Source organism: Anaeromicrobium sediminis, from assembly GCF_002270055.1.
Lineage (GTDB): Bacteria > Bacillota > Clostridia > Peptostreptococcales > Thermotaleaceae > Anaeromicrobium > Anaeromicrobium sediminis.
The window spans coordinates 57,672-115,342 of the sequence record NZ_NIBG01000008.1 but is presented as its reverse complement, the minus strand read 5'-3'; the positions used below and the strand labels follow the sequence as shown (position 1 = coordinate 115,342).

General features: G+C 32.5%; 46 protein-coding genes and 1 riboswitch. Of the genes, 38 read left to right on the top strand and 8 right to left on the bottom strand.

Annotation, left to right across the window (positions count from 1 at the left end; genetic code table 11):
- Positions 1-133: 133 nt before the first annotated feature.
- Positions 134-1,387: a Glu/Leu/Phe/Val family dehydrogenase gene (locus CCE28_RS10735; RefSeq protein WP_095133708.1), complete on the top strand. Its 1,254-nt coding sequence runs from the start codon at positions 134-136 to the stop codon at positions 1,385-1,387.
- 127 nt (positions 1,388-1,514) lie between these two features.
- Positions 1,515-3,254 carry an S-layer homology domain-containing protein gene (locus tag CCE28_RS10730; RefSeq protein WP_095133707.1) on the top strand — a complete coding sequence of 580 codons (1,740 nt, stop codon included), beginning with the start codon at positions 1,515-1,517 and terminating at the stop codon, positions 3,252-3,254.
- Positions 3,255-3,275: 21 nt separating this feature from the next.
- Here the strand turns inward: CCE28_RS10730 and CCE28_RS10725 are convergent, their stop codons facing one another.
- A complete protein-coding gene (locus tag CCE28_RS10725; RefSeq protein ID WP_095133706.1) occupies positions 3,276-4,640 on the bottom strand; it encodes an MATE family efflux transporter in 1,365 nt (454 codons plus the stop codon).
- A 115-nt stretch (positions 4,641-4,755) separates the two neighbouring features.
- Here CCE28_RS10725 and CCE28_RS10720 point away from each other — a divergent pair, with 115 nt between their 5' ends.
- The 23 genes from CCE28_RS10720 (at position 4,756) to CCE28_RS10610 (ending at position 38,180) form a co-directional block, all read left to right on the top strand.
- Entirely contained in the window at positions 4,756-5,643 is an 888-nt protein-coding gene (locus CCE28_RS10720) for a DNA-3-methyladenine glycosylase family protein (RefSeq protein ID WP_242972962.1), read from the top strand.
- 583 nt (positions 5,644-6,226) lie between these two features.
- Positions 6,227-6,919 (top strand): response regulator transcription factor, encoded by a 693-nt coding sequence (locus tag CCE28_RS10715; RefSeq protein ID WP_095133705.1) that lies wholly within the window; start codon positions 6,227-6,229, stop codon positions 6,917-6,919.
- Positions 6,912-8,882 carry a sensor histidine kinase gene (locus CCE28_RS10710; protein WP_095133788.1) on the top strand — a complete coding sequence of 657 codons (1,971 nt, stop codon included), beginning with the start codon at positions 6,912-6,914 and terminating at the stop codon, positions 8,880-8,882. Before CCE28_RS10715 ends, CCE28_RS10710 begins: the two co-directional genes overlap by 8 nt.
- A 76-nt stretch (positions 8,883-8,958) precedes the next feature.
- On the top strand, positions 8,959-9,672 hold the full coding sequence (locus tag CCE28_RS10705) for a DUF554 domain-containing protein (protein WP_095133704.1): 714 nt from the start codon (positions 8,959-8,961) through the stop codon (positions 9,670-9,672).
- A gap of 198 nt (positions 9,673-9,870) precedes the next feature.
- A complete protein-coding gene (gene hutH / locus CCE28_RS10700; RefSeq protein ID WP_095133703.1) occupies positions 9,871-11,403 on the top strand; it encodes a histidine ammonia-lyase in 1,533 nt (510 codons plus the stop codon).
- 205 nt (positions 11,404-11,608) lie between these two features.
- Positions 11,609-13,288 carry a formate--tetrahydrofolate ligase gene (locus tag CCE28_RS10695; protein ID WP_095133702.1) on the top strand — a complete coding sequence of 560 codons (1,680 nt, stop codon included), beginning with the start codon at positions 11,609-11,611 and terminating at the stop codon, positions 13,286-13,288.
- Positions 13,289-13,425: 137 nt separating this feature from the next.
- Positions 13,426-15,447: a urocanate hydratase gene (locus CCE28_RS10690; RefSeq protein WP_095133701.1), complete on the top strand. Its 2,022-nt coding sequence runs from the start codon at positions 13,426-13,428 to the stop codon at positions 15,445-15,447.
- Between the two features lie 104 nt (positions 15,448-15,551).
- On the top strand, positions 15,552-16,457 hold the full coding sequence (ftcD, locus tag CCE28_RS10685) for a glutamate formimidoyltransferase (RefSeq protein ID WP_095133700.1): 906 nt from the start codon (positions 15,552-15,554) through the stop codon (positions 16,455-16,457).
- 6 nt (positions 16,458-16,463) lie between these two features.
- A complete protein-coding gene (hutI, locus tag CCE28_RS10680) occupies positions 16,464-17,732 on the top strand; it encodes an imidazolonepropionase (RefSeq protein ID WP_095133699.1) in 1,269 nt (422 codons plus the stop codon).
- 86 nt (positions 17,733-17,818) lie between these two features.
- Positions 17,819-18,436, top strand: a complete 618-nt coding sequence (locus CCE28_RS10675) for a cyclodeaminase/cyclohydrolase family protein (RefSeq protein ID WP_095133698.1) — start codon at positions 17,819-17,821, stop codon at positions 18,434-18,436.
- 108 nt (positions 18,437-18,544) lie between these two features.
- Positions 18,545-21,445, top strand: a complete 2,901-nt coding sequence (locus CCE28_RS10670) for an AAA family ATPase (RefSeq protein WP_095133697.1) — start codon at positions 18,545-18,547, stop codon at positions 21,443-21,445.
- A 227-nt stretch (positions 21,446-21,672) separates the two neighbouring features.
- Positions 21,673-23,238: a BCCT family transporter gene (locus CCE28_RS10665; RefSeq protein ID WP_095133696.1), complete on the top strand. Its 1,566-nt coding sequence runs from the start codon at positions 21,673-21,675 to the stop codon at positions 23,236-23,238.
- A gap of 361 nt (positions 23,239-23,599) precedes the next feature.
- Positions 23,600-25,105: an HAL/PAL/TAL family ammonia-lyase gene (locus CCE28_RS10660; RefSeq protein ID WP_095133695.1), complete on the top strand. Its 1,506-nt coding sequence runs from the start codon at positions 23,600-23,602 to the stop codon at positions 25,103-25,105.
- A gap of 387 nt (positions 25,106-25,492) precedes the next feature.
- Complete coding sequence (locus CCE28_RS10655; RefSeq protein WP_095133694.1) at positions 25,493-25,948, top strand: (2Fe-2S)-binding protein; 456 nt, start codon at positions 25,493-25,495, stop codon at positions 25,946-25,948.
- Between the two features lie 13 nt (positions 25,949-25,961).
- Complete coding sequence (locus tag CCE28_RS10650) at positions 25,962-26,810, top strand: FAD binding domain-containing protein (RefSeq protein ID WP_095133693.1); 849 nt, start codon at positions 25,962-25,964, stop codon at positions 26,808-26,810.
- Positions 26,811-26,825: 15 nt separating this feature from the next.
- Positions 26,826-29,045: a xanthine dehydrogenase family protein molybdopterin-binding subunit gene (locus CCE28_RS10645; RefSeq protein ID WP_095133692.1), complete on the top strand. Its 2,220-nt coding sequence runs from the start codon at positions 26,826-26,828 to the stop codon at positions 29,043-29,045.
- Positions 29,046-29,390: 345 nt separating this feature from the next.
- Positions 29,391-30,212, top strand: coding sequence for an XdhC family protein (locus tag CCE28_RS10640; protein WP_207652887.1), 822 nt, complete (start codon positions 29,391-29,393; stop codon positions 30,210-30,212).
- Positions 30,213-30,358: 146 nt separating this feature from the next.
- Positions 30,359-31,153, top strand: a complete 795-nt coding sequence (yqeB, locus tag CCE28_RS10635; RefSeq protein ID WP_095133691.1) for a selenium-dependent molybdenum cofactor biosynthesis protein YqeB — start codon at positions 30,359-30,361, stop codon at positions 31,151-31,153.
- 2 nt (positions 31,154-31,155) lie between these two features.
- Positions 31,156-31,866: a selenium cofactor biosynthesis protein YqeC gene (gene yqeC / locus CCE28_RS10630; RefSeq protein ID WP_095133690.1), complete on the top strand. Its 711-nt coding sequence runs from the start codon at positions 31,156-31,158 to the stop codon at positions 31,864-31,866.
- On the top strand, positions 31,863-32,459 hold the full coding sequence (mocA, locus tag CCE28_RS10625) for a molybdenum cofactor cytidylyltransferase (protein WP_095133689.1): 597 nt from the start codon (positions 31,863-31,865) through the stop codon (positions 32,457-32,459). The genes yqeC and mocA overlap by 4 nt, the downstream gene beginning before the upstream one ends.
- Positions 32,460-32,575: 116 nt before the next feature.
- Complete coding sequence (locus CCE28_RS10620; protein WP_176461770.1) at positions 32,576-35,605, top strand: BTAD domain-containing putative transcriptional regulator; 3,030 nt, start codon at positions 32,576-32,578, stop codon at positions 35,603-35,605.
- A gap of 146 nt (positions 35,606-35,751) precedes the next feature.
- Positions 35,752-36,690, top strand: a complete 939-nt coding sequence (locus tag CCE28_RS10615; RefSeq protein WP_095133687.1) for an AEC family transporter — start codon at positions 35,752-35,754, stop codon at positions 36,688-36,690.
- A 179-nt stretch (positions 36,691-36,869) separates the two neighbouring features.
- Positions 36,870-38,180 carry a YjiH family protein gene (locus CCE28_RS10610; RefSeq protein ID WP_095133686.1) on the top strand — a complete coding sequence of 437 codons (1,311 nt, stop codon included), beginning with the start codon at positions 36,870-36,872 and terminating at the stop codon, positions 38,178-38,180.
- 56 nt (positions 38,181-38,236) lie between these two features.
- On the opposite strand, the gene CCE28_RS10605 is transcribed toward CCE28_RS10610, so the two are convergent.
- On the bottom strand, positions 38,237-39,142 hold the full coding sequence (locus tag CCE28_RS10605) for a patatin-like phospholipase family protein (RefSeq protein ID WP_095133685.1): 906 nt from the start codon (positions 39,140-39,142) through the stop codon (positions 38,237-38,239).
- A 410-nt stretch (positions 39,143-39,552) separates the two neighbouring features.
- On the opposite strand from CCE28_RS10605, the gene groES reads away from it, so the two are divergent.
- The 5 genes from groES to CCE28_RS10580 all read left to right on the top strand — a co-directional run bounded on the left by groES (position 39,553) and on the right by CCE28_RS10580 (position 44,052).
- Entirely contained in the window at positions 39,553-39,837 is a 285-nt protein-coding gene (gene groES, locus CCE28_RS10600) for a co-chaperone GroES (RefSeq protein WP_095133684.1), read from the top strand.
- Between the two features lie 21 nt (positions 39,838-39,858).
- Positions 39,859-41,490 (top strand): chaperonin GroEL, encoded by a 1,632-nt coding sequence (gene groL / locus CCE28_RS10595; protein ID WP_095133683.1) that lies wholly within the window; start codon positions 39,859-39,861, stop codon positions 41,488-41,490.
- Positions 41,491-41,949: 459 nt separating this feature from the next.
- Complete coding sequence (locus tag CCE28_RS10590; protein ID WP_095133682.1) at positions 41,950-42,561, top strand: nucleoside recognition domain-containing protein; 612 nt, start codon at positions 41,950-41,952, stop codon at positions 42,559-42,561.
- A gap of 11 nt (positions 42,562-42,572) precedes the next feature.
- Positions 42,573-43,109, top strand: a complete 537-nt coding sequence (locus CCE28_RS10585; RefSeq protein WP_095133681.1) for a spore maturation protein — start codon at positions 42,573-42,575, stop codon at positions 43,107-43,109.
- Positions 43,110-43,122: 13 nt separating this feature from the next.
- Positions 43,123-44,052, top strand: a complete 930-nt coding sequence (locus CCE28_RS10580; protein WP_095133680.1) for a S66 peptidase family protein — start codon at positions 43,123-43,125, stop codon at positions 44,050-44,052.
- A 44-nt stretch (positions 44,053-44,096) separates the two neighbouring features.
- Here CCE28_RS10580 and CCE28_RS10575 read toward each other — a convergent pair whose 3' ends face one another.
- Positions 44,097-44,372 carry a spore coat protein gene (locus CCE28_RS10575; RefSeq protein ID WP_095133679.1) on the bottom strand — a complete coding sequence of 92 codons (276 nt, stop codon included), beginning with the start codon at positions 44,370-44,372 and terminating at the stop codon, positions 44,097-44,099.
- Between the two features lie 16 nt (positions 44,373-44,388).
- Positions 44,389-44,586, bottom strand: coding sequence for a hypothetical protein (locus tag CCE28_RS10570; RefSeq protein ID WP_095133678.1), 198 nt, complete (start codon positions 44,584-44,586; stop codon positions 44,389-44,391).
- Between the two features lie 182 nt (positions 44,587-44,768).
- Positions 44,769-44,870, top strand: a riboswitch (purine riboswitch).
- Positions 44,871-44,980: 110 nt separating this feature from the next.
- Here CCE28_RS10570 and guaB point away from each other — a divergent pair.
- Together guaB and guaA are read left to right on the top strand one after the other, a co-directional pair.
- Complete coding sequence (gene guaB, locus CCE28_RS10565) at positions 44,981-46,441, top strand: IMP dehydrogenase (protein WP_095133677.1); 1,461 nt, start codon at positions 44,981-44,983, stop codon at positions 46,439-46,441.
- An 11-nt stretch (positions 46,442-46,452) separates the two neighbouring features.
- The gene (gene guaA / locus CCE28_RS10560; RefSeq protein ID WP_095133676.1) at positions 46,453-47,985 is read left to right on the top strand and encodes a glutamine-hydrolyzing GMP synthase; all 1,533 of its coding nucleotides are present in this window, start codon (positions 46,453-46,455) and stop codon (positions 47,983-47,985) included.
- A gap of 254 nt (positions 47,986-48,239) precedes the next feature.
- Here the strand turns inward: guaA and CCE28_RS10555 are convergent, their stop codons facing one another.
- Entirely contained in the window at positions 48,240-49,145 is a 906-nt protein-coding gene (locus CCE28_RS10555) for a helix-turn-helix domain-containing protein (RefSeq protein WP_095133675.1), read from the bottom strand.
- A gap of 230 nt (positions 49,146-49,375) precedes the next feature.
- On the opposite strand from CCE28_RS10555, the gene CCE28_RS10550 reads away from it, so the two are divergent.
- The 6 genes from CCE28_RS10550 (at position 49,376) to CCE28_RS10525 (ending at position 54,352) form a co-directional block, all read left to right on the top strand.
- On the top strand, positions 49,376-50,335 hold the full coding sequence (locus CCE28_RS10550; protein WP_207652886.1) for an SDR family oxidoreductase: 960 nt from the start codon (positions 49,376-49,378) through the stop codon (positions 50,333-50,335).
- A complete protein-coding gene (locus CCE28_RS10545) occupies positions 50,332-51,054 on the top strand; it encodes an EFR1 family ferrodoxin (RefSeq protein ID WP_095133674.1) in 723 nt (240 codons plus the stop codon). Before CCE28_RS10550 ends, CCE28_RS10545 begins: the two co-directional genes overlap by 4 nt.
- A gap of 103 nt (positions 51,055-51,157) precedes the next feature.
- Positions 51,158-52,030, top strand: coding sequence for an alpha/beta hydrolase (locus tag CCE28_RS10540; protein WP_095133673.1), 873 nt, complete (start codon positions 51,158-51,160; stop codon positions 52,028-52,030).
- 14 nt (positions 52,031-52,044) lie between these two features.
- Positions 52,045-52,443 carry a hypothetical protein gene (locus CCE28_RS10535; protein WP_095133672.1) on the top strand — a complete coding sequence of 133 codons (399 nt, stop codon included), beginning with the start codon at positions 52,045-52,047 and terminating at the stop codon, positions 52,441-52,443.
- A gap of 52 nt (positions 52,444-52,495) precedes the next feature.
- Positions 52,496-53,368, top strand: a complete 873-nt coding sequence (locus CCE28_RS10530) for an alpha/beta hydrolase (protein WP_095133671.1) — start codon at positions 52,496-52,498, stop codon at positions 53,366-53,368.
- A gap of 210 nt (positions 53,369-53,578) precedes the next feature.
- Positions 53,579-54,352, top strand: coding sequence for an alpha/beta hydrolase family protein (locus CCE28_RS10525; RefSeq protein WP_207652885.1), 774 nt, complete (start codon positions 53,579-53,581; stop codon positions 54,350-54,352).
- 502 nt (positions 54,353-54,854) lie between these two features.
- On the opposite strand, the gene CCE28_RS22230 is transcribed toward CCE28_RS10525, so the two are convergent.
- The 3 genes from CCE28_RS22230 to CCE28_RS10515 all read right to left on the bottom strand — a co-directional run bounded on the left by CCE28_RS22230 (position 54,855) and on the right by CCE28_RS10515 (position 57,308).
- A complete protein-coding gene (locus tag CCE28_RS22230; RefSeq protein ID WP_176461768.1) occupies positions 54,855-55,016 on the bottom strand; it encodes a hypothetical protein in 162 nt (53 codons plus the stop codon).
- Positions 55,017-55,162: 146 nt separating this feature from the next.
- A complete protein-coding gene (locus CCE28_RS10520) occupies positions 55,163-56,335 on the bottom strand; it encodes a Gfo/Idh/MocA family protein (protein ID WP_095133669.1) in 1,173 nt (390 codons plus the stop codon).
- A gap of 49 nt (positions 56,336-56,384) precedes the next feature.
- Positions 56,385-57,308: a sugar phosphate isomerase/epimerase family protein gene (locus CCE28_RS10515; protein WP_095133668.1), complete on the bottom strand. Its 924-nt coding sequence runs from the start codon at positions 57,306-57,308 to the stop codon at positions 56,385-56,387.
- Between the last annotated feature and the right edge of the window lie 363 nt (positions 57,309-57,671).

Sequence of the window (57,671 nt, the reverse complement as noted above, 5' to 3'; positions counted from 1 at the left end):
AATAGTCTGAAAAATTTATTGCATAATGTATTTACTTTTAATATGGCCGGTGTTATAATGTCCTTGACTTAAGAAATTCCCGATAAATTACAAGAAAATACATTTATTTACAAACAAATAAGGAGGCTTACTCATGGCTGAAAAAACACTAAATCCATTTGAAATTGCGCAACATCAATTAAAGGTAGCATGTGATAAATTGGGAGAAGACCCAGCAGTATACGAAATATTAAAGCACCCTCTTAGAACATTAGAAGTTTCTATTCCGGTTAAGATGGACGATGGAACTGTTAAAACGTTTAAAGGATTCAGAGCACAACACAATGACGCTCCTGGACCGACTAAGGGAGGAATACGATTCCATCAAGACGTAAGTCGTGATGAAGTAAAAGCTTTATCTACTTGGATGACTTTCAAGTGTAATGTTATAGGACTTCCATATGGTGGAGGAAAGGGTGGAATTATAGTAGACCCTGCCACATTATCAGAAGGTGAATTAGAGAGATTAGCTAGAGGATACATAAGAGCTATATCACCAATTATTGGAGATAGAAAGGATATTCCTGCTCCAGACGTTAACACTAATGGAAAGATCATGTCTTGGATGGTAGACGAATTTAGCAAGTTTAAAGGACAAAATGAACCAGGCGTTATAACTGGAAAGCCTGTTGCATTTGGAGGTTCATTAGCTAGAACAGAGGCTACTGGTTATGGTACTGCAATTATGGCAAGAGATGCGGCTAAGAAGATCGGTCTTGACGTTAAAGGTGCAACTGTAGCTATTCAAGGATTCGGAAATGTAGGAAGTTATGCTGCATTATACTTATCTCAAATGGGAGCAAAGGTAGTTGCTGTATCTGATGTTGCTACATGTATAGTAAATGAAAATGGATTTGATATTGAAGCATTAATGAAGTATGCTCAGGAAAATAGAACTGTAAAAGGCTTTGACGGAGTTACTAGAGAACTTCCAAGAGAAGACGTATTAACTATGGATGTGGATATTTTATGTCCATGTGCATTAGAAAACCAAATTACATCTAAGAATGTAAATGATATTAAAGCTAAGATCGTATCTGAAGGTGCTAATGGACCAACTACTCCAGAAGCAGACAAAGTATTATTTGACAAGGGAATAGTATTAATTCCTGATATTTTAGCTAACGCTGGTGGAGTTACTGTTTCTTACTTTGAATGGGTACAAAATCTAATGAACTATTACTGGTCATTTGACGAAGTTCAAACTAAGCAAGAAGCTTTAATGGTAAAAGCATTTGAAGAAATTTGGGACTTAAAAGAAGAACACGAAGTTGATATGAGAACTGCAGCATATATGATGTCTATCAAGAGAGTTGCAGAGTCAATGAAGTTAAGAGGATGGTATTAATAATAGGGATGGCAATTTTGCCATCCTTTTTTATTTAATTTTTAATGTTACTTTTTATATTACAGTTTAAAGACATTGCCCTATTACAATTGAAAATGTATTACAATATAGAAAGGAGGGATGTAAGATGAAAAAATTAAATAAAACTACATATATATTAATCTTCCTAGTAATGATAACCCTCTTTGGGACAAAAGTATATGCTCAGGGAGAAGGTCCTGGATACTTTCCCCCTCAACCAAAGGATACGGAAGTATTAATATCCAAACCGCAGATTGGAATGCAATTGATTTTAAACGGAAATAAATTAGTTAATACGGAAATGTATATAAATGAAGTAAAAGTAGATGCACGTTATGATGAGAAAAAGGGTGGAGTATTTTATGTACCCAATTATCCCCTATCGGCAGGAGAATATAGGGTTAGCTTAAAGGTTGAAATAGAAGGTTTCCAACCAATAACTCAATCATGGAATTTTAACATAAGTAATCAAGCTATTGGTACATTACCTGCTCCTAGTGAAGATCAAAAAAGTGTATTATATTATGCTAATGAATACAGAAAAAAATTTGGCTTAGAGACTTTTAATTTAAATGATTCACTAAATAGTGCAGCCATGTCCCATGCAAATTACATGGCCTTAAATAAAAAAATAACCCATGTGGAATATGCTACAGATCCAGGATATACAGGATCTAAAGTTGTAGATAGGGTAACTTCCTTTGGATATGCCAATGGAAATGTATCGGAGAATGTAACTGGAGATATAAAAGACTATAAGGAAGCTGTAGATGGATTAGTAGATGCTCCTTACCATAGACTTTCTTGGTTAAATCCCGTATATGCAGACTTAGGCTATGGACAAAAGGATGAGTATCAAGTATTTAACTTTGGTGGAAAAAGTCTAGAAAATGATGAATTAATAACATATCCCATGAATAATCAAAGAAATGTAAAAATTTCTTGGGATGGAAATGAAACTCCAAATCCACTTAGGTTTTATAATAGTGATAATGAAGTGGGATATCCTATTACCATATCTTATTTTACAAATAAATCTATAGATAGGTGGATAATAGAAAAAGTAACTTTACTAGATTCTAGGGGAGGAGCTTTAAATACTTATATAAATACTCCCAGTAAAGATGAATATTTAACAGACAGTATAATAGTCATTCCAGTAGATCCTCTAAAGTACGATTCAAGATATACTGTTTCTGTAAAGGCATCCATTAATTTCACAGATGGAACCTCTAAAAACATAAATAAAACCTGGAATTTTTCAACTATGAAAAAGCCACAGGCTCCACAGACGGATAGTGTATATAAGGATACTGCAAGTCATTGGGCTAGAGAATATATAGAGGAATTAGCTAAAAAAAATATAGTTACTCCTAAAACTGAAGACTATTTTAAACCAGATTATAAGATAACAAGGGCAGAATTTACTCAATTCATTGTGAATGCTTTAAAGATTCAATTAAGAGATTATGAAGGTGCCTTTAGTGATGTTCCAAAAACGTCTGGTAAGGCCCAATATATAGAGGCAGCCCATAGGGCAGGAATTATAAGTGGGACAGGCAATGGAATGTTTGAACCAGATAGAACCATAACGAGGGAAGAAATAGCTGTCATAATAACTAAAACATATGGAAAGATAAATAGTCCAGTTAATACTAAAAAGGTATTACTTTCTTTTGAGGATAATGAGAAAATAAGTGATTGGGCTCTAGAATATGTAAAATCAGCATTTTATTTAAGGATAATAAATGGTAGAGATAATGGATATTTTGATCCCCAAGGTGCCACTACTAGAGCTGAAAGTGCTGTTATGATTAAGAAATTACTAGATGCATTAGGTAGATAATAAAAAGGACAATTAGTTTAACTAATTGTCCTTTTCTAATTTTAAAAATACTTTTTTTAGTGTGCTTGTTAGCCAGATTATCATTACTATAAAAGATATTACTTCTGATATGGGGAAGGAAAACCATATATAATCAAGGCCTCCTAATTTGTTTAATAAATAGCCTACAGGCAGTAATAGGATCATTTGCCTTAAAAATGATAATATAAGGCTTGGTATGCCAAAACCAAGGGCTTGAAATGTGGTAGAACCAATTATGGCAGGTCCTATGATGGGAAAGGCTATGCTTATGGTTGTTAAAGCCTTTGTTCCTATACTAAGTAATTCTTCACTATTTCCAAAGAGTAATATGAGATTCTCAGGGAATAGTTGAAAAATAATAGTTCCAATAGTTGTAAATGTAAAGGCTATTAAAGTGGCATACTTCATAGCCTCTTTCATTCGATTTGGATGTTTATGACCATAATTATATCCCATTATAGGGATGTAACCTTGATTAAGACCAAATACGGGCATAAATACAAAGGATTGAAGTCGTATATAAATACCCATGGCAGATATGGCAGATTCTCCATAATCACTGAGTAAATAATTAAATGAAGAAATCATAAAGGAAGCCATGCACTGCATTGTTATTGCAGGCAATGCCACTGCGTAGAGCTTTCTTATTATATCTTTGTCAAAATTAAACTTTTTAATATTAAACTTAACCCTATTGTTATTGCTAAGTAGTACCCATATGATGAAAGAACCGCTTATGATTCTAGATGCTATGGTAGCTATGGCTGCCCCTGCCACTCCCATTTCTGGGAAAGGACCATAACCGAATATTAGTATGGGATCTAATATTATGTTTAATACAGAGCCTATTAGCATGGTTACCATGGGTATAAAGGTATTTCCTTCTCCCCTTAGTATGTTATTACCTATAGTTGGTAAATAAACGGCTATTGAACCTAATAAAATTGGTTGAATATAGCTAATAGCATGTCCTATTAAAATCTTATCTGAGGTGAAGGTGCCTACTATATCATCTACAAAGAAATAACCTACTAAGGCTGTTATTGTTCCATATATAAAACTTATTAAAACCACGTGTAAGGCCGTATTAGACGCCTTATCGTATTCTTTCATTCCAAGTAATCTAGATATTAAGGAACTAGTTCCTATGCCCGTCCCAACTCCCATGGCAATTAATATTAATTGTATAGGAAAGGCCAGTGACAAGGCTGCTAGGGCAGTTTCACTTATGCGAGATACAAAAATACTATCAACCACATTGTAAAGGGCTTGGACAAACATGGAAATAATAGATGGAATTGATAATTTTATAATAAGAGGAAGAATAGGTTTTACACCTAATGGATTTTGGGTATTATCATTCATGTTAGTTTCTCCTTGTAAATTAAGTTTTGACTTATAGAAATATTATACAGCTATACTAAAGGATAGTAAAATATTAGGAAATTGGAAATAACTAAATACATATAAAATATGTGGGGTGAACTCAGTGATAGATCATATAAAAGAAGAAGATAATAAGATTATTGCCAAGATAAGAGATTTTAATTTAAAGCATACCTTTGATTGCGGTCAATGTTTTAGATGGAATGAACAAGAGGATGGAAGTTATATAGGCGTAGCCCATGGCAAAGTACTTCATATATATGAAGATGAAGATACTATTACATTTTTAAATACTAATATGACAGATTTTCAAAATATATGGATAGATTATTTTGACTTTAATAGGGATTATGGTGCTATTAAAGATAAATTGACAAAGGATGATAATATCATGGCACAAGCAGTGGAACATGGATGTGGTATAAGGATATTAAATCAAGATGAATGGGAAACCATAATATCTTTTATCATATCTGCCAGAAATTTCATACCTAGGATAAAAAAATCAGTAGAGCTTATTAGTGAAAAGTATGGAAGGTTCATAGAAGAGTATAATGGAAAAAAATATTATGCCTTTCCCACACCAGAAGAACTATATAACAAGCCAGAAGAGGAATTAAAGAACTTAAATGTGGGATATAGGGCAAAATACATACAAAGTACCACATTTATAGTGAAAGAAAATCAAGTAGATGTGTACAAACTTGAAAACTTAGATAGGGAAATGGCTAAAAAGAATTTACTCAGATTAATGGGAGTAGGACCTAAAGTCGCCGATTGTATATTATTATTTTCCATGAGAAAATATAAGGCCTTTCCCATAGATGTATGGGTAAAAAGAGTCATGGAATATTTTTATTTTAAAGATGGGGCTACTAATAATCAGATACAGGAATTTGCAAAAGAAAAATATGAAGACTTAGGTGGATTTGCTCAACAATACATGTTTTATTATGCTAGAGAATTAAACATAGGAAAATAATTTTATTTTATAACTCTCAATTAATTGAGAGTTATTTTAATTGTCGTTGTAGAAAAACTACATGGAAGCTAACTGTATGTGAACTTACTTCGGTCATATAAATAAAAAATATTTTATAAGGTAAGTCACTATCAGACTATAGAGTATGAATAGTATATTCACGGTAGAAGGTTCATAACTGTTTGCAGCATATGATGTTCTGATGTTCCACCTTCTAAAAATTTTTCATTCATATTCCCTTGTAAGTAAATATAGACTATTGCTACCTATGAAATGAAATGAATTAAAAATTCTTGAGAGTGTGGAACATCACAATACCTTATGATGTAAACAATTGTGAACCTTCTACCAAAGGTATTAGATTCATACTTTGAAATGTGATAGTGACTTCACTCGAAAGAAATTTTGATTTATTGAGCTGAAATAGGTTCACATACACCTAGTTTGAACATAGTGTGTCTCTCTGTATACAATCTTAAGAAAATCTTTCGTTTTTAGTAATATAGTTCGTAATACATAAGCTTTATAATTATTGCTATAATAAATTTATTATTAATACAACTTGGTTAGGAGGGAATAGTTTATGAATGTACTCGTATGTGATGATGATAAGGAAATAGTCCATGCTATAGAAATATATCTTAAAAATGAAGGTTACAACATATTTAAGGCTTACAATGGGGCAGAGGCATTAAGTGTGTTGGAAAATGAAGAGATACATTTAATTATAATGGACATTATGATGCCTAAAATGGATGGTATGACAGCTACTAACAAAATAAGGGATACTAAAAATATTCCAATTATAATGCTGTCGGCTAAATCTGAGGATATGGATAAGATAATGGGATTAAATATGGGAGCAGATGATTATATGACAAAGCCATTTAATCCATTAGAACTAATAGCTAGGGTAAAATCACAATTGAGAAGATATACTTCCTTTGGGAGTTATGCTAAAAAGACAGGTATATTTAGAACTGGTGGTTTAGTAGTTGATGATGAGAGAAAGGAAGTGACTATAGATGATGAGATAGTTAAATTAACTCCCCTAGAATATAAAATTTTAAAGGAACTAGTAGCAAATGCAGGGATAGTATATTCTATTGAAGAGATTTATGAAAAAGTGTGGAATGATTATGCCTATGGAGCACAGAACACAGTTGCTGTGCACATAAGAAGAATAAGAGAAAAGATTGAGATAAATCCTAAAGAACCAAAATATTTAAAGGTGGTGTGGGGAATTGGATATAAGGTGGAAAAATATAATGTATAACAGATTTATTAAGGCAGTATCTTTTTTAGTAGCTGTTGCTTGTTCAGTTACTATTATAGCCTCTGTGATTGAGATTTCTTCTATGAGACATATGGATGGAGACTTAATTTTTAAAGGAGATTATAAAAGAAGCTATGAACTGGAAAACGAAATATATGATATATCTTCAGATCTAATTAATATTTTAACTATTTACAAAGATGAAGAGCATATTAAAAGTGGTGGCACGTTAAAAGAACATAATTATGATAATGAACTTCAAAATTTATATTATGGTTTTCAAGAAAAATTCTATGAAGAGAGTAAACTAAAAAAAGATGAGATAAAAGAAGATGATGTGAAAGAAGCATTTGAAAAGGAATATTTTTCACAGATTAATGAATGGAAAACTAAGAAAATAAATGAAGATTTAAGAAGATATAATGAAAAATTAAACAAGATAAATAGTATAGAAGGCTTACATTATTTCATATCTGAAGGAGACTATGTAAAAACCAATTCAGTAGATGCTTCAAAGAAATTCTTTAAATCACAACCTGTATATATTACCTATGATGAAAGTGAACAACATGTTTCAATAGAAGGTCCGAATATGAGGTATTATATGAGGCGATGGTTCGAGGATTATGATAATGAAACTGTTTATATTGGTTTTGGTGAAGAATTTATAAATTTAAAACAAAAGAATTGGGATGAGAGAAGAACAGTTTTATTATTTCATTTAAAAATTATTATAGGTGCATGTATAGGTCTTATGATTGCATTGATTCACCTAATGTATACTTGTGGAAGAGAAGAAAAAAATGGTCCTGTGAAGATGTCATTAATAGATAAACCCTATGTGGATTTGAACTTAATAATAAATGGAAGTATTATAATAGTTTGCCTAGCAGGTGCGTATTTAATTTACACAGAATCTTCCCGAATAGCTATGATGCCTTTAGCCGCTATAGCTAGTGCTATAGGAATTAATTTATTATTGACCATGACAAAACGTATTAAAAATAGAACTCTAATTAGTCATACGTTAATATATAAAATCATAAGAAAAATATTTTCATTTATAGGCAATGGATTAAAAAGATCTCCACTGGCTATTAGAATGATTCCAACACCAAAAAAAGTAAGGGATTTAGAGAGAATAATGACTGGAATAAAGTCAATTGAAAAGGGCCAACTAAATTATGAGATAAAAACAGAAAGTAGCGGTGTATATAAGGAACTAGCAAATGGCATAAATGGAGTGACTGAAGGTCTTAAAGTTGCCATTGAAAAGGAGCTAAAAAGTGAAAGGTTAAAGACAGAACTTATTAGTAATGTATCTCACGATATAAGAACACCCCTTACATCTATAATAACTTATATAGATTTACTTAAAAAAGAAGATGTGGATTCCCAAAATATAAAAGAATATTTACAAGTATTAGAGGAAAAATCCTTAAGATTAAAGCTTTTAACAGATGATTTATTTGAAGCATCAAAGGCATCTAGTGGTAGTATTCCTGTGAATTTTGAAAAAATAGATATAATATCTTTACTAACTCAAGTGATGGGGGAGTTAGATAATAAGATAAATTCTTCTGGTTTAGACTTTAAATTCAATTATCCTGAGGAAAAGGCCTTTGTAAAGGCAGATGGAAAATTATTGTGGAGAGTTATAGAAAACCTCATGTCTAATATATTTAAATATGCACTCATGAATTCACGAGTATATATAGATGTGATAGATTCACAAAATAGTATATCCATAGTGATGAAAAATATATCTGCCAATGAATTAAATATAGATGCCAATGAACTCATGGAGAGATTTAAACGTGGAGATGAATCTAGGCAGAGTGAAGGGAGTGGCCTTGGATTATCCATTGCTAAGAGTCTTGTAGAGTTACAAAAGGGAAATTTTAATATAGATATAGATGGAGATTTATTTAAGGCTATTATCACTATTCCTAAATATGAGTAAATAAGTGATGAATCTATATTCCTCCTAGTGTATAATTATATATTATATTTAAGTATAGTAGTAGGGGGATATGGAAATGTTAGGAACAATAGTGAATGCGGGAGCAATTCTTGGAGGTTGTATTATAGCTTTAGTGGGGAAGAAATGTATTAAGAGAGTATCTGGTGAAAAGATAAAGGGTGATTATGAAAGCATAATACTTCAAGCTCTTAGCTTATGTGTATTTTTAATAGGTATTAAAAATGCCATGTCCATCAAGGGGGATGACTTTTTATTAGTAATATTTAGCATGGTAATAGGGTCTATGTTAGGTGAATGGATAAATATAGAAGGGAAGTTAGAAGGTTTAGGAGATACTATTGAAAATAAGTTTGATATGGGAGAAAGTAAAGTATCAAAGGCTTTTGTGACTACTAGCCTAATTTATTGTATAGGAGCCATGGCCATATTAGGAGCATTAGAGGATGGCCTTAAAAACAATCACGAAATATTATATGCAAAATCTGTACTAGATGGCATATCATCTATTATATTTACTTCTACTATGGGTATTGGTGTGGCATTCTCTGCCCTATCCGTTTTAATCTATCAAGGAAGTATAAGTTTAGGAGCCACATATTTAAAGGGCGTATTGACTGAAAATCTCATAGGTCAAATAACTCCCATTGGAGGACTTTTAATTATAGCCTTATCATTTAATATGTTAAAGGTTACAAAAATAAAAGTTGGAAATATGCTACCTGCCTTGTTGGTACCAGTTGTATATAGTGTTATAATATTAATATTTTAAATAGAATTGGAGATAATAAACTGATGTTTGTTATCTCTTTTTATTCTCCATTCTTTAATGAGATAAAGCAATACTACTGTAAGTTGTCTCGATTCAATTGACTTTCAATATTCGACACATGTATAATTTTAGTATAGTCAGAAAATTTGAAAACATGAAAAAATGTTTTGTAGATAAATTATAAATGGAGGGGTATACATGAAAAAAGTTATTATTGACGGAAATAGTTTAACTCTGAAAGATTTAGTTAACGTGGCAAGACATGGATATGAAGTGGAACTAGATGGTGAAGCTAGAAAGAGAGTAGAAAAATCTAGAGCTTTTGTAGACAAGTTAGTTGATGAGGAAAAGGTTGTCTATGGTATAACTACTGGTTTTGGAAAGTTCAGCGATGTGAGCATAACTAAGGACGAAGCTAAGGACTTACAAAGAAACTTAATCATCAGTCATGCTTGTGGCGTAGGTCCAAATTTTTCTGAAGACATAGTAAGAGCCATCATGGTTATGCGTGCAAATGCCCTTTCTAAAGGATTCTCAGGAATTCAACCAAATACACTAGATACATTAATTGAAATGATAAACAAGGGAGTACATCCAGCTATTCCAGAAAAAGGATCTTTAGGAGCTAGTGGTGACTTAGCACCTCTTTCACATATGGTACTACCTTTAATTGGAGACGGAGAAGCATATTATAAGGGAGAACTTATGGATGGTATAAAGGCTATGGAAATGGCTGGAATCACTCCTGTAGAACTTACTTCTAAAGAAGGTTTAGCCCTTATTAACGGAACGCAAGTACTTACAGCTACAGGAGCTTTAGCGGCTTACGATGCTAAGAACTTAGCAAAGCTTGCTGATATATCTGCATCATTAACACTGGAGGCATTAAACGGAATAGTAGATGCTTATGATGAAAGAGTTCATAAGGTGCGTCCACACAAGGGGCAAATGGATACGGGTAAAAACTTCTTAAGAATAGTTAAGGATAGTGGAAGAACTACTAGACAAGGTGAAATAAGAGTACAAGATGCATACACATTAAGATGCTTACCTCAAATTCATGGAGCTAGTAAAGATGCTATTAACTATGTATTAAGTAAAGTGGATATAGAAATGAATGGAGTTACAGACAACCCACTTATCTTTGCTGATGACGAATATGCTATTTCAGGAGGGAACTTCCATGGTCAGCCAATGGCATTACCATTTGATTTCTTAAAGATTGCCATAGCAGAGATTGCTAACGTATCTGAAAGAAGAATTGAAAGATTAGTAAACCCTGCTTTAAGTGGATTACCAGCTTTCTTAACTAAAAAGGGAGGACTTCACTCTGGATTTATGATTGCTCAATATGCAGCAGCAGCTCTAGTATCAGAAAATAAGGTATTAGCTCATCCAGCAAGTGTAGATTCTATTCCATCCTCTGCAAACCAAGAAGACCATGTAAGTATGGGAACTATTGCAGCTAGAGGAGCTAGAGATATTTGCTACAATGCTAGTCGTGTAGTAGCTATAGAACTTATAAGTGCTGTACAAGCTATAGACTTAAATGGAGGTAGCGAAAAGCTAGGATTAGGAACTAAAGTTGCTTATGAAAAAGTAAGAGAAGTAGTAAGCACTTGGGAAGATGATAGAGTAATGTATAGAGATATAAACAAAGCAGCAGAATTAGTAGACAGCAATGTTATAGTAGAAGCTGTTGAAGAAGCAATAGGTGAATTAGAATTTTAATAAAAACTCCTGTGAGAGCATTCTCACAGGAGTTTTTTTTAGCCACTAGGGCATTATAAATTGTGGAACTGTAATTAAATAAGTCACAAAACGTCAAATTTCACAAAAATTAGATAATTTCTAAAAATTAAAAGATGGAGACGTTTTAGAGACGGAAACCATCTATAATTTAAAACAAGAAGATTACAAAGGGAGTGAATCATTCATGAGTAAAGTTCCAAGCGATATAGAAATAGCACAAGGTGCAAAAATGTTACCAATAGCTGATATAGCAAAAGATTGGGATATATTAGATGATGAATTAGAGTTATATGGAAAATATAAGGCAAAAATATCTTTAGATATATTTAAAAGATTAGAAAATAAAGAAAATGCAAAACTAGTATTAGTTACTGCAATTAACCCGACTCCAGCTGGAGAAGGAAAATCTACTACAACAGTAGGTCTTGGTCAGGCATTAAACAAGGTTGGTAAAAAGGCAGTAATTGCTTTAAGAGAACCATCTTTAGGACCTGTATTCGGAGTTAAAGGAGGAGCTGCAGGTGGTGGATATTCACAAGTAGTTCCAATGGAAGACATTAACTTACATTTTACTGGAGATATGCACGCTATAACTACTGCTAACAACTTATTATCAGCAGCTATAGACAACCATATTCAACAAGGAAATGAACTTAACATCGATGCTCGTCAAATTACTTGGAAAAGAGTATTAGACATGAACGATAGAAACTTAAGAAGCGTTGTTGTAGGACTTGGACCTAAGGGAAATGGTTTCGTTCGTGAAGATGGATTTATGATTACCGTTGCATCAGAAGTTATGGCAGTATTATGTTTAGCTACTGATTTAATGGATTTAAAGAGAAGATTTGGAGAGATGGTAATAGGATACAATTATGAAGGAGCACCAGTTTATGCTAAGGAATTAGGTGTACACGGAGCTATGGCCATGTTATTTAAAGATGCTATCAAGCCAAATATAGTGCAAACATTAGAAAACACACCAGCACTTATACACGGTGGACCTTTTGCTAATATAGCTCATGGTTGTAACAGTATAATGGCTACAAAGTTAGGATTAAAATTAGGTGACTACTTAGTAACAGAAGCAGGATTTGGTGCAGACTTAGGAGCTGAAAAGTTCTTAAACATCAAGTGTAGATATGGCGGATTTAGTCCGGATGCAGTAGTAATAGTTGCTACAATTAGAGCTCTTAAAATGCATGGTGGAGTAAACAAAAAAGAGTTATCTGGAGAAAACGTAGAAGCTCTAGATAAGGGATTTGCAAATTTAGAGAAGCAAGTTGAAAACATTAGAAAGTTTGGATTACCTGCATTAGTTGCAATCAATAAGTTTGCTACAGATACTCAAGCTGAAATTGATCTTTTAATTAAGAAGTGTGAAGATGCAGGCGTAGACGTAGTATTAAATGAATGTTGGGAAAAAGGTGGAGAAGGTGGAATTGAAATGGCTGAAAAGTTAGTTTCAATGATCGAAGGAGAAACTCCAGACTTTAAATTCATCTATGATGAAAAACAACCTATTGAAGAAAAGGTAAACGCTATCGTAACTGAAATATATGGTGGACGTGGTGCTGTATTTAGTGGTAAAGCTAAGAAGCAAATTAAGAAGTTAGAAGAGTTAGGACTTGATAAACTTCCAGTTTGTATGGCTAAAACTCAATACTCATTATCAGATAACCAAAATCTATTAGGTGCGCCTAAAGATTTTGATATAACAGTACAAGAAGTAAGAGTATCTAATGGAGCTGGATTTATCGTATGCTTAACAGGAAATATCATGGTAATGCCAGGACTTCCAAAGGTACCATCTGCTAATAGAATGGATATAGATGAAGACGGAAACATTTCAGGGTTATTCTAGAAAACATTAATGGTTAAGGGATAGGAGTTTAGAGTTGAGGGATAAAATCCTAAACTCTAAACCCTAAACCTAAAGCCTTTTTTTATGATTAGACGAATAAGAATCAAGGACATAAAATTAAGCAAGGAGGAAATAATATGTTATCAAATAAAGAAGTAGCACAAGCTATGGAAGTTAAATTAGATGCAGTATTACCGGAATATCCAGCATTTATAGAAGGTTTAAGAAGAGCTCCAAAGAGAGACGTTAATCTATCTCAAGATGAAATAGAATTGGCTCTTAAAAATGCTCTAAGATATGTACCAGAAGAATTTCATGAAGTAGTAGCTCCAGAATTCTTAGAGGAATTAATGACTAAGGGAAGAATCTATGGATATAGATTTAGACCAGAGGGAAATATTACAGGAAAATCAATTGATGAGTATAAGGGACAATGTATTGAAGGAAAAGCTTTCCAAGTAATGATGGACAACAACTTAGACTTTGCCATTTCTCTTTATCCTTATGAGTTAGTTACTTATGGAGAAACGGGTCAAGTTTGTCAAAACTGGATGCAATATCTATTAATTAAGAAATACTTAGAAGTATTAACTCAAGATCAAACATTAGTTATCCATTCAGGACATCCTCTAGGATTATTCCATTCAAAGCCAGACGCTCCAAGAGTAATTATTACTAATGGACTTATGGTTGGTATGTTTGATGATATGGAAAACTTCAACAGAGCAGCAGCACTAGGAGTTGCTAACTATGGACAAATGACTGCTGGTGGTTGGATGTACATTGGACCTCAAGGTATCGTTCATGGAACTTACTCTACTATCTTAGGTGCTGGTAGAATGAAGCTTGGAATTAAGGATGACTTAAAAGGTAAATTATTTGTTACTTCTGGACTTGGTGGAATGAGTGGAGCTCAAGGTAAAGCTGTAGAGATAGCTAAAGGTGTAGGTATCATTGCAGAAGTTGACTACTCAAGAATCGTAACTCGTCATGAACAAGGATGGGTAAGTGCAGTTGCTAAGAGTCCAAAGGAAGCATTTGACTTAGCTCAAGACTACATGGATAAAGAAGAAACTTGTGCTATTGCATTCCATGGTAATATAGTTGATTTATTACAATATGCAGTAGAGAATGACGTTCATATACATTTATTATCTGACCAAACTTCTTGTCATGAAGTATACACTGGTGGATACTGTCCACAAGGAATATCTTTTGAAGAAAGAACAAGATTACTTGGAGAAGATAAGGCTAAGTTTAAAGAATTAGTAGATGAGACTTTAAAGACTCACTATGAAGTAATTAAAGAATTAACTAGCCGTGGAACTTACTTCTTCGATTATGGAAATGCTTTTATGAAAGCTATCTATGATTCAGGAGTTAAGGAAATTTCTAAAAATGGTAGAGACGATAAGGATGGATTTATTTGGCCATCTTATGTGGAAGATATATTAGGACCTCAATTATTTGACTTTGGATATGGTCCATTTAGATGGGTATGCTTAAGTGGTAAGCATGAAGACTTATTAAAGACTGATAAGGCTGCTATGGACTGCATCGATCCAGAGAGAAGATATCAAGATAAGGACAACTACATTTGGATTAAAGATGCAGATGATAATAAATTAGTTGTTGGAACTCAAGCAAGGATTCTATATCAAGATGCCCTTGGAAGAATGAGAATTGCTCTTAAGTTTAACGAAATGGTTAGACGTGGAGAAATTGGACCAGTAATGTTAGGTCGTGATCACCATGATACAGGTGGAACTGATTCTCCATTTAGAGAAACATCTAACATTAAAGATGGAAGTAATATTATGGCAGACCAAGCTACTCACATTTTCGCAGGAAATGCTGCTCGTGGTATGAGTTTAATAGCTCTTCACAATGGTGGTGGTGTAGGAATCGGAAAATCTATCAATGGTGGATTTGGTATGGTTCTAGATGGAAGTACTAGAGTAGATAACATTTTAAAGAGCGCTATGCCTTGGGATGTTATGGGTGGAGTTGCTAGACGTGCTTGGGCTAGAAACGAAAATGCCGTATCTACTTGTGTAGAATATAATGAAATTTACAAAGGTCAAGATCATATTACATTACCATATATTCCAAAGGAAGACCTAGTAAAGAAATTAGTAGCTGAAAAGTTAGAAAAATAAAAAAAGATTAGAGTTAAGGGTGAAGAGATTAGAGTTAAGGGATAAAAATGAGAACCCTAAACCCTAAACTCTAAACCCTAAACATCTTTAAGGAGGAAATTGACATGAGTGAAGCAAGAAAAATAGTAGAATGTGTTGTTAACTATAGTGAAGGTAGAGATATGGATAAAATAGAGAAAATAGTTGATCCATATAGACAAGCAGAAAATGTAAAATTATTAAATTATGAAGCTGATAAAGATTACAATAGAGTGGTAGTTACTATAATGGGAGAGCCAGAGGCAGTAAAAAATTCAGTAGTAGAATCTGTAGGTATTGCAGCTGAATTAATTGATATGACTAAGCATGAAGGACAACATTCTAGAATGGGAGCTACAGATGTAGTACCATTTATTCCTATTAAGAATATGTCTATGGCAGAAGCTGTTGAGCTTGCAAAAGAAACAGCTAAAGCAATAAATGAAGCACATGATATTCCAGTATTCTTATATGAAAAGGCAGCAAGTACACCAGCTAGAGAAAACTTAGCAAAGGTAAGAAAGGGACAATTTGAAGGAATGCCTGAAAAGTTACAAGATCCAGAATGGCATCCAGACTTTGGTAAGAATGAAATTCACCCAACAGCAGGTGTTACAGCAGTAGGAGCTAGAATGCCACTTGTAGCTTATAACATTGACTTAGATACTCAAAATGTGGAAATTGCAAACAAGATTGCAAGAGCTATTAGACACTCTGGTGGTGGATTTAGATACATTAAAGCTGGTGGAGTTGAAATTAAAGAAAGAGGAATTACTCAAGTAACAATGAATATTACAGATTATACTAAGACTTCTGTATACAGAGTATTTGAAACAGTTAAAATGGAAGCTAAGAGATATGGAGTTAATGTATTAGGTAGTGAAGTAGTAGGACTTGTTCCTATGGAAGCTTTAATAGATAGTGCAGCTTACTACTTAGGATTATATGGATTCTCAATGGACAAAGTTATAGAAACTAGCTTAATGGAGTAGATGATTATGGGAAATATGATAATTAAAAATGCAAATCAACTAGTAACTTGTAGTGGATTTAAAGGTAAAACTGGAAAAGAAATGGATGATATCCATGTAATAGAAAATGGCGCTGTAGTAATAGAAGATGGAATAATCAAAAAAGTAGGTAAGACAGATGAAATAATGGCAAATGTGGATGAGTCTAAATATGAAGTTATAGATGCCACTGGTAAGGCTGTACTTCCTGGATTTGTAGATTCTCATACTCACTTTGTATTTGGTGGATATAGAGAAAAAGAATTTGACATGAGACTTAGAGGTTGCTCTTACATGGAGATTATGCAAGCTGGTGGCGGAATCGCAAACTCTACAAATGGAACATTAAAGGCATCTAAAGAAGATCTTATAGAACTTGGAAAGAAAAGACTTGATTCCATGTTGAAATTTGGAGTTACAACTGTAGAAGGTAAAAGTGGTTATGGTTTAGATTTTGACACGGAGATTAAACAATTGGAAGTAATGAAAGAATTAGAAAAAATCCATCCTATGGATATAAGTAAGACATTCCTAGGTGCCCATGCAGTTCCAGTTGGTTATAAGGGGCGTGGAGAAGACTTTATTGATTATATAATTGAAACAGTTCTTCCACATGTGGTAGAAAATGATTTAGCAGAGTTTTGTGATATATTCTGTGAGAAAAATGTATTCTCAGTAGAAGAGTCTAGAAAGTTATTAAATAAAGCAAAAGAAATGGGAATGAAACTAAAGTTACATGCAGATGAGATTGTACACTTAGGTGGAGCTGATCTAGCAGCAGAAGTTGGAGCCGTATCTGCAGACCACTTACTTCAAGCATCAGATGAAGGCATAACGAAAATGGCTGAAGCTGGAGTTGTGGCCACATTATTACCGGCTACAGCATTTAGTTTAAAGGAACATTATGCTCGTGGAAGATTTATGATAGATAACGGTTGTGCTGTGGCACTAGCTACTGACTTTAATCCTGGAAGCTGTCATACAGAATCCATACCATTATTATTTGCTTTATCTACACTATATATGAATATGACTATTGAAGAGGCTATTACAGCCCTTACTATTAATGGTGCAGCGGCCATAGACCGTGCTCATGAAGTAGGAAGTATAGACGAAGGCAAGAAAGGTGATTTAGTAATCCTTGAATTCCCTTCATATAAGTTTATACCATACCACATAGGAGTTAACACTGTAGAGAAGGTTATAAAGGGTGGTAAATTAGTTGTAAATAACGAAAACAGCGGATTATTATACTAAAAACATGGTTAAGTGTTAAGGGTTCGGGGATAAAAGCCTAAAGCCTTAACACTAAACTTTAAACCTTATAAAGGAGGAAATATAAAATGTTAGCAGATTTAAATGTTAAAGAATTTTTAAATAAAACGGCTTCTAATGAACCAGTTCCTGGTGGTGGAAGTATAGCAGCATTATCTGGAGGTATAGCAGCAGCTTTAACTGAGATGGTTGCAAACCTTACTGTAGGTAAGAAAAAGTATGTTGAAGTAGAAGAAGAAATGAAAGAAATAGCTAAGAAGGCTGAAGAATTTAGAACTGAATTCGTCCTTGACATAGATAGGGATTCAGATGCATTTAACGAAGTTATGGATGCATTTAAATTACCTAAGGAAACAGATGAAGACAAGGCTAAGAGAAGAGAAGCTATTCAAGCTGGATCTAAGAGCGCATCGTTAGTTCCACTAAGTGTGGCTAAAAAGGCTCTAGAGATTATGGAAATCATAGAGGTTGTTGTAGTAAAGGGAAATCAAAATGCTGTAACAGATGGTGCTGTAGCTGCCATGATGTCTAGAACAGCTGTGTTATCTGCATTATATAATGTAAAGATTAACTTAGGTTCTATAAAGGATGAAGCTTTTGTAGAAGAAGTAAGTGCACAAGTAGAAGAAATTGAATCAAAAGTAGAAGAAGTAGAAAAGAGAATCTTAGGAAAAGTAGTATTATAAAATAAAAGTATTAATGACAGTTTATACTTTCATAAGTTTCACAATATAACATATGGTTAAGAGCCAATCCTAGACTCTTAACCATAATTTATTAAGGAGAGTTATCTTATGGTAAAAATAGTAGCTAAATTATTTGGTACACCAGAAATATTTTATGAAGAAAATAGAATAAGCTTTCCCTTTAGAAAGGCAGAGGCCCTTTTTTACTATTTACTTGTGAAAAAAAGAGCTAAGAGAAATGAACTAGTAAATCTTCTTTGGTGTGAGGCCAATGAGAGTACGGGAAAGAAAAATTTAAGAAATGCAGTATATACCATAAGAAAACTATTCAAGGATGATATAATCATATCACCAAGTAGATCTATTTTAATGTTAAATGAAGATATTGATTGGCATATTGATGTGGAGAATTTTTTAAAGGACAATATAGAAAATAACATAGAATATGAAGGGGAGTTTTTACAGGGATTTTTAATTAAAGATGCTGAGAATTTTCAAGAGTGGATGATTGGAAAGAAGGAAGAATATAAGGATAAACTCATAGACAGATTAAATAAAAAGATAGACATGGATTTTAAAAATAAATTATATGAAGAAGCGGAAAGTAATTGTAAAAGGCTTATAAAAATAGATGAATTAGATGAAAAGGCCTACAGGTTTCTCATGGGTGTATATGATCAAGTAGAGAACTACAATAAGGGAATAGAAGTATATAATAAATTAGTCAATATTCTAGATAAAGAATTGGCCATAACTCCAGATGTGAAGACTACAGAATTATTTGAAGAATTGATTCAAAAAAAGGCTATGAAAAACAAAGAGGATACAGAAAAGTCTAGAAGTTTTTTATTTGGACGTGAGAAGGAACTAAAGAAATTAAAAAAGAATTTTAATAATTTCATAAGGGATAAAGAATACAAGAATATGGTATTGACGGGGGAAGAAGGTATAGGAAAAACTAAATTGGCAGAAGAATTTATGGACAAGTGTATAAAAGATGACTCCTATAAGTTTATAAGTAGATGTTATGAAGTAGAAAAACATTATTTATTAAAACCCTGGTCACAAATTTTTAATCAATTAGGAAATATAATAAAGGAAGATAATATTAAGATTCCTGTTTTATGGGAAAATGTCATAAGTTATATATTCCCTGGAATTAGTATTAAAGATAATATAAAGCATGTAAATCTCATAGAAAATGTAGATATTTTAAAATATCAGGTGGCAGAAGAGATCATAATTAATATATTAAAAACCATCTCAAGAAATAAAAAGATAGTATTGTTTTTTGATGATATCCAATGGATTGATAAATCAAGCCTATCCTTAATTAAGAATATTATGCAAAAAAATAGTGATATATTTTTTGTATTCACATATAGAAGCTATAATAAACAAGAATTAGAATTGTTTTTAAGTAAAATGATAAAAAATAATATATTGGATGAAATTCCAATCAAAAGGTTTAGTAGGGAAGACGTGTTTAAGTTTTCTAAAGTATACTTAGGTAAAAATATTATAACTAAAGAGTTAAATCATATTTTATATAAAGAAACAGAGGGAAATACATTTTTCCTAGTAGAAATATTAAATAATATTAGAGAGAATAAAAGCCTTACAGATATATCCGATAAAACTAAGAACATATTAAGGCATAGACTACTTAGTATTTCTGAAGAAAGTAGAAAGATACTAAATATATTCTCCATATTTTTTGATAAGATAACTTTAAGGGATATAATATCCTTAAGTGGAAAAAAAGAGTTAGAACTTATGGATATTATAGAAGAACTACAGGAAAAAAATATTATAAAAGAGCGTATAACAGGTGACGAAATTGAATTTGTGTTTACTCATAAAAAAATAAGGGATTATGTGTATAATCAAATGAGTCTTTCACGAAAAAAACTTTTGCACAATAAAGTGGCAAACTATATAGAAGGCCAAATGGCCTATGAGGATGACTCCTATTATGGTAGATTAATATATCACTTTAACAAGAGCGGCAATAAATTAAAAGAATTAGAATATATAGTAAAAAACTTTAAAACTTATTTACAATTAACTCAGGAAGTCTTTCCATTAGTTAGTCCAAAATTAATTGGTAAATATGATTCAAAGGAAGTTAACAAGGGAGAAGTAATCAAAAAACTAGAGGAAATAAAAAATATAATCAAAGAGTTAAAAAAGAGTGGTAAGGGAGAAACCTTAAGAGTTATAGAGCTACATTATTTAAATATGTTAGGAAAATACTATATTGCAACGGGAGACTATAAAAGGGGTATTAATATAACAGAAAAAATAATTCATAAGGCATTAGAAATTAAAGAATATTTATTGGCATTAGAAGGATATCAACAATTAATATATTATTGTATGAATACATCTAATATTAATATGATGGAAGAGTATATTAATAAGGCCTTTGAAATAATAAGCAAAGAAAATTATATGGATAAAAAAGGAGTATTTTTAAGATTTAAAGGATACCTTAACATATTAAAGGGAGAATATGAATCCGCAGAGGAACTTCTTAAAAGCTCAATAAATATACTCACCACATTAGATGAAAATAATAAGTATATATTAAATATAGCGGCAGCATATCATTATATGGGAGATGCTAAGAGAATAAATAATCAAAATGAAGATGCCATAATATTTTATAAAAGGGCAGTTATCCTATGTGAGAGTAAAAATATAATAGTAGGATTACCTACCGTTTATACTAATATAGGTCAAGCATACTATAATATGAAGGATTATAAAAAATCTAAAGAATATATTAAAAAGGCCCTTAGTATATATTCTAAATTAAATTACCTTTGGGGACGTTCAATTGCCCATGGATATATGGCCTTATTACTGATAGAAGAAGAAAATTATAATTTGGCTTCCCTACATTTGAAAAAATCAAAGGAAGTAGCAGAGAAAATTAAAAATCCAAATGCCATGAAGGTATATGAGGAAGTAAAAGATAAAATGGCAAATAGAAATAAAAAATAATAATAAGAGAACTTTCATTAATGGAAGTTCTTTTTTAAAACTCAAAAAGAAAAAAGTCAAAAATAAAATTGCACTTTTGTACGGAAAAAATAAATACTAGACTATAATTGTGAATGTTTTGACTTTATTTTGACTTTAGTGTGCTAAAATGGTGATAAGTTAAAATTTTTAGAATATTTAATTTGTAAACGTTTGCCAAAATCAAAAGAAAGAAGAAGGGGGATATTATGAAGAAGTTAGAAAAGGCTAGTTTAAGGATGTCCATATTCATTCCAATGTCAATAATATTTTTATTGGCAATAATAACTGGAATTGTGGCTCCAGAAGCATTCTTCAATGCAGAAAATGCAATCGCACAATTTGCATTTGAAAACTTTGGATGGCTATTCCAAATATCAGGACTTATTTTCTTAGCATTATGTATTTATTTAATGTGTTCTAAATATGGACAAATTAAGTTGGGTGGGCCAGATGCAAAACCTGAGTTAAGTTATTGGAACTGGTTTGCAATTTCACTCTGTGCTGGTATAGGTACAGGAGTATTATTCTGGGGAGTTGTTGAGCCATTAACTCACATGTACAATCCACCAGAAGTTCTTGGTCTTACACCAGGGTCTGAAGCAGCAGCAATGTTTTCTATGACTCAAACTTTAATTCACTGGACGTTCTTACCTTATGGTATGTATGCAATTGCAGGGGTAACTATAGCTTTCTGTGTATATAATGCAAAGTTACCATTCCAAGTAAGTTCTACCCTATATCCATTCTTTGGAGAAAAGATAAAAGGGTCAGTTGGAGCTATTGTAGATAATATTTCATTATTTGCCATAGCTGGTGGAGTTTCTGCTATCTTAGGTGTAGGTACCATGCAAATAGGTAGTGGACTTAACATACTTACTGGAATTGAAACGGGAAAAATGTTATGGATAGCAATAGTTGCAGGTATCGTTTTAACATATGTAATTTCAAGTTACACAGGATTACAAAGGGGTATCAAGTGGTTATCTGATAATAATGCAAAACTATTTATAGTAATGTTAGTATTTGTATTTATATTGGGGCCTTCAAGATTTATAGTAAACTTTGGAACTCAATCTACTGGTCACTTCATACAAAATTTCTTTGAGAGAACTTTATATATGAGTCCAATAGACGGATCTCCATGGCCAAGATGGTGGCCTATTTACTACTGGGCTATTTGGCTTGCTTATGCACCACTTACAGGTATGTTCTTTGCAAGAATATCAAAAGGACGTACTATTAAGGAATTTATGATGGTTAACTTAGTATTACCAGCTACTTTCGGTTTAATTTGGTTTGCAGTATTTGGTGGAGCAGCAGTAAACCTTCAAATGAATGGTGCTGGAATCGTTGAAGCCATGAAAGCTGGTGGAAATGAAGTTGCTGTATTTGAATTCTTGAAGAATTTCCCTGGATTTAAAGTTACAAGTATCATATATATTGTAGCCATATTCGTATCTATAGTAACATTGGCAGACTCTATGACTTCAACCATATCATCACTATCTACTACTGCATATAATGATGATCAAGCTGAAGCACCAGGGCAAGTTAAGATATTCTGGGGTGTAGTAATGTCATCTCTAGCAATAATTAACTTATTATCTGCTGGTGGAAAGATAAGTGGTATAGATGCTACTAAGCAAATATCCACTGTGGCCGGTTTCCCAATCCTATTCTTCATGTTGGCTATGGCAGCTGGTGGAGTATATATGATTGTAAATCATAAAAAGTACGATAAGGTTAATGGAATGAAAGAGGAATCAAAATAATTAAATTTATTAGGGACGGTTATTTAATAACCGTCCCATTAAAAAGAAAAATTAATAGAATTTAGAATTAAGGTTTTAGGTAGGGTGTATTTAAGCTAGAGGTATGTGAACCTATTTCAGTTCAATAAATCAAAAATTCTTTCGAGTGAAGTCACTATGACATTACAGAGTACGAATCTTATACTTACAGTAGAAGATTCACAATTGTTTGCAGCATATGATGTTGTCATGTTCCACACTCTCAAGTATTTTTAATTTATTTCACTTCATAGGTGCATAGCGTTTATTGAGTTATAAAGTAATCTGTTTATGTGTATAGTCTGAGAATTTAATTTTAGATTTTATAAGAGGAGTGGTGGAAATGAAGAAGGTTGTATTAGATGGAAATAATTTAACAGTGGATAAAATAAGTAAAATAGCCCGTGATGGATATGCAGTTGAAATCAGTGAAGAGGCTTATGCAAGAATTGTGAAATCAAGAGAGTTTGTATATGAAATGCTAAATAGTGATGTACCCGTATATGGATTTAATAGGGGGGTAGGTCTTAATAAGGATAGGGAAATCTTTGAAAGATACTATGAAGAGTATAATAGAAACCTAGTATTAGCCCATACTTTAGGTGTAGGACCTGATGCAACATTAGAAGAAACAAGGGCCATATTAGTAGCTAGACTTAATAATTATTTATTAGGATATACGGGAGCTCAGCCTAAGTTAGTAGAAAGATATGCAGAGTTTATAAATCGAGATATACTTCCACAGATACCAAAGAGGGGGTCTGTAGGAGAAGCAGATATAACATGTTTATCTCATATTGGCCTTGCAGCCATGGGAGAGGGAAATGTTTATTATAAGGGTAAACTTATGACTACTAAGGAAGCTTACGAAATAGAAGGGCTTGAGCCAATTGTGTTAGGTCCAAAGGATGGCCTTGCAATAGTAAGTTCTAATGCATTGGCTGCTGGAGAGGGAGCTCTTGTCTTAAAGGATGTGCAAGATTTACTTGATATGGCAGATTTAATTTATGCCATGTCCCTAGAAGGCCTAAAGGGAAATGTGACTCCCCTTGATGAATCTACCCATAAGATTAGACCATTTCCAGGACAAAATAAGAGTGCAGACAATGTGAGAAGATTCCTAGAAGGAAGTTATTTATACTTACCTGGAGTTGCAGATGCACTACAGGATCCCCTTAGCTTTAGAGGGTCTTGTCAAATCCATGGAGCTGTTAGAGATTCCCTTGAGCATGTGGAAAAATATTTACATCTTCACTTAAATACGTCTGAGGATAATCCATGTGTATTAGTAGATGAAAGAAGAATGGTTGCCTGTGCAAATTATGAACCTACCACATGGGCAATAGGCTTTGAAATGTTAGGAATAGCTCTTAGCCATTTATCTAAGGCAGCTTGTCATAGAACAATAAAGTTAGCTAGACCTAAGTTTACTGGACTATCAAGGTTCTTAACGCCAGCAGATACTAGAGTAATTGCTTATGGTACTATTCAGAAGGTATTTACATCATTAGATACGGAAATAAGACATCTATCTAATCCTGTAACGGCAGATTTCTTTTCTGTGGCAGGGGATATAGAGGATCATGCAAATAATACTCCATTAGTAGTTCAAAAGACAACTAAAATAGTTGATAATCTTTTTTACATCCTAGGGATAGAGTTAATGCATGCAGCCCAAGCTATGGATTTAAGGAAGGTAGAAAAGGCTGGCAAGTATACTAAGAAAGTATGGGAAGCATTCAGAAAAGAGGTATCCTTCTTAGAAGAGGATAGAAATTTATCTGTAGATATTAATAAATCATATAACTTTATTAAATCTAAGAAAATTATAGATATAATTAATGAGTAAATTAGAGTAGCAGGTTATGGCCTGCTACTTATACCATGTGGATAGATAAATTATGTCTAAGCTAAAGGTATGTGAACCTACTACGTTTCTATAATTCAAAACGTTTATAAGGTAAGTCACTATCACATTATGGAGTATGAATCATATATTTACTATAGATGTTTCACAATTGTTTACAGCATAGGATGTTGTGATGTTCCACCTTCTAAAAATTTTTGAATTATAGAAACTTGTAGGTAGCTAGAGTTTATTGAGTTTGAAGTAGTTTATCTACACATAAATAAAAGGTCAAAATGATTTAAATAAAACTGTATTAATGGACTTTCTTTTGACGGTTGTGTATTAGAATTTAAGATAAGAAGATGACGTATCAGGGAGATGATAATTATGTTACTTGAATTTAGAGTAAACGGAAAAGACGTTAAGGTGGATGTGGATTCTGCTAAGAGATTGATAGATGTCCTTAGGGATGATTTAAAGCTTACAGGAACTAAAGAAGGTTGTGGGGAAGGTGAATGTGGAGCTTGTACTGTTATAATTGATGGTGCTGCTGTAAATTCATGCTTAGTATTAGGACATCAAGTAAGTGGTAAAGAAATATTTACTATAGAAAGTTTAGAAAAGGATGAAGAGCTAGATAGGCTTCAAAAGTCATTCATAGAAAATGGAGCTGTTCAATGTGGTTATTGTACTCCAGGAATGCTTATGAGCTCTAAGGCATTATTAATGAAAAATGATGATCCATCGGAAGAAGAAATAAAGATTGCTCTAGAGGGTAATTTATGTAGATGTACAGGGTATAACAAAATTGTGAAAGCTGTAAAATCAGCGGCACATAAATAAAGGAGGAGTGAATATGTCTATGATTATGAAAACTCCGAACAATTTAACTCAGTTGGTAGAGTGTTTAAAAGACATTGATGAAAACACCTATGCCTTAAGTGGAGGAACTGATTTAATAATAAAGATGAAAAAGGATAAAATCCATAAGGGTACATTAATTGATTTAAAAGGGATTAATGAATTAAATTATATAAAAGAAGAAAATGACTTTATAAGAGTAGGAGCAGGTACAACTTTCACTACTATAGAAGAAAGTGAAATTATAAAGTCTAATTGTATATGTGTGTCCCTTGCATCTGGCCAAGTTGGTTCAACTCAAATCAGAAACTGGGCTACTATTGGTGGTAATGTGGCTAATGCCTTTGCTGGAGCCGACCTTATACCTACCCTGTTATTAATGGATAGTAAGGTAGTAACTATAAACTCACATAATGAAAGAATAGAAAGATCTATTGATGAGGTTATAATAGGACTTGGAAAAAACTCATTAAACAGGGATGAGATTATTATAGAAATAATCATACCAAAATACAAAGGGTATGAAAGTGCTTTTGCCAAATTGGGAAGTAGAACTAGGGTTACCATATCTAAGTTAAATATGAGTGTACTTCTTAAAAAAGAAGGAAATAAAATATTAGACAGTAGAGTTGTTTTAGGTGCATTAGGGCCTAAGGCCTTTAGAGCTACCATGGTAGAAGAATTCTTAAATGATAAAGAAATAGATGAGAAGTTACTAGATAGATTTTATGAAGTTTTATCAAAGCAAGTTGACGAGGCTATACCAACTAGAAAATCAAGAACTTATAAACGTGAAGCCATAAAAGGTTTGGGCAGTGATATTTATAAGCAGTTGTTAGGATAATTGGAGGTGATATATGTGAAAAACTTTAAATATGTAGGAAAAACGTATCCAATACATGATATAAAGGAAAAGGTTACGGGAAAAGTCAAGTATGTAGGGGATATGAAACTTAATAATATGCTATATTCAAAGCTTATATTAAGTAATATAGCAAATGGAAGAGTAAAAAGTATAAATTATGATAAGGCAGAAGCATTAGAGGGTGTAGTAAAGGTGTTCACACCAAAGGATTCACCAGATACTCTTTATAATTCTCATAAGTGGTTTGTGGGTCTTGAAGTTATGAAGGACGAAAAAATATTCACAGATGAGCCAAAGTTTGTTGGAGATAGAATAGGAGCCATAGTAGCGGAAAACAAAGAAGTATTAGAGGAAGCTGCTAGCTTAATAGAAATAGAGTATGAAGAATATACGCCTATTATAGATCCTAAAAAGGCACTTAAGGAGGACGGTTATCATATATCTACTAAAAAGATAGAAGTGGGAAATGTGGAAACTGTAGATGAAGAGGGACATGTGGTAGTAGAAACTTCTGTCCATTCTCCAAAGGTTCACCATGCAGCCATGGAAAACCACTCTTGTGTAACTAATATAGATGAATTTGGAAATCTTACGGTGTACACACCTTGTCAGGTAGTATATCAAGTAAGATTACTAGTAGCAGAAATACTAGATTTACCCCTTAACAAGGTAAGGGTGATTAAGACTGTAATGGGAGGATCTTTTGGAGGAAAGGGGCAACCTATATTAGAACCAGTATGTGCTTACTTATCATATAAGTTAAAAAGACCTGTACAATTAACTTTAGATAGAAAAGAAAGTATTATAGCTACAAGAACTAGACATGCTATAGAGGGCAATGTAAAGACTATTGTAAGTAATGATGGTAAATTAATTTCTAGGGATATGGATTTATTAATTGATGCAGGTGGTTACTTTACTAACGGAGATGCTGTGGCCATGGCTATGGCTAAGAAGTCCTTTAGATTATATAAGGTTGAAAATCAAAGGTTCAAGGCTGATATAGTATACACAAACACTCCTGTTGGTGGTGCTTGTAGGGGATATGGATCTCCACAAATCCATGTATTATCGGAAATAAATATGGATATGATAGCTAAAAAACTTAATATGGACCCTATTGAACTTAGACTTAAAAATGTGGTGAAGCCTAATGAAGATGATCCTACAGGTGGAACCAATCTTGGAAATGTGAAGATTACAGAATGTCTTGAAGAGGGAGCCCAAATATTTAATTGGAATGAAAGAAAAAATGTTCCTAAATCTGAAGGCAGATATGTAAAGGGAATAGGAGTTGCATGTGCTACCCATGGTAATGGATATTATGGAGCATATCAAGATTTTATAGATATGTATATTAGAATAAACGAAGATGGAACCATATACTTAAATGCAGGTCTTCATGATCAAGGTTGTGGAACCATAACATCTATGCAACAGATAATTGCAGAAGTACTTGATGTGGATTTAGATAAAATATTTATTCCAGAGGCAGATACTTTAACAAGTCCATTTGATTCAGCAGGAACCCAAGCAAGCCGTGTTACTTTTGTATGTGGTGGAGCTGCTATGAAAGCTGCTGAAAAGGTAAAGAAAAGATTCTTAGAGTATGCTGCTAAAGTATTTGAATGTGATTTAGATGAAATACATTTAGAGGATGGAGTAATTAAGTGTAATGATAAGGAATTATCCTATGGAGAAATGGTAATTAAAATACAAACTAAATATGAAGTGGATGTGAGTGAAACTATAAGTTATAAGTCACCTGCAAATCCAGCCGTATACTGCGTAAACTTTGCAGAGGTAGAGGTAGATAAACTAACAGGACTAGTAAGGGTTACAGACTTTTTAGCAGTACATGATATAGGTCAGGCTATAAACAGAGGTATGGTGGAAGGTCAAGTTCAAGGGGCTATACAAATGGGAATAGGAATGGCTTTAACAGAAGAAATCACTGCTGATTCTAAGGGAAGATTAAAGGGTGATACTTTTGCTAAATACCATGTTATAAATGTGCCAGATATGCCAGAGGTAAAAGTTCACTTAATAGAAGAACCTCAGGAAATGGGTCCTTTTGGAGCTAAGAGTGTGGGAGAAATAAGTGCTTGTGCAGCAGCACCTGCAGTAGTAAATGCCATAAATCATGCCTTAGGAACTAATATATGCTCACTACCAGTTATACCTGAGAAGATTATAGATGCTTTAAATAGCTAATATGGTCAGTAGTTAATAGTCTGTGAATTTAGATTATTAACTACTGATTTTTTATTTTTTACAAATATCATCAACAAATGCGAAGAAAATTTAGTACAATTGTTTATATAGATAAACTATGGCTACGCTAGATGTATAAGCACCTACTTCAGTTCAATAAATCAAAAATATTTTATAAGGTAAGTCACTATCAGACTATAGGGTGCGAATCTTATAATTAGTATAGAAGATTCACAATTGTTTGCAGCACAGGATGTTCTGATGTTCCACCTTATAAAAATTTTTGATTCATTTCACTTCGTAGGTGGTCAGAGCTTATTGATTCTGGAGATAGTATATTTATATATGATTAGAAACGGGGGAGATAATGTGGAAGGGAAAGTTATAGAAAAATTGTATGATATGATTAGGAACAAGGAAGATGCTGCATTAGTAACTATAGTAAACAGTACTAGGGGGACTCCTAGGGGAGAAGGTAGTATGATGCTTGTGAATGAGTTGGGAGAATTAATAGAAGGTACTATTGGTGGAGGAAAAATAGAGAGACAAGCTATGGAAGAGAGTAAGGAATTGATAAAGAGAGGTTTATCTAAGAATATTAAGTATGAATTGAGACAAGATGGATTAGGTATGGTTTGTGGTGGAAATGTGGAGGTTTTTGTGAAGGTATTTAAGAAAAAGGATGAACTATTAATTGTAGGTGGAGGGCATATAGGTAATAAGCTTAGTAAATTGGCTAAAATATTAGGATATTATGTGGTAGTAGTAGATGATAGAGCCGAATTAGTAAACAAAGAGACCTACCCAGAAGCGGATGAATTATTAGTTGGAAATATAGAGGAAGAACTAGCTAAATATGTTATAAAAGATACCAGTAATGTTGTAATAGTTACTCATGGACATAAATACGATCAAATATCCTTAGAAAGGGTAATAAGAAGTGATGCTAGATATATAGGTATGATAGGGAGTAAAACAAAGGTAAGACATTGTTTTAATAATATGAAGGAAAAGGGATATACGGAAGAAGAACTATCTAGGGTATATTCTCCTATAGGATTAAACATAGGAGGAGAGACACCAGAGGAAATATCCTTAAGCATATTAGCGGAAATGCAAGCTGTGAAATATAAAAAAGAATCGGGTTCTTTAAAAATAAAATTATAAAAATTATATTTGGTTTAGGGTTAAGAGTTAAGAGTTTGAAAAAACAAATCAAAAACCCTAAACCCTAAACCCTGAACTCTTAACCATTAGAATGTACGAAATACGGCTAGAATGTAATTTCTAGATGACAGGTGGAGGTGAATAATATGTTTAACAAGTTAGTAGTTATAAGAGGTGCTGGAGATTTGGCTACAGCTATAGGCCATAAGCTTTTTAATGTGGGATTTAAGGTGGTCATGACTGAAATAGCCACACCTAAAGTAGTAAGAAGAACAGTATCCTTTGCAAATTGCATATATGAAGGAAATATGGTAGTAGAAGGTGTGGAGAGTATTCAAGGAAATAAAGAAGATATTGATGACCTATTAAATAATAATAAAATTCCTGTAGTAGTTGACCCAGATGGAACTATTATAAAGGAATTAAAGCCACATATAGTAATAGATGCCATAATGGCAAAGAGAAATATAGGTACAAGTATAGAAGATGCTCCTATAGTTATAGGAATAGGTCCTGGATTTGAGGCATCAGTAGATGTTCATGCTGTGGTTGAAACTATGAGAGGCCATGATTTAGGTAGAATTATATATGAAGGAAAACCTAAAGGGGATACGGGAATACCAGGACCTATAGGTGGATATGGCAAGGAACGTCTTTTAAGGGCACCATATAAGGGCAAGATAATAACAAATAGTCACATAGGTGATTTAGTTAAAAAGGGACAAATTATAGGAACAGTTAAGGGAGAAGAAGTAAGGGCTCAAATAGATGGCGTATTAAGGGGATTAATAAAAAGTGGTACAGAGGTAAAAGAAAGAGAAAAGGTAGGAGATATTGATCCTAGGGGAGAAATTTCCTATTGTTATACTATAAGTGATAAGGGAAGGAATATAGCTGGTGGAGTGTTAGAGGCCATATTAACTTTAATGAAGGACGGATAATTATGAGATTAATTGATAGTTTATCTATTAAAAGGGGTGAATTGATCACCATTGTGGGTGGTGGTGGAAAGACTACTACCCTTTTAAATCTGGTAGATAACTGTTTTTACAGAAATATACTTGTTAGTACTACTACTAAGATATACGTACCACCTTACAAGTTTGTAGGAATTAATGAATTTAATTATGACAAAGGACCCCTTTGTGTTGGGAATCATATTAATAAAGAGGGAAAAGTAGTAGGGGTAGATAAATACTATTTAGACACAGTACATGATAAAAATACTTATGATTTAATCCTAGTTGAAGGAGATGGGTCAAAGGGAAGATCACTAAAACTGTATAGGGAAAATGAACCTATAATCCCAGCTAGTTCAAACAAATTAATAATTATTCTAGGGTCAGATATTATAGGAAAGAAATTTAGTGAGGAAAATGTCCATAGACATAATCTTTTAAATAAGGAACTTAATATTAAAGAAGATGAAATACTTACCATAGACAAAATATATGAAATACTTACAAGCACTAATGGTATAATTGGAAGAATTCCGTCTAATATGAAAACTTATTTTTTTATAAATAAATGTGAAGAATATCCAAGTGAAAAAATGATAGAATTAGGTGAACGTATAAATGAATTAAACATAATAGATAAGGTCATCTATGGAAGTGCTAAAGAGGGACAAGTATACAAGGAGTTGATGGGATGATAAGTACTGTCATACTTGCATCAGGAAAATCTACTAGAATGGGGAAAAATAAGCTTCTATTACCCTTTAAGGAACATACCATAATAGAAGAAGTAATAGACAATAGTCTAAAAAGCAATAGTGATGAAATAATATTAGTTTATAAGGATAGAACAATAGGTGAAATTGGGAAAAATAAAGGGATTAAAACCATATACAATAGTGAATATGAAAAGGGACAGAGCACTTCTGTAAAAAAAGGATTAGGGGAAGTATCACCTAATAGCCAGGGAATATTGTTTGTCTTAGGGGACATGCCACTGATTCATGAAGAAATAATGAATAAAATAATAAATACATTTAAAAACACGAAAAAGACCATAATAGTGCCATTGTACAATGGCAAAAGAGGCAATCCAGTATTATTTCATAGGAAGTGGAAAAATAATATAATGGATATTTCTGGAGATCATGGGCCAAGAAAGCTTATAATGGAGAATCCTAATGAGATAGAATATGTGCATATATATGATTGTAAGTTTAATTTAGATGTGGATTCTAAAGGCGATTATGAGAGAGTTAAGATGTTAATAGAAGAAAATAAATCTATATAATCGTAGAACACTTTTCTAAAAATATTGAAAATAATGTATAATATATGTGTTATACATTATTTTTAATATTGTTTTTTAAGTTATACATTATGAGGATATTTTTAATGGGGGACAAGATGGATAAAATAAAAGTTAAAGTATTTGGAAATCCTAAAGTAACTAAAAATGAAGAGAATATTACATTTCCCTTTAAAAAGGCAGGAGCACTCTTTTATTATTTAATTGTGAATAAACAAGCCACGAGGGATACTCTTGTGAATTTGTTATGGGGTGGGTCTGATGACAAAACGGCAAAGAAAAATTTAAGACAAGCCATGTATAAAATTAGAAAGAGTTTTGATACGGATATCATAATATCTCCTAGGAAATCCATAGTCATGATAAACCCTGATATGGATGTACAAATAGATTTAAGTGATTTTATGGAACAAAAAATAGATTTGAAAGAATTTTATTATGAAGAATTTTTAAAGGGTTTCAATGTGAAAGACGGGGAAGAATTTGAAGCCTGGATGATAAATTATAGAGAATATTTAAATGGTATGTATATATCTAGGTTAAAAGAAAAGATAGATGGTGAAGATAACATACCCTATTTAAAGAAGTTAATAAGGGTAGATGAATACGAAGAAGAGGCCTATAGAAAGATAATGTTGGCCTATGGTGACCAGGGGAAATTCTACAAGGCAGAAGAAATATATGAAAAATTGAGAAACATATTAAATGAAGAACTAGGCGTTGAACCAGAAGAAGACACAAAGAAAATATATGATGAAATACTTTTAAATAAAAGCTTAAAGGAAATGAGCAAAAGGAAAGAAGACTTCTTTTATGGTAGAAAAAAAGAAGTGGAAATTTTGACGGAAAACTACAAATTATTTAAAAAGACTAAAGAGCTCAGAGGAGTTTTACTATATGGAGAAGCTGGTATTGGGAAGACTAAACTTAGGGAATATTTTGTAGGTAATTTCATAGATAATAAAAACGTAATAGTTACCAATTGTTATCAAGCAGAGGAAAGTTATATATTAAAGCCTTGGAACAATGTATTTGTAAAACTATTAGAGATAATAAAGGCTACTAATATAAGTATCCCAACCCTTTGGAATAATATAATTGGAAGCATATTTCCTGATTTTATGGAGCTAGATTCGAATTATCATATGATAGAAAAGATAGATACATTAAAATGGCAAGTAATAGAAGATACTATGGTATCCATAATAAAAAAGGTATCCTTGTATGAGCCCTTAGTATTAGTATTTGAAGATATACAATGGATGGATACAAAGAGTCTTACTTTACTTGAGAATATAATGCTAAATGCTAAAAATAATATTTATATAGTGGCCACTAGTAGAAGTGGATATGAAAAACTAGAAAGATTAATAAATCTTAGTGTTAACCATGAAAAAATAGAAAAGATACAATTGAAAAATTTTAATAAAATGGAGACTAGTGAATTTTTACAGGAGGCATATAGGGATTATGAGTGGAATGATACTATTTATGATAAGGTTTATCATAGTACTTCTGGCAGTCCCTTCTTCTTAACAGAAGTAATAAATAGTATAAAACAAAATAATAATGTAGATTATATGTCATCAAAGGCTCAAGACATATTAAAAAATAGATTTTTAGATATATCTAAGGACGCTTTAGATATATTAAATATTATTAGTGTATCCTTTGATAATGTGAATATTGAAATGTTAAGGTCAATAGGTCAAAAGGAGACTATACAAATAATAGATATATTAGAAGAACTACAGACAAGGGGAATAATAAAAGAAGTAATAAAAAATAGTCATATAGAGTTTGCTTTTACCCATCAAAAGTTAAGGGAGCATGTATATAACTCCATGTCTAATATGAGAAGAAAGTTCTTCCACAATGAAATAGGTCATATTTGGGAGAAGGACCTTCATAAGGATAAGCGAGATAGGTTCCTATATCCAAAGTTAATATATCATTTTAAAAATGCTGATAATAAGATAAAATATTTAAAATATAAGGCATTAAATTTAGATGTATATATGAATTTTAGTCACGAGCTATTTCCCGTATTGAAGGATGGAAATATAGAGAATGAATATGTAACTTATTTAACAGATAAGGAAGAAAAGGAAGCTCTAGATGAATTGGAAGAAGAAATAAGAGCATTAAATGAAGAGAAATATCATTTAAAGGAAGTAAAGGAGATAAACATGAGGTTCCTCCATATGTTAGGTAGGGACTTAATAAGGGAAGGCCAATATGAAAAGGGAATAAAGGCTATAGAGAAAATCATATATTTGGCAACGGAAAATGAAAATCCAGACTATGCTATAAAAGCCTATTTACAGATGATCTATTATGGAATTAAGACAAATGATTGTAAATGGATGGATAAATATATTAAATTGGCCATGGATATAGCAAAGAAATGTTCTTATCAAAAGGATTTAGCCATATTATTAAGGTTAAGAGGCGTTGAAAGAATGATGGTTGGCAAATATGATGAAGCAGAAGAAAAATTAAAACAATCTCTGCAGATATTTGAAAAAAATGATGGATACAAAGAAAAATATATTCTAAATAGAGCAGCGTGCTATAATTATCTAGGTGAAATAAGAAGACAAAATATGAAATTTACTTCTGCTCTATATTATTATGACGTATCTATAGCCATTTGCAATGAAGAGAATATAAGTAGAAGTTTTGCCCTATTTAATACTAATGCAGGACAGGCAGCCTTAGATATGGGAGACTATCATAGGGCTAAGGAATATTTAAAAGAGGCCATAAGGCACTATGAAAGATTAAGTATAATATGGGGAAGATCCATAGCTAGTTGTTATATGAGCTTGTTATATGTAATAGATGGTAGATATAAAAAGGCATTAAAGTTATTCTTAGAGGGGAAAAAATATGCTAAAAAACTGAAAAGTCCCTATGAGATGGGAATCTACAACCGTGTTTGTGCCGAAATAAAAATGAAGATGAATACCAATAAGGAGTTAAACGACATATTTAAAAAAGCCATAAAGAAGGATTTAGTAGAATATTGTAAAGAGGGAATAAGTCATTTAGAGAAGTTGAGTACTCCTTATGAAATTAATATATTAAAAGTATTTATGAAAAATAGTGGAGATGATTTTCAATAAAATTATAAGTTAAGACCATAGATGACTATGGTCTTTTGTTTTATAAACTTTAAACTTTATATAGGAGCATTTTAATTAAATGCACATAAATTATGGTAAAATCAATTAAAAAAGAATGAGTAAGAATTAGAAAGGAAGCAGATTATATGAACGAAATTTTTTCAAAACTTATGCCCATAATTTTATTGTTGATTCTAGGATTTTTTATGAAGGAAAAAAATATGATAAAAAGGGAAAGTGTAGATGGCATAAAGAAGATAGTTATAAATATGGCCCTTCCTAGTGTGCTATTCATGACCTTTGTAAGAATGGAGCTTAAAAAAGAGTATTTTTTATTGACCATAGTAATAATAGGATTTTTATATATACTATACCTTTGTGGAATCCTAATAAATAAAATAAATTTTTTAAGTAATAAACTTAACCCCTTTGTCACTACGGGATTCTGTTTTGGCCTCTTAGGAATACCCTTATACGAGACCGTATTTGGATATGAAAACCTACATAATATTACCATATTAGGCATTGGCCATGAAATGTTCATGTGGTTCATTTTCTTTAATATATTGAGGATGAAATTTAAAAAAGAAAAATTTTCTATGGGGGTAATAAGGGACTTTTGTAAATCTCCTATCATAATAAGCATTGTACTAGGTATATTTATTAATTTATGGGGTTTTTATCATATATTTGAAGAAATTAGTCTATTGAAGGGTCTATATAAGACTATTATGTATTTAGGAAGTTTAGCCACACCTCTTATCTTAATTATTATAGGATATGGTTTAGAATTAAAGAAAAAATATATGAAAGATAGCATAAAGCTTACGGCAATAAGAATGGGTGTCATATTACTAGTAGGATATATGGTTAAGTACATGGTCATAGATAGGATAATCGATGAAAATGAATTGTTTAATTATGCTTATTTCACATTCTTAATATTACCACCACCCTTTGCACTACCCCTATTTGTAGGAGAATATTCTAATGAAGAGGATAAGAATATAGCAAATAATACGGTAGTGTTGAGTACTGTTCTTAGTATAGTACTATATATTGGATTCATACTATTAAAAGTTTAATAAAATAATTGCTGGAGAGTTCTACAAAATTCTAGGAATATCATATAATATAAATAAGGAACAGTTATTAATATTATATGAAGTTAAAATAGAATATTAATTTTTAAAGGGTTTATGAAATTATAGTGCTAACATTCCATAACTGAACCTAATAAATATTTATTAAAGGGGGATTGGATATGAATGTAAAGAGTGCAAATGAAAGTAGGACTAGTGGGGTTTTAAAGTTCTTAATTTTTAGTGCCATTGGAATATTTATGTTTTTCATTCCCATTACTATAGGAGCAAAAACAACTATACCCCTAGACCATATTGTAACAGGTATAAAAAAATCTATACCTTTCATAGCTAAACTATACGCACTGATAATAATCATAGTAGGAAGTATATTACCATTTAAGAACAAAACTTGGAATAAGGACAAAGTAACGGCCGTATTTTCTATTTTCAAATTAGTTGGTCTAGTAGTTGCATTTATGGTGTACTATATAGCAGGACCAGGATGGCTATTTGAAAAGGACATGGGGCCCTTTTTATTTTCAAAATTAGTAGTTCCAGTAGGTCTTATAGTGCCAATTGGATCCATATTTTTAAGTTTTTTAGTAGGATATGGCCTCCTTGAGTTTATAGGAGTTTTAATGGAACCTATCATGAAGCCCATATTTAAAACACCAGGAAGATCTGCCATAGATGCGGTGGCATCCTTTGTGGGAAGTTATTCAATAGGACTCCTTATTACTAATAAGGTATTTAAAGAGGGAAAATATACTATAAAGGAAGCTTCTATTATAGCAACGGGATTTTCCACAGTATCAGCCACCTTCATGATTATTGTAGCTAAAACATTAGGCCTTATGGAAATGTGGAATACCTATTTCTGGATTACTTTAATAGTGACTTTTTTAGTAACAGCCATAACGGTAAGAGTATTTCCACTTAGTAAAAAAAGTGAAAAATACTATGAGGATAAGGATAAAGAAATATTTAATAGGGAAGGTAATATATTTATAAATGCATGGAAAGAGGGAGTAAAGGCAGCTAATAAATCTAAAGATATAGGCATAAACATTAAAGAGAACTTGTTAGATGGAATTAAAATGGCCATGGGAATATTACCATCTATCATGTCAATTGGACTATTTGGATTAGTGTTAGCCAAATATACTCCTCTGTTTGATTATATGGGATATATATTCTTTCCATTTACTAAATTACTTCAAATACCAGAGCCCATGTTAGCTGCCAAGGCATCCGCTGTTGGAATTGCAGAAATGTTCTTACCAGCCTTATTAGTTAAATCGGCTCCCCTAATTACTAAATTTGTTATAGGAGTAGTTTGTGTATCACAGGTACTATTTTTCTCTGCATCCATACCATGTGTACTATCAACGGATATTCCCATTAATTTAAAGGAGATAGTACTAATTTGGATTGAAAGAACCATATTGACCCTGATATTAGTAACACCTATAGTTTTTATATTACTTTAATAATAATGGGGATGGATATTAATATCCATCCCCATTGAATTGTTCAAATTCTTTTATTAATACCACATTCTATTTATCCAACGAAAAGTATGAGATAAATCATATTTGTTAGCCTCGTCTATAAGATAGTCTATACTTTTATAATCATTAAAGGATACATTCCTATCTAGTGGAATGTCTAATCGATGATATCGAGATTTTAATAGCATAGAAGATAATCTACTTTCTAGGGAACTTTGTCCTAGAGAGAATACATCTAATAATGGAAGGGGCATTTGTCTATTTATAATCCATTGGGTTGGGCCCCAATCTTGGGCATCATCAGGTAATATGGTAGGATTAAATCCTGTACCTAGGGATAGCATAGATATATTAGTTAGTGGAATATTCAATTGGCCAACGGCGATGGATATACCTACTAAAGATGGATTACCAGCCACAACTGCTCCATCTATTTGATTATTACATATGGGGAAGAAAGCAGGAACTGTTCCCCCTGATAAAGCCACATCCCTTACTAATGTATGTTTATTTGGAGATAAAGGGGCGTTGCTATAGATTAGAGGCTGTATACTCTCTATAGATCCACTCACTTGAACCGTAGTAGTGGCTACGATCTTATGTAAGTCCATTAATTGTAAATCTTCTGGAAATGTATCATTTATTAAGTCTATAAAATTCTTATTAGAAAAGACAGGTTTAAAGGGGTTCATACTTTTACAAGAAAAGATAGTTTTCCCATGGCTTTTAAAGATATCTTGTATTTTTTCAGGAGTTAATCCATAAGCTAATGAAAGGCTTATGATATTTCCAATTGATGTACCCACTATCATGTCCATATCTTGGATAAACGTAGGGTATTTTTGGTTTAATCTCAGTAGTAAAGTGTTTTCTAATATACCCCTTACTCCGCCAGAGTCTAAGGATAAAATTTTAAATTTTTTATTTTTTTTAGAAACCATAATAAACCCTCCTGAATATGATAAATATGGCCATAAAAACCATAGTACATAATATTCATTTTATACTTATAAAGTTACAAAATACTCATAATATATAAGGAAATAAGTTTAAATTTAAAAGAACTTGTATATTGTTAGTTGTACTAAAATTTGAATTTTGTGACAAAAGATTTCTAGTAGAAGAAAAATAGAGGTAAAAGCTCAGAGATGTAGAATTATTTAGAATAGAGGAGGAAAAAATATATAATAACTATAAAAAGTGGAAAATTACTAAAAAAACACTGAAAATCCATATTGCATAATATATATTTATATATTACATTATTACTATGATTAGCACTCACTGATGATGAGTGCTAATAAAATGGGATATAAAAAATTTAATTACATATATATAAGGAGGTTTTCTTATGAACATAAGACCATTAGGAGACAGAGTCGTAATAAAGAAGTTAGAGGCACAAGAAAAAACTAAAAGTGGAATAGTGCTACCTACTCAAGCTAAAGAACAACCACAAATGGCTGAGGTTGTAGCTGTAGGACCAGGAGGACTCGTAGAAGGAAAAGAAGTAAAGATGGAAGTTGAAGTAGGAAATAAAGTGATCTTTGCAAAATATGCTGGAACAGAAGTTAAGTATGACGGAATTGAATATACAATATTAAAGCAAAATGACATTTTAGCTATTGTTGAATAATAAATTTAGGAGGGAAATCTTATGGCTAAGGATATTAAATTTAGAGAAGACGCTCGTCGTAAACTAGAAACAGGGGTTAATAAATTAGCAGATACAGTAAAAGTAACATTAGGACCGAGAGGAAGAAATGTTATTTTAGATAAAAAATTTGGATCTCCACTTATTACTAACGATGGAGTTACAATTGCAAGAGAAATAGAGCTAGAAGATGCTTATGAAAACATGGGAGCTCAATTAGTTAAAGAAGTTGCAACTAAAACTAATGATGTGGCTGGAGACGGTACTACTACAGCAACTTTACTTGCTCAAGCTATTATTAGAGAAGGTATGAAAAATGTTGCAGCAGGAGCTAACCCTATGATACTTAAAAAGGGTATTCAAAAGGCAGTAGACGCAGCTGTAGAAGAAATAAAAAATATTTCTAAGACTGTTGAAGGAAAAGAAGCTATTGCACAAGTTGCTTCAATTTCTGCTGCTGATGAAACTATCGGAGCTTTAATTGCTGAGGCTATGGAAAAAGTAGGAAAAGACGGAGTTATTACTGTAGAAGAATCTAAATCTATGGGAACTACTTTAGATGTGGTAGAAGGTATGCAATTTGATAGAGGATATGTATCTCCTTACATGGTTACAGATGCTGAAAAGATGGAAGCAGCATTATCTGATCCATACATCTTAATTACAGATAAGAAGATTACTAATATCCAAGAAATATTACCAGTACTTGAGCAAATAGTACAACAAGGTAAAAAATTATTAATCATCTCTGAAGACATTGAGGGAGAAGCATTAGCTACATTAGTAGTCAACAAGTTAAGAGGAACATTTGAATGTGTTGCAGTAAAGGCTCCTGGATTTGGAGATAGAAGAAAGGCAATGTTACAAGACATAGCTATCTTAACTGGTGGAACAGTAATTTCTGAAGAATTAGGATTAGACTTAAAAACTGCCACATTAGATATGCTAGGTCGTGCAAACTCTGTAAAGATTGACAAAGATAACACTACAATTGTAGATGGTGCAGGAGATTCTTCTGCTATTGAAGATAGAGTAAGACAAATCAAGTCTCAAATTGAAGAGACTACTTCTGACTTTGATAGAGAAAAATTACAAGAAAGATTAGCTAAGTTATCTGGTGGAGTTGCAGTAATCGAAGTTGGTGCTGCTACAGAAACAGAGCTAAAAGAGAGAAAGTTAAGAATAGAAGATGCCCTAAATGCTACTAGAGCTGCTGTTGAAGAAGGTATTGTATCTGGTGGTGGAGTTGCACTTCTTAACACAATTGAAGTTGTAGAAAGTTTAGTAGTATCTCTAGAAGGAGACGAAAAAACTGGTGCTAAGATAATAAGACGTGCCCTTGAAGAACCAGTAAGACAAATAGCTGCTAATGCAGGTCTTGAAGGATCTGTAATCGTAGAGAAGGTTATTAATGGAGAGAAGGGTGTAGGATTCGACGCTTACAAGCAAGTATATGTAAATATGATTGAAGCAGGTATAGTAGATCCTACTAAGGTAACTCGTAGTGCTCTACAAAATGCTGCATCTGTTTCTGCTATGTTACTTACTACAGAAGCTGCAGTAGTAGATATTAAAGAAGAAAATGAAGTTCCAGCAATGCCACCAATGGGCGGCGGAATGCCAGGAATGATGTAATAAATTAAGAGCAGGCTAATTAGCCTGCTCTTTGTTGTATATGGATTTGTTAAATGAAATACAGAGTTAGGTGGGCCTATTTCAGGAAAATATATATCTAATTTAAAATTTAATTTATTTTATAGGAACCTAGACTATAGCAACTTACGAGGGAATATGAATGAAAAATTTTTATAAGGTGGAATATCAGAACATCCTATGCTGCAAACAATTATGAAACTTCTATTGTGAGTATAATATTCACACTCTATAGTCTGATAATGACTTACCTTATAAAATATTTTTTATTTATATGATCGAAGTAAGTTCACAGTAAGCTGGTTTGAACATGGGTTATATATCTTTTAAAAGCTGAATTTTAAAATTCAGCTTTATTTTTTTTTCAAAAAGAGATTTTTTGAACCTAACTCTAATATGAATATAGTATGGGACAACTATATAAAAAAGGGGGAAGGAAAATTGATTAATGTTATTTGGCTTTTATTTTTAGTAGTAGGAATAGTAGTTGCCATGTTTAATGGTAATGCACAAGTTGTAACTGATGCGGCTATTGATTATGCAGAAGTGGCAGTAGAATTATCTTTAGGTCTTATTGGAGTTATGACCCTATGGCTTGGAATTATGAGAATTGCAGAAAATGCAGGATTAGTGAAATTATTAGGAAAAGCACTAAAACCAATCATGATAAGATTGTTCCCAGAAGTTCCTGAGGAACATCCTGCCATGGGAGCCATGGTTATGAATATGGCTGCCAATATATTTGGTCTTGGAAATGCAGCCACTCCACTTGGTCTTAAGGCTATGAAGGAATTGCAAGAAATTAATCCTCATAAGGATACGGCTTCTAACGCCATGTGTACTTTCTTAGCAATAAATACATCTTCTGTTACATTAGTAACATCTAGTGTGATTGCTTACAGAGCAGCTGCCAATTCTGCTAATCCAGCAGAAATAATAGGACCTACCATAATCGCTACAACAGCTTCTACAATAGCAGCTGTAATAGCAGTAAAGTTATTGCAGAAATTACCAATATTTCAAATAAAACCAGAAAAAGAAATGGAATCTTAGGGGGGGATATTATGTTTCAAAATATTATGGGGGCAATTTCAACATATGCAATACCACTTATATTATTGTTAATACCACTATATGGATATATAAAGAAAGTAAAGGTATATGAGGCTTTCACAGAGGGAGCTAAGGAAGGATTTTATACGGCAGTTAGAATAATTCCATATCTAGTAGCCATGCTGGTTGCCATTGGAATATTTAGAAAATCGGGAGCAATGGATATATTAAATGGAATTTTAAGACCTATTACAAACTTAATAGGTATGCCATCAGAAGTGTTACCAATGGCCCTAATGAAACCCCTATCTGGAGGTGGAGCATCTGGTATTATGAATGACTTATTTACAACCTATGGTCCTGACTCCCTAATAGGAAGAACTGCATCTATTATGAATGGCTCCACTGAAACAACCTTTTATGTATTAGCCGTATATTTTGGGTCTGTGGCAATTAAAAAGACTCGTCATGCTGTACTAGCAGGATTAATTGCAGATACAGTGGGAATTATCACTGCTGTCATAGTGGCTAGAATCATGTTTGCATAAGGAGGAACCTATAATGATTAAACCTAAAGGTTTGAAACCTGGTAGTGTCATAGGCATAGTAGCACCAGCAAGTCCTGTAGAAGAAGAAAAGGTAATAGGGAGCAAGAAAATATTAGAGAGCATGGGCTTTCAAGTAAAGATGGGAAAAAGTTGCTATGAAAAATATGGATATTTATCTGGTAAGGATAGGGTAAGGGCCTATGACTTAAATAACATGTTTGCAGATGAATATATAGATGGAATCATATGTTTAAGAGGCGGATATGGCTCAGTTAGAATACTTGAAATGATAGATTATAATAGTATAAGTAAAAATCCAAAGGTATTTGTAGGATATAGCGATATAACTGCACTACATATAGCCATAAACCAAAGGGCAAATTTAATTACTTTCCATGGTCCTATGGCCGCATCTAATATGACTACAAAATTAGATGATTTTACATATAATTCGTTTGTAGACATGATAGGGGACAATGATTTTTATGGAGAAATAAAAAATCCATTAAAAGAAAAACTAGAAACCCTATCAGGAGGTCGGTGTATGGGTAAAATAACTGGTGGTAATATGGCCATCATTTGTTCAACCCTAGGAACACCTTATGAAATAGATACTAAAAATAAAATTCTATTTTTAGAAGATATAGGAGAAGAACCATATAGAGTAGACAGGATGCTTAATCAATTACATTTAGCTGGTAAATTAGAGGATTGCCTAGGAATAATTTTAGGGGACTTTAAAGATTGTAATGCCAGTGATCCTAAGAATAGTTTAGAATTAGAAGAAGTATTTAATGACTTACTAATACCCCTAGAAAAACCAATATTAGGTAATGTAAGAGTAGGCCATTGCATGCCAATGATTACTCTACCCCTAGGAGCAGAGAGTATAATAGATGCTACAAGGAAAAAAATATTCATAAATGAAAAGGTTACTACTTAAAAATATGGCAAGAGCTAATATTAGCTCTTGCCATATTTTGATTATTACATATCTTTTAGAAGGCTATTATATTTGTCCTGTACATTTAAAACATAATGATAATCTGCTTGGTCACTTAAGTTCCAACCTCGTTTGTTCATGGCATTAACAATATTTTCTTGGTTTTGTAATACATTCTTTTCACATTCATATAGAAGTTGTCGTAAATTAATTGATGGAGATTTAGTCATACTATTAGTATAAGATAGAGATAATTGATTTTCAGACATTAAAAGATCTTTTAAAAGTTCTTTTTCGGAAAGGTAGGGATGAAATTTCATAGGAATCGCTCCTTAACTAGTTTAGTCCATTTAAATAGTTTAATAAAGCTTTGAAATTTTCCTTATGAGTATTTGCATTTTGGGCACATAAATTTTTAAATTGGGTGTCAGTACATAAGTTGGCATATTGAGTAAACTTTTTATAGATTATGTACTCTTTATCCATGTGTTCTTCTAGGATTTCTAACGAATGGGTGTCTATATTTTTAGTCAATGGCCACGCTCCTCTCTACATATTTACTTTTATATTATTATTTCTTGTAGATTTATTTATAATCATGAAAAATTTTAATAAAAATAGAAAAAAATATATATATTAAGTAAAAAATGAAAAAACTAAATAAAACAGAAAAATTTGTTGACAGAGCACTGGATGTTTGGTACTGTATATAACAACAACCAAATATTTAGTTTGCTCGTATATGTTTAGAGATAAGGTCTAAACGTTTCTACATGGTCTCCGTAAATGACCTAACTATGAGTGAGATTACTAATGTATATTATAGTACGTTATTTATAAATCCATGTAATTTCACTCTGAAATTCATGGATTTTTTTTATTGTATATGAATAATTTAATGCACAGATTATAAGGAGAGGGATAGATTATGGATGAAAAATTTGTAAAAGAAGGAATAACCTTTGACGATGTATTACTAGTACCACAAAAATCAGAAGTATTACCAAAGGACGTAAGTACTAAGACAAAGTTAACTCAAAAGATACATTTAAATATTCCTATAATGAGTGCTGGTATGGATACGGTTACGGAAGCTAGATTAGCTATTGCCATGGCTAGAGCTGGAGGAATAGGTATTATACACAAAAATATGTCTATAGAAGAACAAGCCCTTGAAGTGGACAAGGTAAAACGTAGTGAACATGGAGTAATAGTAGATCCATTTTATTTACGCCCACAAGATTTTATAAGGGATGCATTAGAACTTATGGCAAGATACAGAATTTCTGGTGTACCTATAGTTGATGAAAATAAAAAATTAGTTGGAATTTTAACTAATAGAGATATAAGATTTGAAGGTGACGAAAATAAAAGAATAGATGAAATTATGACTAAAGAAAATTTAGTTACGGCTAAGGAAGGCATATCTATGGATGAAGCTGAAAATATCCTTAAAATGCATAAGATAGAAAAATTACCTATAGTAGATGAAGAAGGATATCTAAAGGGACTTATAACTATTAAAGACATTAAAAAGGCCATTGAATATCCAAACTCAGCTAAGGATGAAAGAGGAAGATTATTAGTTGGAGCAGCAATAGGAATTACAGGAGATATGATAGATCGTGCAGCAGCTCTTGTTAAGGCAGGCGCAGATGTAATAGTACTAGATACGGCTCACGGTCACTCTAAAGGTGTAATTGAAGCTGTTAAAAAACTAAAGAGTACATTTGATGAAGTACAGATCATAGCAGGAAACATTGCTACAGCAGAAGCTGCTCGCGAGTTAATAGAAGCAGGAGCTGATTGCTTAAAGATAGGTATAGGACCTGGATCTATTTGTACTACTAGGGTAGTTGCAGGAATTGGAGTACCACAAATTACTGCTGTATACGATTGTGCTAAAGTAGCTAAGGAATATGGAATTCCAGTTATAGCAGATGGAGGAATAAAGTATTCTGGAGATGTGGTAAAGGCCATAGCTGCAGGAGCTGATGTTTGTATGATGGGTTCACTATTTGCTGGAACGGAAGAAAGTCCAGGAGAAACTGTTATATATAAAGGAAGAAGTTTTAAAACATATAGAGGTATGGGATCTACTGGAGCCATGGAATCAGGTAGTAAAGATAGATACTTCCAAACCGAATCTAAAAAGTTTGTTCCAGAAGGTGTAGAAGGAATGGTTCCATATAGAGGAAAATTACATGATATAGTATATCAACTAGTTGGAGGTCTAAGAGCTGGTATGGGCTATTGTGGAACTCCAACTGTAGAAGACTTAAAAGTAAATGGTAAGTTTATAAAAATCACATCAGCAGGATTAGTGGAGAGTCATCCTCATGATATTAGTATAACTAAAGAATCTCCAAACTATAGTTCAAGATCTTAAGGAGGCACATTATGGATAATCAATTAGTATTAATAGTAGACTTTGGTGGTCAATATAAAGAGTTAATAGCAAGAAGAGTAAGAGAAGCCAATGTATATTGTGAAGTAATTCCATATACTAAAGCTATGGAAGTTATAAAGGAAAGAAAACCTAAGGGAATCATATTCACAGGGGGACCAAATAGTGCCTACTTAGAAGATTCTCCAAAGATTGCAGAAGAAGTATTCCATATGAATATTCCAATCTTAGGTATTTGTTATGGAGCTCAATTAATGGCTCATACACTAGGTGGTAAAGTAACTAAAGCAGAAACTCGTGAATATGGAAGAGTAGAACTTAAATTAAACCACACAGAAGATATATTTAAAGATATAATAGACAGTTCTAAATGCTGGATGAGTCATACTGACTATATAGAATCTATTCCAGAAGGTTTTGAAATAATAGCTACTACAGAGGCTTGTCCTGTTGCTGCTATGAAGCATACAGAAAAAAGTCTTTATGGAGTTCAATTCCATCCAGAAGTTGAACACAGTGAATATGGTTTTGAAATGTTAAGAAACTTCTTATACGAAGTTTGTGGATTAACTGGAGAATGGAATATGCATAACTTCACTGAAAATGCTATTAAAGAAGTTAAAGAATTAGTAGGAGATAAAAAAGTATTATGCGCTCTATCAGGTGGAGTAGATTCATCTGTTGCAGCAGTACTTGTTCATAGAGCTATAGGAGATAATTTAACTTGTATTTTCGTAGATCATGGTTTACTTAGAAAGAATGAGGGTGACCAAGTAGAAGAATTATTTAAAAATAAATTTAATATGAACCTTATAAGAGTTAATGCTCAAGAGAGATTCTTAGGTAAATTAGCAGGTGTGTCAGATCCTGAAATGAAGAGAAAAATCATAGGTGAAGAGTTTATAAGATTATTTGAAGAAGAATCTAAAAAGCTTGGACATATAGATTACTTAGTACAAGGAACTGTATATCCAGACGTTATTGAAAGTGGTACAGATACGGCTAGTGTTATAAAGTCACATCATAACGTTGGTGGACTTCCTGAAGACATGGAGTTTGAATTAATAGAACCTTTAAGACAATTATTTAAAGATGAGGTTAGAAAGGTTGGAGAAGAATTAGAGATTCCAGAAGAAGTCGTATGGCGTCAACCATTCCCAGGGCCAGGTCTTGCTATAAGAGTTTTAGGTGAAGTTAGGGAAGATAAATTAAAGATAGTTAGAGAATCAGATCACATATTCCGTGAAGAAATTAGAAAAGCTGGTCTTCAAAGAAAAATATGGCAATACTTCACAGTATTACCTAACATAAAGTCTGTAGGAGTTATGGGTGACGAAAGAACTTATGCTCACACAGTAGGTATAAGAGCAGTTACATCTTCAGATGGAATGACTAGTGACTGGGCTAGAATACCATATGAAGTAATTGAGAAGATTTCCAATAGAATAGTAAATGAAGTAGACAATGTAAACAGAATAGTTTATGATGTAACTTCTAAGCCACCTTCAACTATTGAGTGGGAGTAATACACTAATTTTCACAACATTATGCAATTACTTGTGTGTAGAGGGCGGTTATAAGGTCGTCACTGCCTTTGACTATAAACATTTTTTAAGTTATTATATAGTGCTGTAATTAAGCAATTAGAACGGTTAAAGTATTTTAGTTAATTATATTTTTTTATAGTACTTAAAGATATTAATCAAAAAAATCAAATCCAAATCAATCAAAGATAAAGAATCCGGTAGTCTCTTAAGTGAGATTACCGGATTTTATTTTCTTAATTTATTCTATATTTGCTTGGTGTCATACCAGTTTTATTTTTAAAGAATTTTGAAAAATGGGCCGGATATTCAAATCCTAATTGATAACCGATTTGGCTTACAGGATCATTTGTACTTATAAGTAAGTCTTTAGCTCTCTGCAGTAAATATTCGTGAATATAGTCTTGAGTACTCTTACCAGTTTCTTTCTTGAGTAAGTCACTTAAATAATATGGTGAATATCCTAGCGTAGTAGCTAGTTCCTTTACTGAAGGTATACCTTCAGTTTCTAACCTATCGGCATTAAATCTTTCTTTTATTACTGACTCAAATTCTGTAATCGTATCATTATTACTTGCTGTTCGCGTTAAAAACTGTCTGTTGTAAAAACGTTCACTAAAATTAAGTAGAAGTTCGATACTATTTAGAATGAGTTTTCTTGTATAAGCATCGATATTCTGTGAAATTTCATTTTGAATTGTTTCTACAATATTATTAAGAGTTATTTTTTCTTGATCAGACAAATGAAGTGCTTCGTTAGCAGTGTATGAAAAGAAATGATACTTATCCATTTTCATTGCTAAGTCACTACCTCTTATTAACTCAGGGTGTATGCATAGAATCCAGCCAGTAGCATCTTTATTAGGTGCAGCAATATCAAAAGTTGCTACCTGATTGGGTTCAATAAAAATCAAACTCCCTTCTTTAAAATCATAGAATTGTCTACCATATTTCATGCCTTCTTCTACATCAGATTTCATTGAAATACAGTAAAAGCCAAGTCTAACCTTTGCATTCTTAATTTCTTGTAAAGGTTTTATTTTTTTCACATCTATTATAGTTACCAAAGGATGTGTAGGTTTATCATAACCACTATATTCGTGCAAGTCAGTAATTGAATCTATTTTGATAATGTTATCCATAGACGACTCCTTTCTTTCATCTTATGTCTTAACAAAATTATATCATAGTAGAAATTTGAACCCATATACTTATTCCTTAATGAGTTATATATTTTGCAGATTTTCTAGGAATAAGGAAAATGTATAAGCCTGTCTGCAATTGGTTTATGTAAAGACTGAAGATTTTTCCTTAATATAAACATAGATATTAAATGTTAGATCAATGATTGTGACAGGAAAGAGGTAGTAATATGATAATTCCAACATTGAGATGTGATGAAAATTTATTTAGAAAGGACTTAGAAGGTAAATACTATATTGTGACAGGTGCAAACTCGGGTGTCGGACTTGAGACAACAAGGCAGTTGGTTAAGCAAGGCGCACATGTAATTATGGCATGTAGAAGGATTGAATCCGCAAAAGAAGTTGCAAAATCGTTTGCTGCAGAACGTGGTACAGTATCATTTGAAAAACTTGATTTATCAGATTTAGAATCAGTTAGAGCGTTTGCAGAGAACATTAAATCTAAGCACAAGAAAATTGATGGATTAGTGAATAATGCAGGAATGGTTACTAGCGGTAAAGTCCCAAAAAGAACAAAGCAAGGTTTTGAGATGATGTTTGCTGTCAATCATTTAGGTCATTTTCTTTTGACCGAAAGTCTTTTAGATATTATTAACGAAACGCAAGGCTCAAGGATTGTCATTTTATCTTCTATTGGTCATGCAGGTAGTGATAAAAAGCGTCCTGAAATTCATTTTGAAGATTTAAACTATGATAAAAGAGTTTTTAATAGGACTGATGCATATTGTGAATCTAAGCTAGCTAATCTACTGTATGCTAAAGAGTTAGCTGAAAGAGTAAAAAATAAAAAAACGACAGTTGTTTCTGTTCATCCAGGTTGGGCAAAATCCAACTTAGCAGGTAAGGGTTTTACAGCATTTGTTCAAAACGTACTTTTAACACCTGTAGCTCCTCTGCTAACCATTATGAGCAATGAAGATGCAGCTCAAACAAGTTTACATTGCCTTTTAGATGATGATGTACCTAAATTTTCGGGAGAGTATTTTAGTCAAAATAGTTTACTGTATTCTGATAAAGAATGTCGACGAGGTGGTTGGCCAATGAAATCTCCTAATCCTAATGCGCATGATATGAAAAGTGCTTTGAGATTAACAAAAGTTAGTAAGAAAATGGTGGGATTAAAATGATTATTTATTTTTCTGGAACAGGGAACAGCTTTAGTATTGCCAAAAGACTAGGTGAAAAAATTAATGAACAGGTAATTCCTTTAAAGCGAGCTTTTAATAATGGAGATGAGAATATAATATTTGTTTTTCCCCTGTATTGTGAAGATATTCCACCACATGTAAGAAAGTTTCTTGGAACTTTTAAAATCAATAATAATCAAAATGTGATGGCTATATGTACTTCCGGAGGTGGCATAGGAAATGCAGAGTATACCTTTAATAGAATTATGGAGAAAAAAGGACTCATTGTTAAAAAGTTTTTAAGTGCACCAATGATAGATAATTCTTTTCCAGTTCTTTTCGGTGGTGAAGTGAACAGAGTATTTGTTGATGAGGATGCTATCGTTAATCGATTTATGAATATGACATACAACAATAGTTCAAGTTTTAATCCAATGCATAAAGTGACTGAATTATTGGTATATAATTCGTTGACAAAAAGATTATTTAGGAAAAAAGTAGATAAAGAAAAATGTATTGGATGTGGCAAATGTGAACAGATTTGTCCCAATAACAATATTCAGATATTGAATAATACAGCAGTTGTAAAAGATGATTGTACGGAATGCTTTGGATGCATTCACATATGTCCTCAACAAGCTATATATGTTAGGAAAAAAGTACAAAAGAAAAATCAATATATTAATGAGAACATTGATGTAAATGAGTTGAATAAGTAAAATACGGAAAATGTATAAGTTTATCTGCAATTGGTTTATTTAATCAACTAAAGAGATTTTGTATGATTAATGTATAAATAAAGAACGAGAACGGAGGGATAATATGTTAACGAAATATGTTGCTGATATGATGATAAAACCTGGTGCATCACCTGTATTTGATAAACCATCTGATTTTGGACTTGACCATGAAGATGTAACATTTAAAGCAAAAGATGGTGTTGAATTATCTGGATGGTTAATAAAAGGTGGTAGTGAAAGAGTCATTATTCAATCACATTTTGGTGTACAAAGTAGTAGATCAGGTTATACCCCAGTGGGTAAAGGCATGATTAAGATGTGGAAAGAAGATATTCATTTTTTAAATCAAGCCAAGCATTTAGTGGATCAAGGTTATTCAGTATTAATGTATGATTTTAGAAATCATGGTGATAGTGGAATAAGTGAAAGACCATGGGTATCGTGGGGACCAGAAGAAGCAAAAGATGTGGCTGCTGCTGTTAACTATATTAGTACACATCCAGTTTATACGAATGCAAAAATAGGTCTACTCAGTATATGTATGGGTGCAGCTTCTACGACTTATGCGTTTGGAAATGGATTAATAGAGCAAGGCAAAATATCTGCAATGGTTGCTGTACAGCCCTTGATTTATCCAGATTTCGTAAAAGCTATGGGTATCCCAAATTTTATTGCTAAGAGAGTAAATGTAGAGACCACAAAACGTTTAGGTTTTGATTTAAATCAAAAATCATTCTTACCCGATGTCAATAAAATTGATATGCCTACAATGGTCATCCAAAATACAAACGATCCATGGGCTAACAAACAGTTTGTAGAGAATTATTTTGAAGCATTAAATACGGAAAAAGAAATGCTATGGGTCGATTTAGAGAAGAGTAGAGCGGCATCTTATGATTACATTGGAAAGCAACCTGAAACATTATCAAAATTCTTTGACAAGTACATGAAATAAAAGGAGATATGAAAATGGCTAATACATTTGATAACAAGTTACCTAGAACGACGACTTACTGGAAAGAGGGGGAAATCTTTTTTATAAAACATGATAGTTTTAGAGTAAGTTTAGAAGAAGGTCAAGCAATTGCAGAATTACTTCGATTTGCTATGGAAGATAGATCGACCAAAGCACTATTAATTAATAATCGCCAAGCAAAAGGTGCTTGGTCGAAGGAAATTAATGAATTATGGGAAGGTGGAAGTGAAAACACTGCAAACTTACCTGTTAAAAAGATGGCGACACTAACGAATAGTGTTATCACTACAATGCAGATCAATAGAATCTCTAAAAGTAATGGTATTGAAAAATGGTCAAAAGCCTTTAACAGTGAGTTTAACGATGAAGTAAAGGCGTTTTTATTAAGATAGAAAGTAATTCTGGTTTAAATAACCAGAGAAAGTTTTCTAGAAAGGATGTAAAATGATAGGAAAATTTATTGCTAATATGGTAACTGTACCAGGTGATTCTCCTGTGTTTGATTCACCTGATAATTATAATCTTAAGTATGAAGATGTTACTTTCACTGCTGAAGATGGCGTGGAACTTAGTGGTTGGATTATCAATCCAGGTAAAAATAAAGTGATTTTACAACAGCATTTTGCAAGCCAGTGTAGTAGAGCTGGTTATACACCCAAAGGGAAAAGCGGTGTAAAGTTATGGGATGAAGATATTACGTTCTTAAGACAAGCTAAACATTTTGCTAATCAAGGGTATTCGATACTAATGTATGATTTTCGTAATCATGGTAAAAGTGGTAAAGCTGAACTACCTTATGTTACAGGAGGTGTTGAGGAAGCAAGGGATGTAATTGCAGCTGTTGAATTTATTTCCAATCACCCTGATTATAAAGATGCATCAATTGGATTATTTAGCATCTGCATGGGTACAAATGCTACTTCCTTAGCTTTTGGTATTAAAGATGGATTAGAGAATTATAAAAATATTAAAGCTTATGTATCTGTTCAACCTTTGAATTATGGAGATTTTTTAGAAGGAATGGGAATGCCTAAATTTTTAGTCAATAGAGCCAATAAGGCGAACTTAAACCGTGGTGGAAAGGAGTTCTATGCAACTCCATATGAGAATCTTAAAAAAGTACATGTACCAGTCATGGTTTTTCAAAATAGTAATGATCCATGGACAAATATGAACTCAGTGAAAAAATACTATGAAACTATTCCTACTGAGAAGAAAATGGTATGGGCAGATCTTGAGAAAAAAAGAGCTGCTGCTTATGATTATGTCGGTTCAAAACCTCAGGAGTTTGTTGATTTTTTTAACAAATATATGTAAATGGATGTGTAAGATGCTAAGGAACTTAGTTTCTTAACATCATTTAGAATAAAAATAGAGAAGGAGATAAAAATGAGTGAATTACAAAATATGATGAATCAAGTTGTTTCGGCATTAGTTCATGCTAGAAGATCACCTATTCTTCGTACACCTGAAGATGAAGGTTTGGATTATGAAGATGTTAAAATTACAGCACTTGACGGAGTAGAGTTGGATGCATGGTTTATACCTGCTGAATCGAATAAGGTGATTATCTGTAATCACTTCTCACCAGGTAATAGGTATGGTTATCCAGGACATTTAGATGAATATAATACAAGTGGTGGTTTCGAGGTTAATTTTATTCCTAAATATAAAGCTTTGCATGATGCCGGATATAATGTATTGACATATGATATGCGTAATCATGGAACCAGTCAGGAAGCAAATGATGGGATATCAACAGTTGGTGCTTATGAGTGGCAAGATGTAGTTGGTTCTATTAATTATATTAGAAATAGAGAAGATACTAAGGATTATAGAATATCACTACAAAGCAATTGCATGGGCGCAGAAGCAACATTTATTGCTTTGGAAAAAATGCCTGAAGCTTTCGAAAGTGTGGAAGCATTAGTAGCGGCACAACCATTATCAGGTGAACCAATGATTCAAAGAATGGTTGATGGTGCAGGAATGTCACCAGAGATGTATGATGTAGCGATAGAAGCATATGATAAGGCACTAAGAGAACAAACAGGATTCGGTGTAGATCGATATGATATGCCTAAAATTGCTCATTTAGTAAAAATACCAACATTACTTCTTCAAGTGAAGGAAGATTTAATGACAAAACCATTTGATATGGAGAACATCTATGCAAATCTAGGAACTGAAGATAAAAAATTAGTGTGGGTAGAAGGCACACCAATGAGATTTCATGGTTATACTTACTTCTCTGAAAAACCAGAAGAAATGATTGAGTGGTTTAACGCACATATGAAGTAGTTTAAGCGTGTAATTAGATATTACAAAATAAATCAGGTAGTCTCTTAAGTGAAATTACCTGATTTTATTTTTTATATTTAATGCCAGTACAAAATGAAATGTTTTGGCATTTTTCTTAATCTATTTTTTGATAAGGAAGTAGATGATCTAGTTTCAGAAATTAAAAGAGAATTTAGAAGTCAAGATTCTAAACCGAACACAAATTTAAATGGTAGATGTAAAAAGAGAAATAGGATTATAATTCGAATAACATAAGTAGATATTTGAAAATTAGTTGAGTTTTTTATCATCATTGAAAAGTGTCGTGACTGTCTTTTGAATCCATTGAGTGTAAAAAAGATATTAAATGAGGATAATAGTAATAATATGGATAACTGAAACTATTGAAAACACTGTAAGCTAACAGGAGTCATATTCTAGCAGTCGAGTGGGAATAAATGATAAAATGCCTATAACCTTTGTAAATAAAAGGTTATAGGCATTTCGCTTTATCTTATCTCATCTATTCTTCACAAAAAGGAACACCAAGAATTTCATTTAGGAAATTTGCAGTTTCTTCACTGGCATGGATTTCAGCTTCAGAAGAACCACGTTTTACTCTAACTAAAAATATATATTCATCTCCACATTCTAGTTTTCTAATGCAAATATACTCTAGATTCATAAAATTACATCTCCTTACATAGTTAATATTCATATGTTTCACATTATAGTATGTAAGAATATATATAGGTGTGTCCTAATATAAGGTTAAGAACTCTAAAATCCCCTAATAATTATCTATAAGACAATTATTAGGGGATTTATTAATTATTTATAATCAACCCATTTAGCACCGTTATCGGCAGACTCAACACATTTTTCTAGGAATCTAACTCCATCAATACCAGCTTTAATTCCAGGGAACCAAAGGTGATCAAGAGTTTCTCCTTTGCTTGTAGCGTTCATTGCTAGAGCGAATCGATGATATAGATTTGCCCAAGATTCAAATAAACCTTCTGCATGGCCGCAACCAATACGATCAGCAGCAACTGCTGGGTCATCCTTATAAAGGTAGCCATGTCCACGGTCTAAAAGACGCTTTGGCTCACCTTGTACTTCATAAACAAGTTGATTTGGATGTTCATCCCACCACTCGATAGATGCTTTAGAACCAACTACACGGATTTTCTGTTCATGTATTGCACCAGCGTTTACTGCAGATGCCCAAAGGTTACCTACAGCACCTCCTTCAAAGTGCATTAATACGAAGGCATTATCTTCTAAAGGAGTACGGCTCTCAATAAAGCTTTGACGTGTACACATCAGTTCTTTAATTTCTAAATCAGGAACCATTACTTCTGCTAGGTATAAAGCATGTGTACCAATATCACCAAGTACATAAGTAGGACCTGATACTTCAGGACTTACACGCCATTTTGTACCTGGGTCATTTGCTTCTACTTCAGTAGAATGCCATCCATGGGCAAATTGCATATTGATAATTCTAATTTCCCCAAGATCACCATTTTCAATCATTTTGCGTGCTTGATGTACCATTTGATAACCTGTATATCCATAGGTTACACCTATTACTCTATTTTTACTTTCAGCTATGGCTTTTAATTCTTCTGCTTCTTCTACAGTGAAGCAAAGTGGCTTTTCGCAGATTACATGAAGGCCTGCTTCTAATGCAGCTTTACACATTTCATAATGAAATTTATTTGGAGTAGCAATTGAAACGGCTTCAATTCCATCTTCACGCTTTGCTTCTTCTTCAAACATTACTTTATAATCTGAATAGCAGCGGGAAGGATCAACTCCTAAATTTTTACCAAAGTCTATACAACGTTCTGGGTTAATATCAAAGGCACCAGCGACTAATTGAAATAAATTGTCCCTTGCTGCTGCAGCACGATGAATATAGCCTATTTGGCTCCCACGGCCACCGCCAACCATTGCCCATCGAATAGGTTGTTCAAATCTTCTTTCTTCGTTAAACATAATGGATCCTCCTATAAACTAGTATTGTTTTTATGTATTTTTAATAATATTAATATCCTATCTTTTCTAGATATTTTAAACTTTCCCTAACATCAGCAAGACTACCATCTGCATCCCTTGGATCTCTTTCTTGCTCAATGGTAATCCATCCTTTATATTTTATTTCATGGAGAGTCTTATGAATTGCTTCATAGTCAATGATTCCCTTTCCAATAGGACACATAACATTTTCTTTACAGGCTTCAAAAAAGCCAATTTGGCGATTAATAACATTTTTATAAACTGCTATATCTATATCTTTAAAATGAACATAATCTAAACGATCTGCATATTTTTTTAACCACTGCACTGGATCCATACAAGCATAATATAGATGTCCTGTATCTAAACAAAGTCCAGCTACTTCAGAAGGAATATCATTTAAAAGACGAATGGTTTCGTCTGCATATTCTATATAGCCTCCTGCGTGAGGATGGACTACAGAGCGAATGCCATATTCTTCTGATGTAATCTTTCCAATCTCACGAATATGTTTCATCATCTGATTCCAATCATCAGTAGATAATCTTGGTGCCTTATCAGGGTGTCCTGCAAAAGGACTACGTACTTTATTCACCTGATCAATTATTACAAGATAAGGTGTGGCATAACTCTGACCGTCTACCTGTGATGCCTTTGGAAGTTTTGATATTAACTTACATGTAACATGAGTTTTTGAAATTATATTCTGAAAATTTTCAGGAGAAACTAAATCATCATATAGGGTTCCTGCAACTATTTGCAAATCCCTTTGTGCCAAGGCATTTTGAAGTAGCTCAACATCCTGAGGTAAATATCCATAAGGCCCAAGTTCTAAACCTTTATAACCTGCCTGGGAGGCTTCATCCAAAACTTTTTCCCAAGCTGGATTATGGGGATCATTTGCATCCTCAACTCCCCAGGAGCAAGGAGCACTTCCTATTTTAAAACTCATAACATCCTCTCCTTTTATAGAAAAGTTAACTGATTTTTAATTTACTGTGTTTTTTAAAACTCTTATTCTAGTACGATAAGTTCATTCTCTTTTGTCTTGAAAACCTTTTCACAAAGTAGATTTTAGAGCTAAAAAACGTTTTAAAAGGTAATTTACTGATTTTATAATTATTTTAATTTATATATACTTTCCAGTCAAGAAAAAAGGTTACGAAAATTTGCTTTTTGTTATTTTTGGTTATGATTATTTATTTTAATGTATTGTTTTAAAGAGATTATTTTTAAAAATAATATAAAAGAAAAAGAAAATAAAAGATAATGAAAGGAAATTAAAGGAATTGGATTCTAGCTTTATTAAAAATCA

Bases quoted from the DNA above. Each gene is read 5' to 3' on its own strand.
- groL (WP_095133683.1), top strand. From the start codon at position 39,859: ATGGCTAAGGATATTAAATTTAGAGAAGACGCTCGTCGTAAACTAGAA.
- yqeC (WP_095133690.1), top strand. From the start codon at position 31,156: ATGAGATTAATTGATAGTTTATCTATTAAAAGGGGTGAATTGATCACC.
- ftcD (WP_095133700.1), top strand. From the start codon at position 15,552: ATGAGTGAAGCAAGAAAAATAGTAGAATGTGTTGTTAACTATAGTGAA.
- CCE28_RS10710 (WP_095133788.1), top strand. From the start codon at position 6,912: ATGTATAACAGATTTATTAAGGCAGTATCTTTTTTAGTAGCTGTTGCT.
- CCE28_RS10545 (WP_095133674.1), top strand. From the start codon at position 50,332: ATGATTATTTATTTTTCTGGAACAGGGAACAGCTTTAGTATTGCCAAA.
- mocA (WP_095133689.1), top strand. From the start codon at position 31,863: ATGATAAGTACTGTCATACTTGCATCAGGAAAATCTACTAGAATGGGG.
- CCE28_RS10620 (WP_176461770.1), top strand. From the start codon at position 32,576: ATGGATAAAATAAAAGTTAAAGTATTTGGAAATCCTAAAGTAACTAAA.
- CCE28_RS10660 (WP_095133695.1), top strand. From the start codon at position 23,600: ATGAAGAAGGTTGTATTAGATGGAAATAATTTAACAGTGGATAAAATA.
- CCE28_RS10520 (WP_095133669.1), bottom strand. From the start codon at position 56,335: ATGTTTAACGAAGAAAGAAGATTTGAACAACCTATTCGATGGGCAATG.
- CCE28_RS22230 (WP_176461768.1), bottom strand. From the start codon at position 55,016: ATGAATCTAGAGTATATTTGCATTAGAAAACTAGAATGTGGAGATGAA.
- CCE28_RS10665 (WP_095133696.1), top strand. From the start codon at position 21,673: ATGAAGAAGTTAGAAAAGGCTAGTTTAAGGATGTCCATATTCATTCCA.
- CCE28_RS10650 (WP_095133693.1), top strand. From the start codon at position 25,962: ATGTCTATGATTATGAAAACTCCGAACAATTTAACTCAGTTGGTAGAG.
- groES (WP_095133684.1), top strand. From the start codon at position 39,553: ATGAACATAAGACCATTAGGAGACAGAGTCGTAATAAAGAAGTTAGAG.
- yqeB (WP_095133691.1), top strand. From the start codon at position 30,359: ATGTTTAACAAGTTAGTAGTTATAAGAGGTGCTGGAGATTTGGCTACA.
- CCE28_RS10555 (WP_095133675.1), bottom strand. From the start codon at position 49,145: ATGGATAACATTATCAAAATAGATTCAATTACTGACTTGCACGAATAT.
- hutI (WP_095133699.1), top strand. From the start codon at position 16,464: ATGGGAAATATGATAATTAAAAATGCAAATCAACTAGTAACTTGTAGT.
- CCE28_RS10695 (WP_095133702.1), top strand. From the start codon at position 11,609: ATGAGTAAAGTTCCAAGCGATATAGAAATAGCACAAGGTGCAAAAATG.
- CCE28_RS10535 (WP_095133672.1), top strand. From the start codon at position 52,045: ATGGCTAATACATTTGATAACAAGTTACCTAGAACGACGACTTACTGG.
- CCE28_RS10530 (WP_095133671.1), top strand. From the start codon at position 52,496: ATGATAGGAAAATTTATTGCTAATATGGTAACTGTACCAGGTGATTCT.
- CCE28_RS10515 (WP_095133668.1), bottom strand. From the start codon at position 57,308: ATGAGTTTTAAAATAGGAAGTGCTCCTTGCTCCTGGGGAGTTGAGGAT.
- CCE28_RS10735 (WP_095133708.1), top strand. From the start codon at position 134: ATGGCTGAAAAAACACTAAATCCATTTGAAATTGCGCAACATCAATTA.
- CCE28_RS10550 (WP_207652886.1), top strand. From the start codon at position 49,376: ATGATAATTCCAACATTGAGATGTGATGAAAATTTATTTAGAAAGGAC.
- CCE28_RS10605 (WP_095133685.1), bottom strand. From the start codon at position 39,142: ATGGTTTCTAAAAAAAATAAAAAATTTAAAATTTTATCCTTAGACTCT.
- hutH (WP_095133703.1), top strand. From the start codon at position 9,871: ATGAAAAAAGTTATTATTGACGGAAATAGTTTAACTCTGAAAGATTTA.
- guaA (WP_095133676.1), top strand. From the start codon at position 46,453: ATGGATAATCAATTAGTATTAATAGTAGACTTTGGTGGTCAATATAAA.
- CCE28_RS10675 (WP_095133698.1), top strand. From the start codon at position 17,819: ATGTTAGCAGATTTAAATGTTAAAGAATTTTTAAATAAAACGGCTTCT.
- CCE28_RS10690 (WP_095133701.1), top strand. From the start codon at position 13,426: ATGTTATCAAATAAAGAAGTAGCACAAGCTATGGAAGTTAAATTAGAT.
- CCE28_RS10725 (WP_095133706.1), bottom strand. From the start codon at position 4,640: ATGAATGATAATACCCAAAATCCATTAGGTGTAAAACCTATTCTTCCT.
- CCE28_RS10730 (WP_095133707.1), top strand. From the start codon at position 1,515: ATGAAAAAATTAAATAAAACTACATATATATTAATCTTCCTAGTAATG.
- CCE28_RS10640 (WP_207652887.1), top strand. From the start codon at position 29,391: ATGATTAGAAACGGGGGAGATAATGTGGAAGGGAAAGTTATAGAAAAA.
- CCE28_RS10575 (WP_095133679.1), bottom strand. From the start codon at position 44,372: ATGAAATTTCATCCCTACCTTTCCGAAAAAGAACTTTTAAAAGATCTT.
- CCE28_RS10540 (WP_095133673.1), top strand. From the start codon at position 51,158: ATGTTAACGAAATATGTTGCTGATATGATGATAAAACCTGGTGCATCA.
- CCE28_RS10610 (WP_095133686.1), top strand. From the start codon at position 36,870: ATGAATGTAAAGAGTGCAAATGAAAGTAGGACTAGTGGGGTTTTAAAG.
- CCE28_RS10580 (WP_095133680.1), top strand. From the start codon at position 43,123: ATGATTAAACCTAAAGGTTTGAAACCTGGTAGTGTCATAGGCATAGTA.
- CCE28_RS10705 (WP_095133704.1), top strand. From the start codon at position 8,959: ATGTTAGGAACAATAGTGAATGCGGGAGCAATTCTTGGAGGTTGTATT.
- CCE28_RS10655 (WP_095133694.1), top strand. From the start codon at position 25,493: ATGTTACTTGAATTTAGAGTAAACGGAAAAGACGTTAAGGTGGATGTG.
- CCE28_RS10670 (WP_095133697.1), top strand. From the start codon at position 18,545: ATGGTAAAAATAGTAGCTAAATTATTTGGTACACCAGAAATATTTTAT.
- CCE28_RS10585 (WP_095133681.1), top strand. From the start codon at position 42,573: ATGTTTCAAAATATTATGGGGGCAATTTCAACATATGCAATACCACTT.
- CCE28_RS10615 (WP_095133687.1), top strand. From the start codon at position 35,752: ATGAACGAAATTTTTTCAAAACTTATGCCCATAATTTTATTGTTGATT.
- guaB (WP_095133677.1), top strand. From the start codon at position 44,981: ATGGATGAAAAATTTGTAAAAGAAGGAATAACCTTTGACGATGTATTA.
- CCE28_RS10715 (WP_095133705.1), top strand. From the start codon at position 6,227: ATGAATGTACTCGTATGTGATGATGATAAGGAAATAGTCCATGCTATA.